The 55,644-nt window shown below is 69.2% G+C and carries 53 protein-coding genes (2 of these 53 running past the window's edge); 30 read left to right on the top strand and 23 right to left on the bottom strand.

Annotation, left to right across the window (positions count from 1 at the left end; translation table 11 throughout):
• The 4 genes from IJ15_RS0118265 to pspM all read left to right on the top strand — a co-directional run.
• A protein-coding gene (locus tag IJ15_RS0118265) for a CinA family protein (protein WP_031939791.1) crosses the window boundary here: on the top strand, positions 1 to 319 show its 3' portion. Its footprint begins 170 nt before the window's first position; 319 of the gene's 489 nt are visible here — the last part of the coding sequence; its start codon lies beyond the left edge, outside the window; its stop codon occupies positions 317 to 319.
• A 73-nt stretch (positions 320 to 392) separates the two neighbouring features.
• Positions 393 to 749, top strand: coding sequence for a helix-turn-helix domain-containing protein (locus IJ15_RS0118260; protein WP_031939790.1), 357 nt, complete (start codon positions 393 to 395; stop codon positions 747 to 749).
• 184 nt (positions 750 to 933) lie between these two features.
• Positions 934 to 1,755, top strand: coding sequence for a phage shock protein PspA (gene pspA / locus IJ15_RS0118255; protein ID WP_031939789.1), 822 nt, complete (start codon positions 934 to 936; stop codon positions 1,753 to 1,755).
• A 30-nt stretch (positions 1,756 to 1,785) separates the two neighbouring features.
• On the top strand, positions 1,786 to 2,655 hold the full coding sequence (gene pspM, locus IJ15_RS0118250) for a phage shock envelope stress response protein PspM (protein WP_407984094.1): 870 nt from the start codon (positions 1,786 to 1,788) through the stop codon (positions 2,653 to 2,655).
• A gap of 27 nt (positions 2,656 to 2,682) precedes the next feature.
• Here pspM and IJ15_RS0118245 read toward each other — a convergent pair whose 3' ends face one another.
• Genes IJ15_RS0118245 through IJ15_RS0118235 form a run of 3 tightly spaced genes read right to left on the bottom strand, consistent with a single transcriptional unit; the run spans position 2,683 to position 4,592 of the window.
• Positions 2,683 to 3,288 (bottom strand): energy-coupling factor transporter transmembrane component T family protein, encoded by a 606-nt coding sequence (locus IJ15_RS0118245; RefSeq protein ID WP_031939787.1) that lies wholly within the window; start codon positions 3,286 to 3,288, stop codon positions 2,683 to 2,685.
• Positions 3,285 to 3,965, bottom strand: coding sequence for an energy-coupling factor ABC transporter ATP-binding protein (locus tag IJ15_RS0118240; protein WP_031939786.1), 681 nt, complete (start codon positions 3,963 to 3,965; stop codon positions 3,285 to 3,287). The genes IJ15_RS0118245 and IJ15_RS0118240 overlap by 4 nt, the downstream gene beginning before the upstream one ends.
• A 15-nt stretch (positions 3,966 to 3,980) precedes the next feature.
• Entirely contained in the window at positions 3,981 to 4,592 is a 612-nt protein-coding gene (locus IJ15_RS0118235; protein ID WP_031939785.1) for a biotin transporter BioY, read from the bottom strand.
• Between the two features lie 233 nt (positions 4,593 to 4,825).
• Between IJ15_RS0118235 and IJ15_RS0118230 the strand changes: the two genes are divergently transcribed.
• Together IJ15_RS0118230 and IJ15_RS0118225 are read left to right on the top strand one after the other, a co-directional pair.
• Complete coding sequence (locus tag IJ15_RS0118230) at positions 4,826 to 5,011, top strand: hypothetical protein (RefSeq protein ID WP_031939784.1); 186 nt, start codon at positions 4,826 to 4,828, stop codon at positions 5,009 to 5,011.
• A 54-nt stretch (positions 5,012 to 5,065) separates the two neighbouring features.
• Positions 5,066 to 5,779 (top strand): PIG-L deacetylase family protein, encoded by a 714-nt coding sequence (locus IJ15_RS0118225; RefSeq protein WP_031939783.1) that lies wholly within the window; start codon positions 5,066 to 5,068, stop codon positions 5,777 to 5,779.
• Between the two features lie 3 nt (positions 5,780 to 5,782).
• On the opposite strand, the gene IJ15_RS0118220 is transcribed toward IJ15_RS0118225, so the two are convergent.
• A complete protein-coding gene (locus IJ15_RS0118220; RefSeq protein ID WP_031939782.1) occupies positions 5,783 to 6,706 on the bottom strand; it encodes a diacylglycerol kinase in 924 nt (307 codons plus the stop codon).
• Complete coding sequence (locus IJ15_RS0118215) at positions 6,703 to 8,331, bottom strand: FAD-binding oxidoreductase (RefSeq protein ID WP_031939781.1); 1,629 nt, start codon at positions 8,329 to 8,331, stop codon at positions 6,703 to 6,705. The genes IJ15_RS0118220 and IJ15_RS0118215 overlap by 4 nt, the downstream gene beginning before the upstream one ends.
• Positions 8,332 to 8,351: 20 nt before the next feature.
• On the opposite strand from IJ15_RS0118215, the gene IJ15_RS0118210 reads away from it, so the two are divergent.
• The gene (locus tag IJ15_RS0118210) at positions 8,352 to 8,960 is read left to right on the top strand and encodes a TetR/AcrR family transcriptional regulator (RefSeq protein ID WP_031939780.1); all 609 of its coding nucleotides are present in this window, start codon (positions 8,352 to 8,354) and stop codon (positions 8,958 to 8,960) included.
• A gap of 27 nt (positions 8,961 to 8,987) precedes the next feature.
• On the top strand, positions 8,988 to 10,499 hold the full coding sequence (locus tag IJ15_RS0118205; RefSeq protein WP_031939779.1) for a glycerol-3-phosphate dehydrogenase/oxidase: 1,512 nt from the start codon (positions 8,988 to 8,990) through the stop codon (positions 10,497 to 10,499).
• Between the two features lie 16 nt (positions 10,500 to 10,515).
• Here IJ15_RS0118205 and IJ15_RS26460 read toward each other — a convergent pair whose 3' ends face one another.
• Together IJ15_RS26460 and IJ15_RS0118195 are read right to left on the bottom strand one after the other, a co-directional pair.
• Positions 10,516 to 13,308, bottom strand: coding sequence for a DUF2804 family protein (locus IJ15_RS26460; RefSeq protein ID WP_197059855.1), 2,793 nt, complete (start codon positions 13,306 to 13,308; stop codon positions 10,516 to 10,518).
• Positions 13,305 to 14,636 (bottom strand): MFS transporter, encoded by a 1,332-nt coding sequence (locus IJ15_RS0118195; protein ID WP_051919151.1) that lies wholly within the window; start codon positions 14,634 to 14,636, stop codon positions 13,305 to 13,307. The genes IJ15_RS26460 and IJ15_RS0118195 overlap by 4 nt, the downstream gene beginning before the upstream one ends.
• A gap of 101 nt (positions 14,637 to 14,737) precedes the next feature.
• On the opposite strand from IJ15_RS0118195, the gene IJ15_RS0118190 reads away from it, so the two are divergent.
• The 6 genes from IJ15_RS0118190 to IJ15_RS0118165 all read left to right on the top strand — a co-directional run bounded on the left by IJ15_RS0118190 (position 14,738) and on the right by IJ15_RS0118165 (position 20,202).
• A complete protein-coding gene (locus IJ15_RS0118190) occupies positions 14,738 to 15,721 on the top strand; it encodes an LLM class F420-dependent oxidoreductase (RefSeq protein WP_031939776.1) in 984 nt (327 codons plus the stop codon).
• Positions 15,722 to 15,826: 105 nt separating this feature from the next.
• Positions 15,827 to 16,975, top strand: coding sequence for a glycosyltransferase (locus tag IJ15_RS0118185; protein ID WP_031939775.1), 1,149 nt, complete (start codon positions 15,827 to 15,829; stop codon positions 16,973 to 16,975).
• A 40-nt stretch (positions 16,976 to 17,015) separates the two neighbouring features.
• Positions 17,016 to 17,210 carry a DUF3046 domain-containing protein gene (locus tag IJ15_RS0118180; RefSeq protein ID WP_031939774.1) on the top strand — a complete coding sequence of 65 codons (195 nt, stop codon included), beginning with the start codon at positions 17,016 to 17,018 and terminating at the stop codon, positions 17,208 to 17,210.
• Positions 17,211 to 17,408: 198 nt separating this feature from the next.
• On the top strand, positions 17,409 to 18,446 hold the full coding sequence (gene recA / locus IJ15_RS0118175; RefSeq protein ID WP_031939773.1) for a recombinase RecA: 1,038 nt from the start codon (positions 17,409 to 17,411) through the stop codon (positions 18,444 to 18,446).
• A gap of 63 nt (positions 18,447 to 18,509) precedes the next feature.
• Positions 18,510 to 19,160: a recombination regulator RecX gene (gene recX, locus IJ15_RS0118170; protein ID WP_081880800.1), complete on the top strand. Its 651-nt coding sequence runs from the start codon at positions 18,510 to 18,512 to the stop codon at positions 19,158 to 19,160.
• A gap of 73 nt (positions 19,161 to 19,233) precedes the next feature.
• Positions 19,234 to 20,202, top strand: coding sequence for an SMI1/KNR4 family protein (locus IJ15_RS0118165; RefSeq protein ID WP_051919148.1), 969 nt, complete (start codon positions 19,234 to 19,236; stop codon positions 20,200 to 20,202).
• Between the two features lie 13 nt (positions 20,203 to 20,215).
• Here IJ15_RS0118165 and IJ15_RS0118160 read toward each other — a convergent pair whose 3' ends face one another.
• The 5 genes from IJ15_RS0118160 to IJ15_RS0118140 all read right to left on the bottom strand — a co-directional run bounded on the left by IJ15_RS0118160 (position 20,216) and on the right by IJ15_RS0118140 (position 24,117).
• Positions 20,216 to 20,797 carry a hypothetical protein gene (locus IJ15_RS0118160; protein ID WP_031939770.1) on the bottom strand — a complete coding sequence of 194 codons (582 nt, stop codon included), beginning with the start codon at positions 20,795 to 20,797 and terminating at the stop codon, positions 20,216 to 20,218.
• Positions 20,798 to 20,909: 112 nt separating this feature from the next.
• Positions 20,910 to 21,833, bottom strand: a complete 924-nt coding sequence (locus tag IJ15_RS0118155) for an amino acid ABC transporter permease (RefSeq protein ID WP_031939769.1) — start codon at positions 21,831 to 21,833, stop codon at positions 20,910 to 20,912.
• Positions 21,830 to 22,513: an amino acid ABC transporter permease gene (locus IJ15_RS0118150; protein ID WP_031939768.1), complete on the bottom strand. Its 684-nt coding sequence runs from the start codon at positions 22,511 to 22,513 to the stop codon at positions 21,830 to 21,832. Before IJ15_RS0118150 ends, IJ15_RS0118155 begins: the two co-directional genes overlap by 4 nt.
• Before the next feature lie 15 nt (positions 22,514 to 22,528).
• Positions 22,529 to 23,368, bottom strand: coding sequence for a glutamate ABC transporter substrate-binding protein (locus IJ15_RS0118145; RefSeq protein ID WP_031939767.1), 840 nt, complete (start codon positions 23,366 to 23,368; stop codon positions 22,529 to 22,531).
• Between the two features lie 20 nt (positions 23,369 to 23,388).
• A complete protein-coding gene (locus tag IJ15_RS0118140) occupies positions 23,389 to 24,117 on the bottom strand; it encodes an amino acid ABC transporter ATP-binding protein (protein ID WP_197059857.1) in 729 nt (242 codons plus the stop codon).
• A 187-nt stretch (positions 24,118 to 24,304) separates the two neighbouring features.
• Here IJ15_RS0118140 and miaB point away from each other — a divergent pair, with 187 nt between their 5' ends.
• The gene (gene miaB / locus IJ15_RS0118135; protein WP_031939765.1) at positions 24,305 to 25,822 is read left to right on the top strand and encodes a tRNA (N6-isopentenyl adenosine(37)-C2)-methylthiotransferase MiaB; all 1,518 of its coding nucleotides are present in this window, start codon (positions 24,305 to 24,307) and stop codon (positions 25,820 to 25,822) included.
• On the top strand, positions 25,810 to 26,439 hold the full coding sequence (locus IJ15_RS0118130) for an Rv2732c family membrane protein (protein WP_031939764.1): 630 nt from the start codon (positions 25,810 to 25,812) through the stop codon (positions 26,437 to 26,439). Before miaB ends, IJ15_RS0118130 begins: the two co-directional genes overlap by 13 nt.
• Before the next feature lie 79 nt (positions 26,440 to 26,518).
• Here the strand turns inward: IJ15_RS0118130 and IJ15_RS0118125 are convergent, their stop codons facing one another.
• On the bottom strand, positions 26,519 to 27,874 hold the full coding sequence (locus IJ15_RS0118125) for a DUF349 domain-containing protein (protein ID WP_031939763.1): 1,356 nt from the start codon (positions 27,872 to 27,874) through the stop codon (positions 26,519 to 26,521).
• Between the two features lie 168 nt (positions 27,875 to 28,042).
• Between IJ15_RS0118125 and IJ15_RS0118120 the strand changes: the two genes are divergently transcribed.
• The 5 genes from IJ15_RS0118120 to IJ15_RS0118100 all read left to right on the top strand — a co-directional run bounded on the left by IJ15_RS0118120 (position 28,043) and on the right by IJ15_RS0118100 (position 33,280).
• Positions 28,043 to 28,783 (top strand): class III extradiol ring-cleavage dioxygenase family protein, encoded by a 741-nt coding sequence (locus IJ15_RS0118120; RefSeq protein WP_031939762.1) that lies wholly within the window; start codon positions 28,043 to 28,045, stop codon positions 28,781 to 28,783.
• On the top strand, positions 28,780 to 29,697 hold the full coding sequence (gene miaA / locus IJ15_RS0118115; protein WP_407984093.1) for a tRNA (adenosine(37)-N6)-dimethylallyltransferase MiaA: 918 nt from the start codon (positions 28,780 to 28,782) through the stop codon (positions 29,695 to 29,697). Before IJ15_RS0118120 ends, miaA begins: the two co-directional genes overlap by 4 nt.
• 21 nt (positions 29,698 to 29,718) lie before the next feature.
• Entirely contained in the window at positions 29,719 to 30,588 is an 870-nt protein-coding gene (gene dapF, locus IJ15_RS0118110) for a diaminopimelate epimerase (RefSeq protein ID WP_031939760.1), read from the top strand.
• A gap of 102 nt (positions 30,589 to 30,690) precedes the next feature.
• Positions 30,691 to 32,163 carry a GTPase HflX gene (gene hflX, locus IJ15_RS0118105; RefSeq protein WP_031939759.1) on the top strand — a complete coding sequence of 491 codons (1,473 nt, stop codon included), beginning with the start codon at positions 30,691 to 30,693 and terminating at the stop codon, positions 32,161 to 32,163.
• On the top strand, positions 32,156 to 33,280 hold the full coding sequence (locus tag IJ15_RS0118100; RefSeq protein ID WP_231569580.1) for an NHL repeat-containing protein: 1,125 nt from the start codon (positions 32,156 to 32,158) through the stop codon (positions 33,278 to 33,280). The genes hflX and IJ15_RS0118100 overlap by 8 nt, the downstream gene beginning before the upstream one ends.
• A gap of 12 nt (positions 33,281 to 33,292) precedes the next feature.
• Here IJ15_RS0118100 and IJ15_RS0118095 read toward each other — a convergent pair whose 3' ends face one another.
• From IJ15_RS0118095 to betT, 3 genes are read right to left on the bottom strand one after another with little or no spacing between them, the layout of a single operon-like run.
• Positions 33,293 to 34,843 (bottom strand): GMC family oxidoreductase, encoded by a 1,551-nt coding sequence (locus IJ15_RS0118095; RefSeq protein ID WP_031939757.1) that lies wholly within the window; start codon positions 34,841 to 34,843, stop codon positions 33,293 to 33,295.
• Positions 34,844 to 34,845: 2 nt separating this feature from the next.
• A complete protein-coding gene (locus IJ15_RS0118090) occupies positions 34,846 to 36,348 on the bottom strand; it encodes an aldehyde dehydrogenase family protein (protein ID WP_031939756.1) in 1,503 nt (500 codons plus the stop codon).
• Between the two features lie 7 nt (positions 36,349 to 36,355).
• Positions 36,356 to 38,434 (bottom strand): choline BCCT transporter BetT, encoded by a 2,079-nt coding sequence (gene betT, locus IJ15_RS0118085; RefSeq protein ID WP_081880799.1) that lies wholly within the window; start codon positions 38,432 to 38,434, stop codon positions 36,356 to 36,358.
• Between the two features lie 454 nt (positions 38,435 to 38,888).
• Here betT and IJ15_RS0118075 point away from each other — a divergent pair, with 454 nt between their 5' ends.
• On the top strand, positions 38,889 to 40,145 hold the full coding sequence (locus IJ15_RS0118075; RefSeq protein WP_031939754.1) for a uracil-xanthine permease family protein: 1,257 nt from the start codon (positions 38,889 to 38,891) through the stop codon (positions 40,143 to 40,145).
• A 167-nt stretch (positions 40,146 to 40,312) separates the two neighbouring features.
• On the top strand, positions 40,313 to 41,458 hold the full coding sequence (locus IJ15_RS0118070) for an acyl-CoA dehydrogenase family protein (protein ID WP_031939753.1): 1,146 nt from the start codon (positions 40,313 to 40,315) through the stop codon (positions 41,456 to 41,458).
• 66 nt (positions 41,459 to 41,524) lie between these two features.
• Here the strand turns inward: IJ15_RS0118070 and lexA are convergent, their stop codons facing one another.
• A complete protein-coding gene (gene lexA, locus IJ15_RS0118065) occupies positions 41,525 to 42,277 on the bottom strand; it encodes a transcriptional repressor LexA (protein ID WP_031939752.1) in 753 nt (250 codons plus the stop codon).
• Positions 42,278 to 42,547: 270 nt separating this feature from the next.
• Between lexA and IJ15_RS0118060 the strand changes: the two genes are divergently transcribed.
• Positions 42,548 to 42,991: a hypothetical protein gene (locus tag IJ15_RS0118060; RefSeq protein ID WP_051919146.1), complete on the top strand. Its 444-nt coding sequence runs from the start codon at positions 42,548 to 42,550 to the stop codon at positions 42,989 to 42,991.
• Between the two features lie 252 nt (positions 42,992 to 43,243).
• Entirely contained in the window at positions 43,244 to 43,735 is a 492-nt protein-coding gene (nrdR, locus tag IJ15_RS0118055; RefSeq protein ID WP_031939750.1) for a transcriptional regulator NrdR, read from the top strand.
• Positions 43,736 to 43,764: 29 nt separating this feature from the next.
• Here the strand turns inward: nrdR and hrpA are convergent, their stop codons facing one another.
• The gene (hrpA, locus tag IJ15_RS0118050) at positions 43,765 to 47,733 is read right to left on the bottom strand and encodes an ATP-dependent RNA helicase HrpA (RefSeq protein WP_031939749.1); all 3,969 of its coding nucleotides are present in this window, start codon (positions 47,731 to 47,733) and stop codon (positions 43,765 to 43,767) included.
• 211 nt (positions 47,734 to 47,944) lie between these two features.
• On the opposite strand from hrpA, the gene IJ15_RS0118045 reads away from it, so the two are divergent.
• Positions 47,945 to 49,171, top strand: a complete 1,227-nt coding sequence (locus tag IJ15_RS0118045) for an aminotransferase family protein (RefSeq protein WP_031939748.1) — start codon at positions 47,945 to 47,947, stop codon at positions 49,169 to 49,171.
• Between the two features lie 17 nt (positions 49,172 to 49,188).
• Here the strand turns inward: IJ15_RS0118045 and IJ15_RS0118040 are convergent, their stop codons facing one another.
• On the bottom strand, positions 49,189 to 49,437 hold the full coding sequence (locus tag IJ15_RS0118040; RefSeq protein WP_031939747.1) for a hypothetical protein: 249 nt from the start codon (positions 49,435 to 49,437) through the stop codon (positions 49,189 to 49,191).
• A gap of 17 nt (positions 49,438 to 49,454) precedes the next feature.
• On the opposite strand from IJ15_RS0118040, the gene IJ15_RS0118035 reads away from it, so the two are divergent.
• Together IJ15_RS0118035 and IJ15_RS0118030 are read left to right on the top strand one after the other, a co-directional pair.
• Positions 49,455 to 50,144, top strand: coding sequence for a hypothetical protein (locus IJ15_RS0118035; RefSeq protein WP_031939746.1), 690 nt, complete (start codon positions 49,455 to 49,457; stop codon positions 50,142 to 50,144).
• A gap of 354 nt (positions 50,145 to 50,498) precedes the next feature.
• Positions 50,499 to 51,086 (top strand): LysM peptidoglycan-binding domain-containing protein, encoded by a 588-nt coding sequence (locus IJ15_RS0118030; protein ID WP_031939745.1) that lies wholly within the window; start codon positions 50,499 to 50,501, stop codon positions 51,084 to 51,086.
• 250 nt (positions 51,087 to 51,336) lie between these two features.
• Here the strand turns inward: IJ15_RS0118030 and IJ15_RS0118025 are convergent, their stop codons facing one another.
• Positions 51,337 to 51,918: a dihydrofolate reductase family protein gene (locus IJ15_RS0118025; protein WP_031939744.1), complete on the bottom strand. Its 582-nt coding sequence runs from the start codon at positions 51,916 to 51,918 to the stop codon at positions 51,337 to 51,339.
• Positions 51,919 to 51,989: 71 nt separating this feature from the next.
• On the opposite strand from IJ15_RS0118025, the gene IJ15_RS0118020 reads away from it, so the two are divergent.
• On the top strand, positions 51,990 to 52,562 hold the full coding sequence (locus IJ15_RS0118020) for a TetR/AcrR family transcriptional regulator (RefSeq protein WP_031939743.1): 573 nt from the start codon (positions 51,990 to 51,992) through the stop codon (positions 52,560 to 52,562).
• Positions 52,563 to 52,795: 233 nt separating this feature from the next.
• On the opposite strand, the gene IJ15_RS0118015 is transcribed toward IJ15_RS0118020, so the two are convergent.
• Together IJ15_RS0118015 and IJ15_RS0118010 are read right to left on the bottom strand one after the other, a co-directional pair.
• Positions 52,796 to 53,323, bottom strand: a complete 528-nt coding sequence (locus IJ15_RS0118015; RefSeq protein WP_031939742.1) for a carboxymuconolactone decarboxylase family protein — start codon at positions 53,321 to 53,323, stop codon at positions 52,796 to 52,798.
• A 3-nt stretch (positions 53,324 to 53,326) separates the two neighbouring features.
• Positions 53,327 to 53,914, bottom strand: a complete 588-nt coding sequence (locus IJ15_RS0118010; RefSeq protein ID WP_031939741.1) for a peroxiredoxin — start codon at positions 53,912 to 53,914, stop codon at positions 53,327 to 53,329.
• A gap of 195 nt (positions 53,915 to 54,109) precedes the next feature.
• On the opposite strand from IJ15_RS0118010, the gene IJ15_RS0118005 reads away from it, so the two are divergent.
• On the top strand, positions 54,110 to 55,045 hold the full coding sequence (locus IJ15_RS0118005; protein WP_031939740.1) for a hydrogen peroxide-inducible genes activator: 936 nt from the start codon (positions 54,110 to 54,112) through the stop codon (positions 55,043 to 55,045).
• An 11-nt stretch (positions 55,046 to 55,056) separates the two neighbouring features.
• Here the strand turns inward: IJ15_RS0118005 and IJ15_RS0118000 are convergent, their stop codons facing one another.
• Positions 55,057 to 55,644 carry the 3' portion of a LysR substrate-binding domain-containing protein gene (locus IJ15_RS0118000; protein ID WP_031939739.1) on the bottom strand. It continues 183 nt past the right edge of the window, so 588 of the gene's 771 nt are visible here — the last part of the coding sequence; its start codon lies off the right edge, out of view; the stop codon is at positions 55,057 to 55,059.

Here is a 55,644-nt window from a genome sequence, read left to right as displayed (position 1 = left end):
CGCGACCGACCTCAAGGCTGTGCTCGGCGGCGTGGACGCCGATGTGCTGGAGTCCGACGGCCCGGTGGCGCCGAGCACCGCCGCGCAGCTCGCCGACGGCGCACGGGCGCGATGCGGTGCGGACTGGGGTGTCGGCCTGACCGGGGTTGCCGGTCCGGACTGGCAGGACGGACACGCCCCGGGAACCGTCTTCCTCGGTGTGGCAGGACCCGACGGGACCGAGGTCACGGCCCTGGATCTGAGCGGTGATCGTTGGGAAATCCGTCTGGGCAGTGTCAGCTCGGCGGTGTCGAGTTTGCTCGAACGATTGGCGCGATAGGGTTTTGGGAACCAATCGCTTGCACTCGTGCGTTTGTATTCACGAGTGAGGTGTCGGATGAAGGAGGAGCGAGATGGCGCTGCTATTGCGTGAGGCAATCGGTGACAGTCTTCGGCGCACACGCGTTTCGCAGAGCCGGACCCTGCGCGAGGTGTCGAACAGCGCTCGGGTCAGTCTCGGCTACCTGTCCGAGATCGAGCGGGGCCGCAAGGAGGCGTCGAGCGAGTTGCTCGCCGCCATCTGCGATGCGCTCGAGGTTCCACTCGCCGAAGTGTTGGTCGACGTGAGTGAGACGCTCGCCGTCGCGCCGCGTCAGAACGTGGACCGCCGCGCCGTGTCGAACGACGCGCAGGCGGTCAGCGGTCGCATCGCCCAGGACACGCGTGTCGTGATTCCGGCGCCCACGGCGCGGGCACTGGCGGCGGCGTAAGCGGGTGCCGCCGAGCCGCGGAAACCGCTAGATTCACAACAGAAGATCGAGGAATCGCCGATCGACTCCGGTCGGCGGTTCCGGATCGGATGAGCAGGTAGGGGCAGACCCGAGTTCGGTGCGTGACGGTCGCGCATCGGGTCGCGCATCGCGCGGCGCAGCAGATGGAGGCAGGATCACACCCATGGCTAATCCTTTCGTCAAGGGATGGAAGTACCTGATGGCTCTCTTCAATTCCAAGATTGATGAGAAGGCCGACCCCAAGGTTCAGATTCAGCAGGCGATCGAGGACGCGCAGCGTCAGCACCAGGCACTGTCCCAGCAGGCTGCATCGGTGATCGGCAATCAGCGCCAGCTCGAGATGAAGCTCAGCCGCCAGCTCGACGAGGTGGAGAAGCTCAACGCCAACGCGCGTCAGGCCGTCACCTTGGCGGATCAGGCCGCGGCCGCCGGTGACATCGAGAAGGCGACGCAGTACACCAACGCCGCCGAGGCGTTCGCCGCGCAGCTGGTCACCGCCGAACAGGGCGTCGAGGACCTCAAGGCACTGCACGACCAGTCGCTGCAGGCCGCCACCCAGGCCAAGAAGGCCGTCGAGCAGAACGCGATGACGCTGCAGGCGAAGGTCGCCGAGCGGACCAAGCTGCTCAGCCAGCTCGAGCAGGCGAAGATGCAGGAGCGGGTCAGCGAGTCGCTGCGTTCGATGGACAGCACGCTGTCGGCCCCCGGCAACACCCCCAGCCTCGACGCTGTCCGCGACAAGATCGAGCGTCGCTACGCCGATGCCCTCGGTTCCGCCGAGCTGGCCCAGAACTCGGTGCAGGGTCGCATGATGGAGGTGCAGCAGGCCAGCATCCAGATGGCCGGTCACAGCCGCCTCGAGCAGATCCGTGCCTCGATGAAGGGCGACGCCCTGCCGTCCGGTGGTGCGGCCGCGCCGGCGAAGCCCGCCATCGCGCCGGAGCCGCCCGCGGCCTCCGCCAACGGCGAGACCTCCGCGCAGTAGAAGCCGCGCGACGAGTACGACATCGGTTCGATGAGCAACACACGAGGTGGCCGGTCCGGGCGCAAGTCCCGGCCGGCCAGTTCTGTATTCGGACAGGACACCGGGCTGGCGGCGAGCGCCGCGTCCGCCGTCACCAGTGCGCAGAGCGTGCTGCGAGATGTCGGCGGGAGCGTCGCCGACACGATGCGGCGCTGGTCGGATCCCCGCGAACGCATGCTGCGCAAACGCCGACGTGCCCGCAAGCGGGCAACCCGGTTCGGCATCGCCTCGGGCGCGAGCGTGGTGGGGTCGGCATCGCTCGCGGTCGCGTCGGCCCCCGACTGGTCGATCGTCGCGACCGGTGGCGCCGCGGCGCTGTTCGTGATTCCCACCGTGCTGTCCATCAGCACGTATCGGCAACTCACGTCGGTCCCGCTGCCACCCGCCACCGTCACCCGGCAACCGCTCCCACCCGTCGGATCGGTGGCGCGTGCCCCGATGGACCGGCTCGCGAGTGCGGAGAGCAGCCTGCAACAGCTCCTGGGCGTGCTGAGCCGATCCGCGATCGTGGACGCCGAGGAGATCGATCACACCGGGGAGACCGCACGCGCAGCGTCGTCGGCGCTGCGGGCTGTCGCCGCGGACGTCGTCGCGATGGAGAGTGCGGGGCGTGGCACCGCCGCGGCCGCCGCGCATCTCGAGCGGTCCGTGCACGCCGCTGGACAGCAACTCGACATCGGCGTCGCACAGTACGAGGGGCTGGTCACCGCCGCCGCGAAGATGACCACTCCCGCGCAGTCGTCGTCGTACACGATGCTTGGTCGGCAACGCGAAGAGTTGCTGTCGGCGTCCGATCGGCTCGAGGGCTGGGCCGAGGCGCTCGGCGAGGTCGACGAGATCGACCGCCGCTTCCGCAGCTGAGACCGTCGCCGACGGCGGTCCCGCCGGTCAGTCGTCGACGCCGCGTGCCGCGAGTGCGTCGCCCATGGCCTCGGCGGTCAAGAGCGCGGAGACGACCGCCGGCACCGCCAGCGCACGCAGCGAGAAGCCGAGCCCGCGGGCCTTCCGGGCGTCCGAGACCTGCTGGACTATGCCGGTGAGCAGCGGGATGCACCGCAGTGTCATCGCCAGCACCAGTCCCGCCCGTTCGGGATTGACGCCCACCCGGCGCAGTGGTTGCAGGGTGCGGCTGATCGTCTCCAGCATGTCGGACACCCGCGTGGTCAGCGTGACCAGCGCGGCCAGCGCCACGGCCAGCACGATCGTTCCGCACACGACGACCGCGCGTTCCCAGCCGGTGAAGATCACCTGGAAGGCGCCGATGAACAGCAGCGCCCACATCAGGGGACGCAGTTGCGCGAGCGCGACCCGCAGCGGGACCCGTGCCACCGCGTACAGGGCCGCGACGACGGCGACCGCGGGCAGCAGGTGCCACGGCTGGCGCATCAGGATCGTCACGGCGACGATCAGGACCACCATCGCGACCAGTTTCGGTCCGGGCGAGAGTCGGTGCAGCAGCGAGGAGCCGGGGGTGTAGAGGCCGAGCGTCGTCATCCGATCAGCTCGCGGTAGTGGGCGATTGCCTCTCCGGGTTCGCCGTCGGCTGCGACGCCGCCGCGGTCGATGACGATGACACGGTCGAAGTCGTCGAGCAGGTCCAGGTGGTGGGTGACGACGATCAACTGCTGGCGCAGGCCCGCCAGCGTCGACCGCATCAGCCGGGCGTTGCGCAGGTCGAGCAGTGTCGTGGGCTCGTCGGCGACCAGCACGTCGGGGTCGGTCACCATGATCGCCGCGAGTGCCAGCAGTTGCTTCTGCCCGCCCGACAGCAGGTGCGTGGGATGGTCCGCGTGCCCGGACAGCCCGAAGTCGGCGAGGACCTGGGTGACCCGGTCGGCGCGTTCGGGTTTGCTCAGTGTGCTGCGGCGCAGCGAGAAGGCGATGTCCTCGGACACGGTCGGCATGATGATCTGATGGTCGGGGTCGGTGAAGACGAAGCCCACCTTGCGGCGGACCTGACGGCCCTTGCGGGCGGTGTCGAGTCCGTCGACGGACACCGCCCCGGACGACGGGGTCACGAGACCGTTGATCATCCGCGCGAGCGTGGACTTGCCGCTGCCGTTGGCGCCGATGATGCCGATCCGCCGCTCGGTGAGCGTCAGGTCGATTCCACCCAGCACGGTGCGCTCACCGTAGGAATGGTGGACACCGTCGAATCGGATCTCGCTCATCGTGCAGGAGTCGATCTATGCGACGTCGGCCCGCACCGGCGTCGCGGGGAAGGCGCGTGCGGCCAGCGCGGGGTATGCGCGGTGGACCTGTGCGGCGACGACCGCGGCGACGACCGCCTTGATCACGTCGCCCGGCAGGTAGGTGAGGTTGGCGGCGAACGCACCGGACACCGTGAGATCCGTCTTGAGCAGCATGCCGGGGATGCCGAACGCGTACAGCACCACGATGCCGCCGATCGCGTTGATGGCGATGCCGCCGAACACGTTGTACTTGGGCAGCATCTTGTAGCTGAGCCATCCGATGACGGCCGCGGCGGGCAGCCAGCCGATCAGGAAGCCCGCCGTGGGGCTCGCGAGGGACACCAGGGTCGTCCGGCCGCCGGCGAGGACCGGCAGTGCCAGGCCCAGGACGATCACCGTCAGCACCGCCAGCGTGCCCTTGCGGGCACCGAGGAGTGCGCCGGCGAGCATGACGCCGAGGGTCTGCAGGGTGATCGGAACGGCGGAGCCGCCGACGTTGATCGTGCCGGGCAGGCCCAGCGCCACGATGAGGGCCGCGAAGACCGCGATCTGCGCGAGATCGCGAGCGGTGTTGCGGGGAGTGCTCGTGGTGGATGTCTGCGACACGGCTATCGACTACTCCTCGTGGTCTTCGCGAACGGGGCGGATCGGGTCCAACCCGCCGAGCTTATGTCAACCGGACGCCGACGCCGTATCCCAGCCTGGTCGGCGGACTCAGGGTGATCACCCATCTTTCCCTGAACTTGCCGCTGAGCTGGTGATTTCCGTTTCGGCACGTGCGACGATCGTGGTGCCGCGCTCGTAGGATCGTCGGCACGGGACCAATCAGGAGGCACATCGTGTTCTGGAAGATCGTCGGCATCGTGGCGCTGGTGTGGATCGCGTTCATGGTGGTCGGGGCGCTGGTGAAGGGGCTGTTCTGGGTCCTGGTGGTGAGCGCGGTCGTGTTCGGGCTCTACATGTTGTTCAAGGCGATGTCGGGAACGTCCGGCAGCGACCGCAGCACGGACACGACGCGGTTCTGACGTCCGAGCGACGAACGGCACGCACGAGGGCGCCCGGCGGGGCATGCTGACGTCATGGAGCCGATTCCGGAGGACTGGCAGCGGGGGTTGGTGATCGTCGCCCACCCCGACGACATCGAGTACGGCGCCGCGGCGGCGGTCGCCAGATGGACCGACCAGGGCAAGGACATTCGGTACGCCCTGGTCACCAGTGGTGAGGCGGGGATCGCGGGCCTGCATCCCGAACAGTGTGGGTCCCTGCGTGAGGCCGAGGAGATACGGTCGGCCGCCGTCGTGGGGGTGTCGCAGGTGGAATCCCTCGGCTACCCCGACGGCCGGCTCGAGCACGGGCTGGACCTGCGCAGGGATCTGGCCCGGGTGATCCGGACGCACCGCCCGGAAATGGTCGTGACGATGAACCACCGAGAGACGTGGGGGCCGGGCTTCCTCAACAGTGCCGACCACCGGGCCGTCGGGCTCAGTGTCCTCGACGCGGTCTCCGACGCCGCGAACGAGTGGATCTTTCCCGAACTCACCGAGCCGCCGTGGACCGGTGTGCGGTGGGCGGCAGTGAACGCGATGGTCGGCACCACGCACGCGGTGGATGTCACCGCCACCGTCGAGCGTGCCGTCGAGTCGCTGTGTGAGCATCATGCCTATCTCGAGGCGCTCAGCGACGAACCTGTGTCGGACCAGGCGGCCCGGCAGATCGAGATGTCCACCGGGCCCAAGCCTGGATTCGATGCCGACCGTGCCGTCGGCTTCGAGTTGTACGTCTTCGGGGGCTGACCCCTAGCCGAGCGGGGCGCCGACGATGACCCGTCCGGCACCGGGGACGGCTTCGATGTCGAGCGGCAACTGCCCGACGAACTCACCGTCCGCGTACGACGTGACCGGTGTGGCGCGAGCGGAACCTGTGGAGGAACCCGGCACCGGTGCTTCGAGTCGGAGCGTGCGGGTGCGGTAGGTCTCCACCTCGTCGAGGTCGACGTGGGTGCCCTTGTAGACGGTGGGGAACAGGCGCACCAGTTTGAACCGTCCGCCCGACTTCACGACCGTGACGTCGAGCAGGCCGTCGTCGAGCTTCGCGTTCGGCGTGATGAGCATGCCGCCGCCGTAGGAGGTGCCGTTGCCGACCGAGACCATCGTCGCGTCGAGTTCGATCGTGCGGTCGTCGAGCACGATCCGGTAGGGGATCGGCTCGAGCTTCGCCAGTTCGACGACCATCGCGAAGTTGTAGCGCATCGGGCCCTTGGGCCACCGCATCCGGTTGGCGCGATCGGTGACGAGAGCGTCGAAGCCGCTCGACAGCACGGTGCCGAACCAGCGGTCGCCGGCCCGCGCCAGGTCGACGGTCGCGACGTCGCCCGTGGCGATGATGTCGGCGGCCTTCACCGGGTCGTCGACCGGGATGTGGAACAGCCGCGCATGGTCGTTGCCGGTACCGCCGGGGACGATGCCCAGCGGAGTCCCGCTCTGCGCCAACGCCTGCCACGCGATGTTGACCAGTCCGTCGCCGCCCGCGGCGACGAGCGCGTCGGTGCCCTCGGCGACGGCCTTGCGGGCCATCTCCAGTGCCTCGTCCGCGGAGCTGCCCTCGATCTCGGTGACCGTGACGTCGCGTTCCCGCAACCGGGCGACGGCGGCGGCCGACGCCCAGGGGGCGTGGCCGCTGCCGGCGGCGGGATTGGTCAGAACCGTGACCGATTTCGTCATGGGATGAGCTTGCCAGGGTTGAGGATTCCGGCGGGGTCGATTGCGTCCTTGACCGCCCGCAGGACGCGCGCACCCAGCGGGCCGACCTCGGTCTCCATCCACGGCCGGTGGTCGCGGCCCACCGCGTGGTGGTGGGTGATGGTGCCGCCCGCGGCCATGATCGCGTCACCTGCGGCGCGCTTGGCGACGGCCCACTGTGCCAGCGGGTCGTCGGCCTGCGCGCACACCACGGTGAAGTACAACGACGCGCCGGTGGGGTAGGTGTGCGAGATGTGGCACATCACCAGGGCGTTGGTGCCTTGTGCGGCAAGCGATTCGGTGAGTGCGGCGGTGACCGCGGTGCGCAGGTTCGCGAGATTGGACCAGCGCGTGGCGGTTTCGAGGGTCTCGGCGATCGCGCCGGCGTTGAGCAGAGCGTCGCGCAGGTAGGGCGCGTCGAAGCGGCCGTGCTCCCAGGACCGTGCCGGCCCTTCGCCCAGTGCCGTGCCGCCCGAGGCGGCGAGCAGTGCCGTCGCCTCGGCGTAGCGGGCCTCGACGTGGGCGTCGGTGCCCTCGAAGGTGGTGATCGCGAGGCAGCCCGCGGCGGGGCTGTCGCCGCCGATGTCCCCGGCCAGCGCGAGGTTGATGCCGGTCTCGGCCTCGTCGGACAGGCGCATGACGGTGGGTGCGGACCCGGACTGCACGACCGCGCGCAGCGCGGCCGCGCCGGTCTCGAAGTCGGGGAACGACCAGGCCTGGTAGGCGGTGCGTTCGGGGACTGGGTGCACGCGCAGGCCCACCTCGGTGATGATGCCGAGGGTGCCCTCGGAGCCGACGAACAGCTCGCGCAGGTCGGGCCCGGCGGCCGATGCGGGTCCGCGGCCCAGGTCGAGGGTGCCGGACGGGGTCGCGACACGCAGCCACTCGACCATGTCGTCGAAGCGGCCGTAGCCGGCGGATGCCTGCCCCGACGACCGCGTCGCGGCGAATCCGCCGATCGTGGCGAACTGGAAGCTCTGCGGGAAGTGGCCGAGCGAGAAGCCGTGCTCGCCGAGGACCTGCTCCGCCTGAGGGCCGGTGAGTCCGGCCTGCAGCGTCGCGACGCCGGACACCGGATCCAGGTCGGTGAGCGCGTTCAGGCGCTGCAGGTCGAGCGCGACGACGGAGTGGAACCGTCCGCGGGCGGGGTCGACGCCGCCGACGACGCTGGTGCCACCGCCGAACGGGACCACCGCGACGCCCTCTGCCGCGCAGAACCGCAGCAGGGCCAGCACCTCTTCGTGCGAGCCGGGCAGCAGTACCGCGTCGGGGGCATCCTGCGGGTCGGTGGCCTTGCGGCGCAGCAGGTCCGGGGTGCTCTTGCCGCCCGCGTGCCGCAGGCGGGATGCGGTGTCGGTGCGGACGTGGCCGGCGCCGAGGAGTTCGCGGAGCGCGGCGACGAGGGCGTGGCCGAGGGTGCTCTCACGCAGCGTCACGTCGGATTCGGTGGGCGGCGCCGCCTGTTCGACGGCGACCCCGAGTGCCTGCTGCAGCAGGGTCGTGATCTGCGGTGACAGGTGTCGGCGGGACTCGGCGACACCCCAGGCGTCCCACTCCATGGTGGGTGCGGTGGTGGCGGGGACTTCGGGCACGAAGGCATCGGACATGCGTTACAGTGTTACATACGATGTCTATCTGTAACGAAGTTTCCGGATCTGCCGGGGAATCTCCGAGCGTCGACGACCAGATCCTCGACGCGGCCCGCTCGTGTGTGCTCGAGTTCGGGATCCGGCGGACGACGCTCGCCGAGGTCGCCCGCCGCGCCGGCGTGAGCCGGCCCACCGTGTACCGGCGCTGGCCGGACACCCGGGCCGTCGTCGCCGACCTCCTGACCCGCGAGATCCGCACCGCGATCCCCGCGATGACCGGGGACGCCCCCGCCCGCGTCCAACTCGTGCGGGCCGTCGTCGACGTCGCGACGGAGATGCGCGAGCACCCCCTGTTCGTGAAGATCCTGCGTTCGGACCCGGACATGCTCATGACCTACGTCGTCGACCGGCTCGGGGCGAGTCAGCGGGCCATCGTCGAGGTGGTCGCCGCCGCCGTCGCCGCCGGACAGCACGACGGTTCGATTCGCGTCGCGGATCCGGTGCACATGGCGACGATGGTCCTGCTCATCGTCCAGTCGGCGGTCCAGTCGGCGCGGATGGCCGCCGAACTGCTGCCCCCGCCCGCGCTCGTCGACGAACTACGGGTCGCCGTCGACTCCTATCTCGCGCCCCGACCGGTGCTCTGACCACCGATCCCACTTCCAGGAGGAACAGTGCAGGACAATTCGCGGTCCGCGCTCAACGCACAGCGCCGCAGTCGGGAACTCTCCGATCTCGGGGACGGCGAGGTCGTCGACGTCCTGGTGATCGGTGGCGGCATCACCGGTGTCGGCACGGCGCTCGATGCCGCCTCGCGCGGCCTGCGCACGGTGCTGGTGGACAAGCACGACCTGGCGTTCGGTACCAGCCGGTGGAGTTCGAAGCTCGCGCACGGTGGTCTGCGGTACCTGGCGTCCGGCAACGTCGGGATCGCGCGGGAGAGCGCCGTCGAGCGCGGGATCCTCATGACGCGCACCGCACCGCACCTGGTGTGGGCCCTGCCGCAGCTGGTGCCGCTGCTGCCGTCGGTGAGCTTCTTCGAGAAGTCCCTGGTCCGGACGGGCTTCCTGGCCGGTGACGCACTGCGGATCACCGCCCGCACGCCGGCGGCGGTGCTGCCGCGGTCGCGCCGGGTCGGGGCGGATCGCGTGGCCCAGCTCGCCCCCGCCGTCCGCCGCGAGGGACTGCGGGGCGGTCTGCTGGCGTTCGACGGGCAGCTGGTCGACGACGCTCGACTCGTGGTGGCGCTCGCGCGGACCGCGGCCGCCCACGGTGCGTCGGTGCTGACCCGGGTCGGGGCGTACGACGTGACCGGCGAGTCGGCGCGCCTGCGGGACGAGATCACCGGCGAGGAGGTGACGATCCGCGCCCGGTCGGTCGTCAATGCGGCCGGCGTCTGGGCCGGGCAGGTCGACCCGGACATCCGGCTCAAGCCCAGCCGCGGCACGCATCTGGTGCTGCCCGCCGAACTGCTCGGCAATCCCACTGCGGCGCTCACGGTCCCCATTCCGGGTGAGACCAACCGATTCGTGTTCGCGCTGCCGGCGCAGTTGGGCCGGGTGTACCTGGGCCTCACCGACGAGGCCGTCGACGGTCCGCTGCCGGACGTGCCGACCGCGTCCGACGGCGAGATCGACTTCCTGCTCGACACCGTGAACACGGCCCTGGCGACCCCATTGACGCGTGCCGACGTCCTCGGCACGTTCGCGGGTCTGCGCCCACTGCTCGACAGCGGCGAGGGGAAGACCGCGGACCTGTCCCGCAACCACGCGGTGCTGCGCTCGTCGAACGGCGTCGTCAGCGTGGTCGGCGGCAAGCTCACCACCTACCGGAAGATGGCGGAGGACGCCGTGGATGCCGCGATCGCGGCGGGTGGCCTGACCGCGCGCGGGTGTGTGACGACCGATCTGCCGGCGGTTGGTGCCTCCCGCACCGCCCCCCGCAGCCTGCCGGCGTCGCTGGTCGCCCGGTACGGCAGCGAGGCGGGCCTGGTGGCGGAGGCCGGCGCACTCACACCGATCGCCGAGGGGATCGACGTCACGCACGCGGAACTGGCGTTCGCGGTGAGCCACGAGGGTGCCCTCGACGTCGACGACCTGCTCGACCGGCGGACCCGGATCGGGCTCGTCGCGGGCGACCGGGAGCGGGCACTGCCGGCGGCGGAGCGGGCGTTGAACGGATCCTGATCGGCGGCCTGGCCGCTCACCAGCGGTTGTGGACGTCCTCGGCCCAGCCGACGAGGTCGTCGGCGCGTACCCAGGCACCCGTGTCGTCCTGAACCTTGCCCGACCAGTGGCCGAAGCACTGGTGGGTCCGTGCGGAGAAGACCTTCAGGTCGGTGACGGACTCCTTCAGGTGGAACGGGGTGAAGGTCAGGTCGACGGTGTCGCCGGTGACGCGCCACGGCGCCATCCAGTCGTCGCGGTCGTAGGTCCAGACCAGTTCCTCGCTGATCTTCGACAGGTGACCGTCGACGACCAGCGCGTTCTCCACCGATCCGGTGCCGTCGGTCCACTTGCCACCGACCTGGATGCCGATCACCTTGCCGTCGGTGCGGCCGGAGCCGGCACCCCAGTTCCAGCGCACCGCGTACGGCCATCGGCCGCGACCGTGGTCGAGGGTCGCCCAGGACTCGCCGTCCGGGACGACCGCGGCGACGCCGTCGACGCGGATCGTGCCGGTTGCGGGCCGTGCGACGTCCTTGACCGTGTACTGGAAGAGCGTGTCCGACCAGGGGACGACGACGCCGAGGCACTCGTGCCCGTCGGGCCGGTGCGCGATCACGTCGATCTCCACCCGCTTCCCGCGGGCCCGGAGCCGGGTTCCGCCGGCGACCTCGTCGATGTCGATCCGCAGCGCGCGGGTGCGGGCGCGCACCGGAGCGGCTCCGAGGGTGCCGGGCAGGGTCGCGCTGCCGCCGCCGATGCCGATGGCGTCGTACGAGACGGTCCGACCGGTGGCCCGGTCGAGCAGCCAGATGCCGTGCACGGCGGCGTAGTCGATGTCGGAGACCACGAGCGCGACCACGTGGGTCGGCGTGGTCACCGCCCAGTACTCCCAGCGCTTGTTGCGGCTCTTGCCGATTCGGCCGCGACCGACCCGGTCGGTGGTGATCACGGGCGTGCGCGTCCAGCCGACGGCCGCGGGGTTGAGGTGTCCGTCGGGCAGGGTCAGGGAGACCGGCGCGGTGACCTCGCGTTCCCGCACGGCGAGGGGCAGCGCGGGTCCGCCGGTGGCGTGGTCGTGCCGCTGACGCAGACGCCGATTCGAGGCGCGGACCGCCTCGGTGTCCACCTTCAGCACCCGGCGGTCGTAGGTCATCAGGCCGTTGGTCTCGTCCTCGACGTCGGCGAGCTGGGTGTAGACGAACGCCGTCAGGCCCCGTTCGACGGCGGGCCCGACCTGCGCGTGCTGCAGGCGGAGGAACGCTCGTTCGAACGATCCGCGGTCGGTGTACTTGCGGTAGCCGAACTCCTCGTCGTTCCAGACGTGCCCCGGCACCCGATGGGAGTAGCCCCCGTACTCGGAGAGCACGGCGGCCCGAGGGTCGGCGGCGTCGGCGCGGGAGAGCCGGTACGGCCGGAAGTAGACGTGCCGACTCGCCATGTCACCGCCGCCCTGGTCGTGCCAGCCGCTCGCGTGGTCCACCAGCCTGCTCGGGTCGAGTTCCTTCACTCGTGCGGCGGCCGCGGTGGCGTCGAACTGCCCCCACCCCTCGTTGAACGGCACCCACGCCGCGACGCTCGGAACCGAACGCAGCAGCGCGACCGTCGCGTCGAGTTCGGCGAGGAACTCGGCGCGGCCTTCGGCGTCCTGGCGTCCGAACGCGGAGTACCGGTCGTCGTCGAGCTTCACGGGCAGCAGCACCGGAGCCGTGACGACGGCGGACCGATAGCTGCGGCCACCGTTGACCATGTCCTGCCAGACGAGCATCCCCAGCCGGTCGCAGTGGTGGTACCAGCGCAGCGGCTCGATCTTGATGTGCTTGCGCAGCATCGTGAAACCGAGCTCCTTGGCCGTGCGGATGTCGTGGACGAAGGCCTCGTCCGACGGCGCGGTGTAGAGACCGTCGGGCCAGTAGCCCTGGTCGAGGAGTCCCGCGTGCAGGTAGGGCTCGCCGTTGAGCAGCAGTCGGGTGCGGCCGGACGCGTCGGGCCCGATCCCGAACGAGCGCATCCCGACGTAGCTGGTGACGCGATCGTCGTCGAGCCTCACCTCCACGTCGTAGAGGAACGGGTCCTCCGGCGACCACCGGCGGACGTCGTCGCCGAGCCGCAGCCGGGTCGGGACACCGACGGGGAGGCTCCCGGAGACGAGGTCGCGACCGTCGGCGCGGACTGCGACGACAGCGGTGTCCTCGCCTGCGTGACCGGGCACCACACAGATCTCGACCTCGCCGGTGTCCAGGTGCGGGACGAGCTCGAGTCGGTCGATCCACCGGCGCGGGACCGACTCGAGCCAGACGGTCTGCCAGATCCCCGACTGGGGGGTGTACCAGATCCCGCCACGATCGAGTTTCTGCTTACCGCGGCTGCGCCAGGACGTGTCGGTGACGTCGCGGACCCGGACGACGAGTTCGTGGGTGCCCCCGCTGTCGAGCGCGTCGGTGATGTCGAGCGTGAACGGCAGGTAGCCGCCGCGATGCCCGCCGACGGGGGAGTCGTCGACCCAGACCTCGCAGTCCTGGTCGACCGCACCGAAGTGCAGCAGCACCCGGTCGCGGACGAAGCCCTCGGGCAGTGCGAAGGCGCGGCGGTACCAGAGCGCCTCGTCGGGTCGCAGGGTGCGGTTCACCCCCGACAACGGCGCCTCCGGGGAGAAGGGCACCACGATCTCCCCGTCCCACCGGCGGGGCCGATCGGCGACCTCGGACCCGGTGAAGGCGTGGTCCCACCGGCCGTTGAGGTTGAGGTACGAATCGCGCACGAGTTGCGGGCGCGGATACTCGGGCAGCACGTTGTCGGGGTCGAGGGCATCGCCCCACGGGGTGATCACGAGGTGGGCTCCAAAGGCTGCGAGGTGGACGTCGTTGCGGACCCCGCCGACCCTGCCGACCCTGTGGTCCGCAGCAACACGACGGGAATGACGATCAGCGCCACGACGATCGCGGCGGCCGGGAAGATCCACGGTGTCGGCACCTGCTTCACCACACCCAGGTCGACGAACGTCTCGTCGGCACCGGCGATCACGGCTGCACCGAGGAACGGACCGATCACCATCGGGACGAGGACGGCGGAGATCATCCGCAGCCCCTGCACCTGTCCGGCTCGGTCGGGTGGCGTGAGATTGCGGACGGTCGCGGAGAGGGCGGCGACGCCGAGCATGAATCCCGACATCATCACGACTCCGGCGCCGATGACCGCGAGCATGCCGCGCGCCGGGAACATCAGGAGCAACCCGAGTGCGTAGATCGCGGAGATCGGCAGGATCGCCCGGGACGGGCCCACCCGGTCGAGTACCCGCCCGCCGAGAACACTGATCACCGCCGCACCCACCAGGACCGAGGCGAGCACGACGGCGTAGCCGTCGATGTCGAGGTACCGCTGGACGTAGATGATCAGGTACGGCAGGAACACCTGTGTGCTCGTGCCGAGGATCGCCCACGCCAGCAGTGCCAGGTACAACCGGGGGTGCGCGCGGGCGGTGCTCGGCCGCAGGCCGTGCAGGACCGACGACAGGTAGGTGCCGCCCGGCCGGGGCCGCCGCGGCTCGCGCAGTCCGACCCACGCGACGACGCCGACCAGCGCGGTCACTCCGCCGATGATCGAGAAGAACAGGGTCCAGTGGCCGCCCTTGGTCATCGGGTCGAGGGCGCCGAAGACCAGCAGCATCGCGAGCAGGGGCATCGTGGCGAGCACGCCGTCGACCCGGCCGCGGTTCCCGGGGTGGGTGGAGTCGGTGACCCACGCGTTGAAGGCCGCGTCGTTGGCGGTCGAACCGAGGATGCTCATGACGCAGTCGAGCAGGACGATGGCGACGATCGCGACCGCCACCGCGTCGAACATCGGCAGCAGCGACGCGGCGGCGTCGACGCTGACCAGACCGAACCCTGCGGTGCACGCACCCCACAGCACGTAGCCCGCTGCGATGAATTCGCGACGCCGGCCGGTGCGGTCCGACGCCGCTCCGGCGAGCAGCGTCGCGATCGTCGCGGCGACGGCACTCGTCGCGACGAGGGTCGCCAGCGCCGTCGGCGAATCGGTGATCGTGTCGTAGACGAACACGTTGAGGTACATGTTCTCGACCGTCCAGGCCAACTGGCCCGTGAAGCCGAGGAGGACCACCCAGGTCCACAGGCGTCGATCCGCCGGTCGCTCGTGCATGACGAGACGATAACGGCATTCGGGACACGGCAGGCCGGAATCGGCTGGGTGGTAAGGGATTCGAAGTGCCGATCCGGAGAATCGGCGTAGCGTCGGTGCACATGAGTATTCGCCTGGGCTACCAGATTCCGAATTTCAGTTACTCGACTCCCGTCCGCGACCTGTTTCCGACTGTCATCGCCCAAGCTCGGGAGGCGGAGGCGGCCGGATTCGACGCGGTGTTCGTGATGGACCACTTCTATCAGCTGCCGGGGATCGGTGAGCCGGACGAGCCGATGCTCGAGGCGTACACGGCGCTCGCCGGCATCGCGACGGCCACCGACTCGATCCAGTTGTCCGCGCTCGTCACCGGCAACACGTACCGGAATCCGGCGATGCTCGCCAAGACGGTCTCGACGCTCGACGTCGTCAGTGGGGGACGGGCGGTCCTCGGAATCGGCGCCGGCTGGTTCGAACTCGAACATCAGCAGTTGGGATTCGAGTTCGGTACGTTCACCGACCGGTTCGAGCGGCTCTCGGAGGCGCTCGCGATCATCGCGCCCATGCTCCACGGCGACCGGCCCACCTTCGAGGGCAAGTGGTACCGCGTCGAGAACGCGATCAACGAGCCGCGCCTACGCGACGACCTGCCGATCCTGCTCGGCGGCGGCGGGGAGAAGAAGACGTTCGGGCTCGCGGCCCGCTACGCCGACCACCTCAACATCATCGCGAACGCGACCGAACTGCCGCGCAAGCTCGAGGCCCTCGCTCAGCGCTGCGAGGAGGTCGGCCGCGACCCGAAGACGCTCGAGACGAGTTTCCTCGCGTTCGTGATGATCGACGAGGACGGTGACAAGGCCCGTGAGATGCAGCGCGAGTTCCTGCTGTCGCGCGGCGTGGACCTGTCCGCGTTGTCGGTCGCCGAGCGCGCCGTCGCGACCGATCGGCAGTTCGTCGGCAGTCCGGACGAGGTCGCCGAGCAGATCAGGACCCGGGTCCTCGACGTGGGCGTCGACGGCGTGATCGTCAACGTGGTCGCCAACGGGCATCAGCCGGGCATCGTCGAACTCGTCGGACGAACCCTCGGACCGCTCGTACGCGACTGATCGTGTGCGGCTGATCGCGCGCTGCCGCTCGGGTTCTCGTCGCGCCGCGCCCCCGATCGGCGGTGCGGCGCGACCGAAACCGGCGCGGCGTGGCACCCTGAGCGGATGCGAGTAGCTGTCGTCGCCGGACCCGAGGCCGGTCATGCCGTCCCGGCGTTGGCACTGTGCCGGAAATTCCTTGCTGCGGGCGATGATCCGGTGTTCTTCTCCGCGGGACGCTGGCTCGACGTCGCACGCGACAACGGGATCGACGCCCGCAAGCTCGGGGGGCTCGCGCCACGCGCGTCCGACGACGACTCCGACTCCGGATCGAAGATCCACGGCCGGGCCGCGCACGTCTCGACGGCCCTGCTGCCCGACATGCGCGACGTCGCCCCCGATCTGGTGGTGTCCGACATCATCACCGTCGGCGGCGGGATGGCGGCGGAACGGCTCGGGGTGCCGTGGGTGGAGTTGTCGCCGCACCCGCTGTACCTGCCGTCCAAGGGGCTGCCGCCGATCGGGTCGGGAATGGCGCCCGGCACGGGGATCGGGGGACGCCTGCGGGACGTGCTGCTGCGGGCCGCGACCGCGCCGTCGATCAGGAAGGGCCGGGTCCAGCGCAGCGAGGCGCGGGTGAGTGTCGGGCTGCCGGCCCGGGATCCCGGCCCCGCAGCGCGGCTGATCGCGACCCTCCCGGCGCTCGAGGTGCCGCGCCCGGACTGGCCGTCGAACGCTCACGTCGTCGGCCCGCTGGTGTGGGAGCCCGCCGACAACGTGCTCGACCCGCCGCCGGGCGACGGTCCGCTGGTGGTCCTGGCGCCGTCCACGGCGTCGATGGGTGCCGGCGGCATGCTGGACACGGCGATCCGCGCGCTCGACGGGCTCGGCGTGCGGATGCTCGTGACGCTGTTCGAGAAGCCGGACGTCGACCTGCCCGACTGGGTGCGGGCCGGGTACGGGCGGCAGGACCGGATGCTGCAGGATGCGTCCGCGCTGATCTGCGGCGCCGGGCACGGCGTGCTCGCGAAGGGCCTCCTCGCCGGGGTGCCCGCCGTGACCGTCCCCGGTGGCGGCGACCAGTGGGAGGTCGCGAACCGGGTCGCGCGCGCCGGCCTCGGGGTGCTGATCCGCCCGCTCGAGGTTGCCTCGCTGCGGGACGGGGTCCGGACGGTCCTGGACGACCCGGCCTACGGCGCCGCCGCGCGACGGGCGGCCGATGGGATCGCGGACGTCGCCGACCCGGTCGCGGTGTGTCGCGCGGCGGCGGTGTGAGCGTCGGGGCGGCCTGCCCGATTCCGCTACGGTGGCACATGTGCGACTGACCGAATTCCATGATCTCGTCCGGGAAGAGTTCGGACAGGTGCGCGGCGACTCCCTGCTCGTCGACCACGTCGTTCTCAGCCTGGGCGGGAAGACCGCCGTCGATGCGATCGAGGACGGCGAGGACCCGCGCGTCGTGTGGCGCGCGCTGTGCGACGAGTTCGACGTTCCCCCACAGCGCAGGTAGGACGGTGCGGCACCGCCGCGGTCGACGATTGACTCGAACAGATGTTCGCTTATGCTGGAATCATCCGTTGTCGTCCACGTGTTGCGGCTGAGTGAGTCCGAGTGCGGCGGTTCGGACCGTGCGAGCCGGCGAAGTTGTCGGTACCGGGCTCTAACCTGATCCCAGATCGCTGGACGAGACTTCGAAAAGGGGACCACGATGGCACCACAGGCACACGATCGCGACAAGGCGCTCGAGCTGGCTCTGGCACAGATCGACAAGAGCTTCGGCAAGGGTTCGGTGATGCGCCTGGGTGAAGAGGCTCATCAGCCCATCGCCGTGATCCCCACCGGATCGATCGCGCTGGACGTGGCACTGGGTATCGGCGGTCTGCCCCGCGGACGAGTCGTCGAGATCTACGGTCCGGAGTCCTCGGGTAAGACGACGGTCGCGCTGCACGCGGTGGCGAACGCGCAGGCCAACGGCGGTATCGCGGCGTTCATCGACGCCGAGCACGCGCTCGACCCGGAATACGCCCGCAAGCTCGGTGTCGACACCGACGCGCTCCTGGTCTCGCAGCCGGACACCGGTGAGCAGGCCCTCGAGATCGCGGACATGCTGATCCGTTCCGGCGCCCTCGACATCATCGTCATCGACTCGGTGGCCGCGCTGGTGCCGCGCGCCGAGATCGAGGGCGAGATGGGCGACAGCCACGTCGGTCTGCAGGCCCGCCTGATGAGCCAGGCGCTGCGCAAGATGACCGGTGCGCTCAACAACTCGGGCACCACCGCGATCTTCATCAACCAGCTGCGCGAGAAGATCGGTGTGATGTTCGGCTCGCCCGAGACCACCACCGGTGGTAAGGCGCTCAAGTTCTACTCCTCGGTCCGCCTCGACGTCCGCCGCATCGAGACCCTCAAGGACGGCACCGACGCGGTCGGCAACCGCACGCGCGTCAAGGTCGTCAAGAACAAGGTGTCGCCGCCGTTCAAGCAGGCCGAGTTCGACATCCTCTACGGCCAGGGCATCAGCAAGGAGGGCTCGCTGATCGACATGGGTGTCGAGCACGGGTTCATCCGCAAGTCCGGGTCCTGGTACACGTACGAGGGCGATCAGCTGGGTCAGGGCAAGGAGAACGCCCGCAAGTTCCTGCTCGAGAACATCGACATCCGGGACGAGATCGAGAAGAAGATCAAGGAGAAGCTCGGTATCGGTGCGGTCGTGACCGGCGACGATGCCGAGTCGGCCGACTTCTAGTCCGGTGAGTCTCGTGCCCCTCCCGGTCGGCGCTGCCGATCGGGCGGGGGAGGCAATCCCGTCATGACAGACGACGACACCGGCCACTACGACCGGTACGGCAGTGACGACGTCACCACCGGTCGGCGCCGCACCGCGAATCGGGCCAGGAACAGGGACAGTCAGGGCCGCCCTGTCGGCGAGGACGGCACACCGTTCGAACTGAAGGGCACCCCGGAGACTCTCGGGGTACGGGCGAAGGACGTGTGCCTGCGGCTGCTCACCGATCGGGCTCGCAGCCGCACCGAACTCGAGCAGAAGCTCGTGCAGAAAGGGTACCCGCAGGCGGTGATCGACACTGTCCTGGGCCGGCTCGCCGAGGTCGGCCTCGTCGACGACGCCGCGTTCGCGGAGCAGTGGGTCCATTCCCGGCACACCTATTCCGGTCGCGGCCGCCGCGCCCTCGCCACGGAACTGCGCCGCAAGGGCATCGACGACGCCACCTCGCAGGAGGCGCTGTCGGCGATCAGCGCCGACGACGAACGTGAGCGGGCGGCCGAATTGGTGCGCCGGAAGCTGGTCCGCACCACCGCGGGCGACATTGCCGACCGCGACGACCGGGAGCGGCTGATGCGCCGGCTCGTCGGGATGCTCGCGCGCCGCGGCTATCCGGCGGGCCTGTCGTTCGCCGTCGTCAAGGACGAGCTCGGCAGTCTCGGAGCGACGGACGCTTGACGTCCCGGGGGCTGTGCCGGGGGAAGCGCTGGGGGACAATCGAAGTCGTCAGCGGCCGAAGGATGGGGGAGTGATGGTGTACTGGGCGGTCGCCTGGACCGAGACCGGTTCGGACGCGATTCGTATCGAGGACGGCTACCTCGACGGAGGCGATGCCGCCGTGTCGCAGATCGTCGAGGTCGGACGTCGAGTCGGTGCCGAACCGGGCACCTCGTCGGTATGGGCGCACCTGGACACGGTGACGGCGCAGGTCCCTGCGTTCGGTGCAGCGGATACCGATGCCTGGGCACTGGCCGCGGACGTGCGCCGGTGCATCGCGGACGCCGAACGCCAGCAGAGAGCGGCCGAGAGTGCCGCAGCCGCGGCCAGAGCGAACGACCCGCGTCCGATCCATCCCACGCCGTCAGGATCGGTGCGCGAGCAGTGGGCCCGCATCGCCGACTGGCTGTGCACCCAGTTGTCGGACGTCGAGTTCCGCGGCGCCGATCAACAGCAGATCGCCGCGGCTGTCGCCGCCACGGGGCAGGCCTGGCCCGACGAGTTGGTGGATCTGTTCTCGTTGGCGAACGGTGGGCCCGAAGGGCGTTGGATCAGGGTGATCCCGGGATACGAGCTGTTCACCCTCGACCGGGTGGTCGCCGACCGTGAACGATCCATTCGGATCTGGGACGAGGGTGCCCGCATGTACGGCATCGACCTGGCAGATCCGCCGGCCGGGGCGGGGTTCGAGGCGGGCACCTTCATTCCCGCCTTCGTGCCCTTCGCTGGGCGGGACTCGAACTATCTGTGCGTCGACACTCGGCCCGGCCCCCTGTACGGGTCCGTACTCGAATTCGACGAGACCGGTGCCGATGCCGATGGCCCGGCCTGGCAGTCGGTCAGTGCGCTGCTCACCGACATCGCCGACGCGCTCACTCAGGGCACCGCGTTCGTCGACGGGCAACTACCGTTCGTTCGAGACGGTTCCGCCTTCGAATGGGACTCGGGTGACCGTGCCGGGGACGTCGAGTTCGCGGTCCGGAACGCAGCTCCCAGCACCTGACGGACCCTAGCCGCTACGGCCGGAGGCGCCCGGCCGCCCGGTTGCGTCGGGTGGTCAGCCACGCCCCCCGGATGAGCATCAGTAGGCCCAGGCCCATGCCCCATCCCAGTATGGAGAACGCCACCCCGATTCCCTCCTGGCTGGTCACCCCGACACTGGCTGCGACGGCGAATGCGGTCGTGAACCCCGCTGCAGTGCCGGCCGCGGCGGCCAAGCCGCCCGCGACCGCCCACCGCGACAGGTGAGCGGCGGCGAGGCAGGCCAGGACCACGGTTGCGCCGCATGCGACCACCTGCCAGGTCGGGAACTGGGTAGGGGCGGGCAGTGCGGGTCCACGGACCCGTCCGGCGGAGTCGGCCGACCAGCTGAGCCAGCCCGCACACGACAGGAATCCCAGCACGAAGGCGATCAGGCCGGTGGTCCACAGCCCCAGTCGGCCGGTGCCCGTCGGCCGGGCGGTCGCCGGCTCGACCCCGGCCTGCTCCGACCGCCACGCCGACCGGACGATGAACGCGCCGAACGCGGTGGGCACACCGACGAAGATGGCCACGACCCAGAGGAACTGGGACCAGGAGAAGCCGACATCGACCGTCATGGCACGAGTATGCACCGGCGCGCGGCCTGCCGACGGTGGGGACACGAAGGGCGCGTGGAGGATCGGAATCCTCCACGCGCCCTGCTCATGTCCCTCGGGTGTCCGGGGCCGCTCAGTCGCGCGGCGCCGACTTCTCCGTTGCGTCGAAGTCGTCGATGCCCGGTGCGCCGTCGAGTTCGACGGTATCGATCGGCACGACAGCCGGGCGGGTGCCCTTCTTGCCGCCGCTGCGGAGTCGCTTCTCGAGCCACGTCGCGAAGGACGTGAGCGCGAAGTTGATGATCACCATGATCACGCCGACCACGACCAGCGCGGCGAAGAAGTTGCGGTAGTACGACGCCGCCTGCTGGCCGCTGCGGATCAGCTCGATGTAGCCGATCTGGTAGCCGAGCGCCGAGTCCTTCAGTGCAACCACCATCTGCGACACCAGAGCCGGCAGCATCGTGGTGATCGCCTGCGGCATCAGGACCAGCCGCATCATCTGGCCCTTACGCATGCCGAGCGATGCCGCGGCCTCGGTCTGGCCCTTCGGCAGTGACAGGATGCCGGCCCGCAGGATCTCGGCGATCACCGAACCGTTGTAGAGGGTCAGGCCCACGACGACGGCGGCCAACGCCAACTGGTTCGACGGGAACACGCCGTACTGGGCGAACGCCTGGTAGGCGAAGATCATCAGGATCAGCACCGGGATGGCGCGGAAGAACTCGACGAAGGCGCCGCAGATCCAGCGGACCCAGCGGTGATCGGACAGGCGGCCGATACCGAGGACCGCGCCGAGGATCAGCGCGAACACGATCGACAGGGACGCCGCGAGCAGCGTGCCCTTCAATCCCGGCAGCAGATAGGTGGTCCACGTGAAGTGGTCCAGGAACGGTGACCACTTGTCGGCCTCGAGCTGACCGTTGTCGGCCAGCACGTTCAGCACGTACAGCACGATCGCGACCAGCACGATGCCGAAGACGATCGCGATCAGCCGGTTTCGCACCCGGGCCCGGGGGCCGGGTATGTCGAAGAGAACGCTCGATTGCTGGGTCATCGCTTCACCGCCAGACGCTTGCCGAGGTAACCGAACAGGAACCCGACCGGCAGCGTCAGGATCATGAAGCCGATGGCGAAGATGCCGAAGACGAGGAACAGCTTGTCCGCCTCGTTCTCGATCATCGTCTTCATCAGCAGCGACGCCTCGGCCACGCCGATCGCCGACGCGATCGTCGTGTTCTTGGTCAGTGCGATCAGCACGCTGCCGAGGGGCGCGATGACCGCGCGGAACGCCTGCGGCAACACGATCATCCGGACGCTCTGCGTGAACGTCAGGCCCAGGGATCTGGCGGCCTCGGCCTGGCCGAGGGGGACGGTGTTGATGCCCGACCGCAGCGACTCACAGACGAAAGCGGCCGTGTAGACGACGAATCCGAGCACTGCGAGCCGGAAGTTGTTCTGATCGATGAAGGTCGACGAGTTCTCCGGGGCGAAGTGCACACCCAGGTTCTGGTAGAGGCCCACCGAGCAGAACACGATGATGAGCGTGAGCGGTGTGTTGCGGAAGATGTTGACGTACCAGGTCGCGAAGATCCGGAGGATCGGTACGGGGGAGACCCGCATCGCGGCGAGGAGGGTGCCCCAGATCACGGCGCCGAGCGCCGACCAGAAGGTGAGTTGCACGGTGGTCCAGAACGCGCTGACGAGCTGAGCACCGTAAGTATCGAGTAGTCCCATGTCACCTCCTCCGTATCAGTACCGGTCGACGGCCGGCGGCGCGGGCAGCGCATAGCCGGACTCGCCCATGGTGTCCTCGAGCGCCCGCTGCCAGGCCCCGGTCGCGATCATGTCCTCGATCGCATCGTTGATCTTCATCCGTGCTTCCGTGTCGCCCTTCGGTAGACCGACTCCGTAGGGTTCGGTGGTGAACGGCTCACCGGCGAGTTTGAACTCGCCGGGATACTGGGCGGAGTACCCGGCCAGGATGATGTCGTCCGTGGTGAGGGCGTCGACCTTGCCGCGGTGCAGCGCCTCGACACACGATGAGTAGCTGTCGAACTGCTGCAACTGCACGCCCGGGTACGACTTCTTGATCTTCTGCGCCGGGGTGGAACCGGACACCGAGCACAGCCTCTTCCCGCCTTCGAGGGATTCGGGGCCGGTGATGGTGTCGTCGTCGGCGCGGACCAGGAGTGATTGGCCCGCGATGTAGTACGGGCCGGCGAAGTCGACGACCTTCTTGCGGTTGTCGGTGATCGAGTACGTTCCGACGACGAAGTCGACTTCACCGTTCTTGATCAGGTTCTCGCGCTGCGCCGACGGCGCCTCGCGCCACGTGATGCCGCTCTCGGGGACGCCCAGGTAGTTCGCGATGTACTTGGCGACCTCGACGTCGAAGCCGGTCATGGTCTTGTCCGGTTCGCGCAGTGCCAGTCCGGGCTGGTCGTACTTGGTGCCGATGGTGAGGTGGCCGTCGGCGGCGTCCGCGAGCACGTCCCGCGGCTCGCTGCTGCCGCACGCCGACGCTGTCAGCACGACCGCGGTGAGGGCCGCGACGGCGGTCAGGATGCGCCGGGATCTGATTCTTCTCATCGTGTTCCTCCCGCCCCGGCTCAGTGACCGAGGATCTTGCCGAGGAAGTCCTTGGCGCGGTCGGACTCAGGTGCGGTGAAGAACGTCTCCGGGGAGGTGTCCTCGAGGATCCGGCCGTCGGCCATGAAGATGATCCGGTCGGCGGCCTTGCGGGCGAACCCCATCTCGTGGGTCACGACGATCATTGTCATGCCCTCCTTGGCGAGGTTCACCATGACGTCGAGGACCTCGTTGACCATCTCGGGGTCGAGGGCGGAGGTCGGCTCGTCGAACAGCATGACCTTCGGGTCCATCGCCAGGGAGCGGGCGATGGCCACACGCTGCTGCTGGCCGCCGGACAGCTGCGCCGGGTACTTCTCGGCCTGCGCCTGGATACCGACCCGCTCCAGGAGTGCGAGTGCGCGCTCCTTGGCCGCAGCCTTGTCGATCTTGCGGACCTTCATCGGCCCGAGCATCACGTTCTCGAGCACCGTCTTGTGCGCGAAGAGGTTGAAGCTCTGGAACACCATGCCGACATCCGAGCGGAGGCGGGCGAGGGCGCGGCCCTCGGCCGGCACCGGTACGCCGTCGATCGTGATGGCTCCCCGATCGATGGGTTCGAGACGGTTGATCGTGCGGCAGAGCGTCGACTTGCCGGACCCGGACGGGCCGAGCATCACGACAACCTGGCCGGAGGGTATCTCCAGGTCGATGTTCTTCAGAACATGCAGGTCGCCGTAGTGCTTGTCGACCCCCTTCATGGAGATCATCGACTGGGTTCCGGTAGCCGCTCCGGTGGTCTCAGGCTGCGTCATAACGCGTAACCCTATATGGACCTATTACGTACCCGCTGGTCTAGCGGCTATCGATCTTGAACGATCAAGCGGTGGCCGTTCGGCTCCGGTGAACAATGTGGCCGCGACAGGCGGTTTTGCCGGGACCCGTACCCTTGGACCCGTGGAGACGATCGACCAGAACGCCGGGCGCAGCTATGAGGTCCGCACCTACGGCTGTCAGATGAACGTGCACGATTCGGAACGGCTCTCGGGTCTGCTCGAGGACGCCGGCTACACCAAGGCGGTGCCGGGGGAGCAGGCCGATCTGGTCGTCTTCAACACCTGCGCGGTCCGCGAGAACGCCGACAACAAGTTGTACGGCAATCTCAGCCACCTCGCCCCGGTGAAGGAGGAGCGCCCCGGCATGCAGATCGCCGTCGGCGGCTGCCTTGCCCAGAAGGACCGCGACACCGTCGTGAAGAAGGCGCCGTGGGTCGACGTCGTGTTCGGTACCCACAACATCGGCTCGCTGCCGGCGCTGCTCGAGCGCGCCCGGCACAACGAGGAGGCGCAGGTCGAGATCCTCGAATCGCTCGAGGCGTTCCCGTCGACCCTGCCGGCCAAGCGTGAGTCCGCGTACGCGGGCTGGGTGTCGATCTCCGTCGGCTGCAACAACACCTGCACGTTCTGTATCGTGCCCGCCCTGCGCGGCAAGGAGGTCGATCGTCGTCCCGGCGACATCCTCGCCGAGGTCCAGGCGCTCGTGAACGAGGGCGTGCTCGAGGTGACGCTGCTCGGGCAGAACGTCAACTCGTACGGAGTCTCGTTCGCCGACCCCGAGATCCCGCGGGACCGCGGCGCCTTCGCGAAGCTGCTCAGTGCCTGCGGACAGATCGAGGGGCTCGAGCGCGTCCGATTCACCTCCCCGCATCCGGCGGAGTTCACCGACGACGTCATCGAGGCGATGGCGTCGACGCCGAACGTGTGCCCGCAGTTGCACATGCCGTTGCAGTCCGGTTCCGACCGGGTCCTCAAGGCGATGCGCCGGTCGTACCGCAGCGCCAAGTTCCTCGGGATCATCGAGAAGGTCCGCGCCGCGATGCCGCACGCCGCGATCACCACCGACATCATCGTCGGCTTCCCCGGGGAGACCGAGGAGGACTTCCAGGCCACCCTCGACGTGGTCCGGCAGGCTCGCTTCACCAGTGCCTTCACGTTCCAGTACTCCAAGCGTCCGGGCACCCCGGCCGCCGAGATGGAGGGGCAGCTCCCGAAAGCTGTTGTGCAGGAACGCTACGAGCGCCTCATCGCGCTCCAGGAGGAGATCACCCTCGACGAGAACCGCAAGCTCGTCGGCACCGAGGTCGAGTTGCTGATCACCGCCGGCGACGGTCGCAAGAACGCCGAGACCGCGCGCATGAGCGGCCGTGCACGAGACGGTCGCCTCGTCCACTTCAAGCCCGAGGGCAACCTCGACGGCGACCTGCGTCCCGGCGACGTCATCACCGTCGTCGTGACCGGTGCCGCCCCGCACCACCTGGTCGCGGACGATCTCGTCCTCACCCACCGGCGCACCCGCGCCGGAGACTCGTTCGAACGAGGGGTCACCCCGAAGACCCCGCCGATCGGCGTGGGGCTGGGGTTGCCGCAGGTCGGCGCCCCCGCGCCGCTGCCAACACAGATGGGATGCAACGCATGAGCACCTCGGACAGCGGCGACGCTTCCGGTAGTGAGAACCGACCGGGCCGGGACGTGCCGGGAGTTCCGGATCCGATAGAGGAGTACCAGAAGGACTTCGAGGCCGCCGAGAAGAAGGTTGCCGGGGAGATCGACCCCGGCATCCGGGCGGTCGTGGTGGCGGTGTGCGTGCTGGTGCTGCTGCTGTCGTTCACGTTGCCGCACACCGGATCCGCGAACGGGTGGGACGTTCTCGTCGGCGACCAGGACGCGATCGACGAGTACGTCAATCTGCCGTCACGGATCTTCATGTGGCTGGCAGTCGTGTTCGGCGGTGTCTTCTCGATTCTCGCGCTGGTGACCCGACGGTGGGTGCTGGCGTGGATCGCGTTGGCGGGCACCGCGGTCTCGGTGGTGTTCGGCATGCTCGCGATCTGGTCGCGGCAGACCCTCCCCGTGGCCGAGGCCTCGGGTTCGGGCCCGGGATTCGGTCTCGTGCTGGGGTGGATCGCGGTCATCGTGCTGACGTTCCACTGGATCAAGGTGGTGTGGACCCGGACCGCGGTGCAACTGGCCGCCGAGGAGGCGCGCCGCAACGCTGCGAGCGAGGATCAGACGCGCGAGGACTGGCAGAACTGAGTTCCGGCGACCGAGTTCGCCCGGAACACGAGTGAGGGGTGCGACGCCGACCGGCGTCGCACCCCTCACTCGTCGAAGATCAACGCTCGTTGACGGCGCCCTCGGCGGCCTCGGCCCACTCACGCCACTGCTGGGCCTGAGCGCGCGCCTTCTCGGCGTCCTTGGTCTTGCCGGCTGCGGTGGCCTTGGCGGCCTGATCCTCGAACTGGGCGACGCGCTCCCGGAACTGGGCGGCCCGCGCCAGCGCCTCGGGATCGGTGCGACGCCACTCCGAGTCGGCCGCCTCGCGCACGCGCTTCTCGATCGCGCGGAGCTTGCCCTCGAGATCGTGCATCCGCTCGCGCGGAACCTTGCCGATCGCGTCCCACTTCTCCTGCAGGTCACGCAGGGCCGCGCGGGCCGCCTCGAGGTCCTTGTCGGGGTCGATGGCCCCGGCGGACTTCAGCAACTCCTCCTTGGCGGCCGCGTTCTCCGAGAACTCCGCGTCGCGTTCGGATGCGGCGGCGTTGCGGGCGGCGAAGAAGACGTCCTGCGCCTCCTTGAACCGCCGCCACAGTGCGTCGTCCGCCTCGCGGGGCGCCCGCCCCGCGGCCTTCCACTCGGCGAGCAGGTCGCGGAACTCGCCGGCCGTGGGCCCCCAGTCGGTGGACGTCGCCAACGACTCGGCCTGGGTGACGAGTTCCTCCTTGCGGGACTTCGCGCCGGCCCGTTCGCGATCGAGGTCGGCGAAGTGGGTGCCCCGACGGCGGTTGAACGCCTCGCGTGCCTTCGAGTACCGCTTCCACAGTGCGTCGTCGGTCTTGCGGTCGAGGCCCCGGATGGTCTTCCACTCGTCGAGGATCTCGCGCAGCCGGTCGCCCGCGGCCTTCCACTGCGTCGACTCGTTGCCGATCTGCTCGGCCTCGGCCGCGAGCGCCTCCTTGCGGGAGGTCTGCTCCTGCCGGGACTGCTCCTTGTCGTGCTTCTCCTGCTCCTCGGCCTGCTCGGAGCCCGCGATGATCGCCGCCAAACGAACGCTCAGTGCGTCGAGGTCGCCGATGACGGTCGCGGTGGGAAGCGACTCGGCGAGCGCAGCGGCCGCCGCCCGGGTCTTCTTGGCATCGCCGGCACCGGAGGCCAGGCGGGTCTCGAGGAGCGTCACCTCGGTCGCCAGGTCGTCGTACCGTCGCCCGAAGTGCGCGAGGCCCTCGGCGGCGTCCCCGGCCTGCCACGAGCCGATCTGTCGTTCGCCGTCGGCCGTCTTCACCCACGCGGTGCCGTCGTCGTCGACCCGGCCGAACAGGCTGGGATCGCTGGCGGCCACGCCGGGTGCGGCGTGGGTCGGAGCCGGACCGGGCTTGGGCGAGCTCGATTTCACGGCACCCGGCTTGGCGGCGCCGGGCTTGGGGACGCCCGGCTTGGGGGTACCCGGCTTGGGTGCGTTGCTCTCGGTCATAGCTCCTCGTCTCTGCCGCGCGTCACGGCTGCCTGATCGCACTGTCGCCTCCCGCAGGCCCGGTCGGGTCGACCGGAAACAGGGGGAGCCTGCAGCGACTGTTCACGACTATTGAAACAGGTATGACCGTCGGAGGGCGCCACCTCGGGTCGACTACCGTGGCGCAGTGTGTTGACCGCCGCTGCTTTCGTGCCCTCCCCTCCGCTGCTGGTGCCCCAATTGGCCGGGGCCGCTGCAGCGGAAACCGACCGGTTGCGCCAAGCCGCGCTGGACGTGTCCGCCCGGCTCGGCGAAGCGTGCGGGCAGTGGACCGTCATCGGTGTCGCCGACCCGGGTGCGCCCGCCACCGAGATCGCCCCCGAATCGCGCGGCACCTTCGCAGGATTCGGGGTCGACGTGCGAGTGTGCCTGGCGCCAGGCGAATCCGACCGCGGCGCGCCCGATCCCGAGATGCCGCTCGCGGCGCTCGTGGCCGGCTGGCTGCGTGGGCGCGTCGCACCGTCGGTGACGGTCCGGGCGCGAATCCTGGCACCGAACACCTCGCCCGCGGAGTGCATCCGCGTGGGGGAACAGCTGCGCCGCGAACTCGATGCGTCGCCGTTGCCGCAGGGGCTGCTGATCGTCGCCGACGGCGCGAACACGTTGACGGAGAAGGCTCCCGGGGCGTTCGACGAGCGGTCGGGAGCCGTGGAGGCGGTGCTGGGTCGGGCGCTCGCCGGCGGTGACTGCGGTGCCCTCGACGGGCTCGACGCGGGACTGTGCGGCGAGATCGGGCTGTCCGGCCGTGCTGCGTGGCAGACGCTTTCGGCGGTGTTCGGGGGCGCGGACGGTGGTCCGCGCAAGGCCGAGTCGCTGTACTCGGAGTCGCCCTTCGGCGTCGGCTACCACGTCGGGATGTGGCTGCCGTGACCGAGCAGGGACGTACCCCGATCGCCGTCGTGGGCCCCACCGCCACCGGCAAATCGGACCTGGGTCTGGACCTCGCGGAACGGCTGGGCGGCGAGATCGTCAACATCGATGCGATGCAGCTGTACCGCGGAATGGACGTCGGCACCGCGAAGCTGACCGTGCCGGAACGGCGGGGAATCGTCCACCACCAGCTCGACGTGCTGGACGTCACCGAGACCGCGACGGTCGCGCGTTATCAGGAAGCGGCGTGCCGCGACATCGGCGACATCCGCGCGCGGGGTGCCGTGCCGATCGTCGTCGGCGGCTCGATGATGTACGTGCAGTCGTTGCTCGACGAGTGGTCGTTCCCCGCGACCGATCCCCAGGTCCGGGCGCACTGGGAGGCCGAGCTCGCCGAGCGTGGCGTGGCGGCGGTCCATGCGGAGCTCGCGCGGGTCGATCCGGAGGCGGCGGCGTCGATCCTGCCGACCGACGGCCGGCGGATCGTGCGTGCGCTCGAGGTCGTGCACCTCACCGGCAAGCCGTTCGCCGCGTCTGCGCCGAAGATCGGCGAACCACGTTGGGGCACAGTCATCGTGGGCGTCGACCGCGAGACGGAGGCACTCGACGCGCGGATTCGGCTGCGCACCGAGTTGATGTTCGAGCGGGGGCTCGTCGACGAGGTCCGTGCGCTGATCGAGGTGGGGCTGCGGGAGGGCGTGACCGCGCAGCGGGCCATCGGATACGCGCAGGTGCTCGCGATGCTGGACGGCGAGTACGACCTCGCCGAGGCGGTCGAGCGCACGTTCATCGGCACCCGCCGGTACGTCCGCCGGCAGCGGTCGTGGTTCCGGCGGGATCCACGGGTGCACTGGGTGGACGGCGCCGATCCCGCTCTCCTGGACGGCGTCCTGCGCGTCGTCGAGGGCCGGTGACATCCCGCTAGAGTTGACGGCATGGAATTCAGCAAGGGCCACGGCACCGAGAACGACTTCGTGATCCTGCCGGATCCGGATGCCGATCTCGCGTTGCCCGCTCACCGGATCGCCGCGCTGTGCGACCGCCGCCGCGGACTGGGCGCCGACGGACTGCTGCGGGTGGCCCGCGCGGGCGCACTCACCGCGGTGGGTGTGCTGGCCGAGCTGCCTCAGGGCGTCGGCCCCGACGACTGGTTCATGGACTACCGCAACGCCGACGGCTCGATCGCCGAGATGTGCGGCAACGGTGTCCGCGTGTTCGCGCACTACCTGCGTTCCACCGGGCTCGAGGGTCGCGACGAGTTCGTCGTCGGCAGCCGCGCCGGCGGTCGGCCCGTCCGGGTGCACTCCGCCGATCACGTCTACGGCGACGTGACCGTCGACATGGGGCAGGTGCGCGAACTCGGGTCGTCGACGGCCACGATCGGCGGACGCGTGCTCGACGGCATCGGCATCGACGTCGGCAACCCCCACCTCGCGTGCGTCGACCCCGCTCTCACACCGGCGGCGCTCGCGGCGCTGGACCTCACGGCGGCACCCGGATTCGATCCCGGCTTCTTCCCACAGGGCGTCAACGTCGAGATCCTCACCCCGCTCACCGACGGCGCCGTGGAGATGCGCGTCCACGAGCGTGGTGTCGGCGAGACCCGCTCGTGCGGTACCGGCACCGTCGCCGCGGCCGCCGCGGCGCTGCGGGCGGCCGGCCACACCGACGGCGCCGTCGAGGTGCGGGTGCCCGGCGGCCGGGTCGAGGTGTCGATCGACAGTGGGCGGGCGGCGCTGCGCGGTCCGTCGGTGCTGGTCGCGTCCGGCATGATCGACGGTCGCTGGTGGACCGAGCTGGGATGAATCCCGGTTCGTTCGGCTGACGGTGCCGACGCCACCCGCGTGGCGGGTGGCGACCGAAATGCGCGTGCACGCCGGTCGCGCTTCGTGGGACGATGAACGTGTATGACGAAAACACATCACACCCACGTCCCGTCCACCACGGACGATCAGGCAACCCCCGACGAGGCCGAGTACGTCGACGACTCCGCGGCCCCGTCCGTCGGCGACATGCAACTCGACGAGCGTGCCGCGCTGCGGCGCGTGCAGGGCCTGTCGACCGAGCTCACCGACGTCACCGAGGTCGAGTACCGGCAGCTGCGTCTCGAGCGCGTGGTCCTGGTCGGTGTCTGGACGTCGGGCACCGCCGCGCAGGCCGACGCGAGCATGGCCGAGCTCGCCGCCCTCGCCGAGACCGCCGGCTCCGAGGTACTCGAGGGTCTGGTTCAGCGTCGGGACAAGCCCGATGCCGCGACGTACATCGGTTCGGGCAAGGCCGACGAGCTCCGGCAGGTGGTCCTGGCGACCGGTGCTGACACCGTCATCTGCGACGGTGAGCTCACGCCCGCGCAGCTCACCGCGCTGGAGAAGGTCGTCAAGGTCAAGGTGGTCGATCGGACCGCGCTGATCCTCGACATCTTCGCGCAGCACGCCACCTCCCGCGAGGGCAAGGCGCAGGTCGCCCTGGCTCAGATGGAGTACATGCTGCCCCGGCTGCGTGGCTGGGGCGAGTCGATGTCCCGGCAGGCCGGTGGTCGCGCGGGCAGCAACGGCGGCGTCGGCCTGCGCGGTCCCGGCGAGACGAAGATCGAGACGGACCGTCGCCGGATCCGCGAGCGGATGGCGAAGCTGCGTCGCGAGATCAGGGGCATGAAGGCCGCGCGCGACACCAAGCGCAGTCAGCGGCTGCGCAGCGAGATCCCGTCGGTCGCGATTGTCGGCTACACCAACGCCGGTAAGTCGAGCCTGCTCAACGCGCTGACAGGTTCCGGCGTGCTGGTGCAGAACGCCCTGTTCGCGACGTTGGATCCGACGACGCGTCAGTCCGCGTTCGAGGACGGACGCGAGTACGTGCTCACCGACACCGTCGGGTTCGTGCGGCACCTGCCGACGCAGCTCGTCGAGGCGTTCCGCTCGACGCTCGAGGAGGTCACCGACGCCGACCTGCTGCTGCACGTCGTCGACGGCTCCGATCCGTTGCCGACCGACCAGATCAAGGCTGTCCGCGAGGTCATCACCGAGGTCGTCCGTGAGAACGATACGACCGCTCCGCCCGAGTTGATCGTGGTAAACAAGATCGACGCTGCGGACCCGGTGGTTCTGACCCAGCTGCGCGGGCTCCTGCCCGGCGCGGTGTTCGTGTCCGCCCGAACAGGGGAGGGCATCGATGAGCTACGCACGCGACTGGGGGAGATCGTTCGACGACCGGAGGTCGAGGTCGACGTCCTCGTGCCCTACTCGCGAGGCGATCTCGTCGCCCGCATCCACTCGGACGGACAGATCCTCGATTCGTCCCACGAGGAGGACGGCACCCGGATGCGTGTTCGAGTCCCCGAGTCCCTCGCGTCTGCTCTCCTCGAATACGCGGGGCGTGGATAGCGGTCGCGGCTTGATCCGGCTGTCGCTCGCCGGTGCCGCGCTCGCGCTCGTTCCGTCGATGCTGCTGGCCGCGCCGGCGGCCGCCCAGAGTTCCGGCTCCGGTGTGCTGGTGACCGGTGCGCAGTTCGAGCAGGTCTGCACGCCGGTGGATCCGGCGCTCGCGGAGCTGTCCGGGCTGGCCGTGTCGGGCGACGCGACCTACGGGATCGGCGACAGCGGCACCGACGACGCCGTCATCGTGATGGACGGTGACTGCGCGGTGACCGCGACGGTCCCGGTCCCGGTCGACCCGAACGACATCGAGGACATGGGCATCGGCCCGGACGGCCGGCTGTGGCTGGCAGACACCGGCGACAACCATCGCGTCCGTTCCACCATCGCTCTGATCGACCTCGACCCGGCGACCGGTGCGGGGCAGGTGCACCGGCTGACGTACCCGGACAGCGCACACGACGCCGAGGCGCTGCTGATCCAGCGGGACGGCGTCCCCTTGATCGTCACCAAGGAAGTCGTCGCCACGAACGGGATCTACCGTCCGGCCGGCGCTGCCACTCTCGGCGGGCTGGCGTCGCCCGGACCCACGTCGCTCGAGCGGGTCGGCGACATCCGTCTGGGCCCCACCACCACACCCGGCGGACCGGTCCCGATCGGTGGATCCACCCTCGTCACGGGTGGAGCGGTGAGCGCGGACGGCACGGTCGCCGCACTGCGCACGTACACCGACGTCTACCTGTTCTCGGCACCCGACGGTGACCTGGTGCGGGCGCTCACGACCACCACGCCGTTGCGGGTGGCGTTGCCGAACCAGCCGCAGGGCGAGACGATCGCGTTCACGCCGGACGGGGACCTGCTGGCCGGGTCCGAGTCGGCCGGTGGTGCACTGCCGCCCATTCAGATCCTGAGGGGCGCGACGGAACTGGCACAGAGCACCGGCTGGTCCGGTGGCTCGGTGTCGCTGTCGGCTTCGGAGAACCAGAGTCAGGAGCCTGCCCAGGCGTCCGGCGACACCACCGAGGCATCCGCGGCCCCCCGGTGGTCCACGGTCGTCCTCGCCGGTGGTGCCCTGGTGGCAGGGCTGGCGACGTTCGTCCTGGTGCGGCGCCGGCCCCGTTCGTAGCGGTCGGGTCGGTCAGGACTTCCTGATCAGGTCGGCGCAGCGCTCGCCGATGAGCATGACGGTGATGTTCGGGTTCACCGCCACGATCTTGGGCATCACCGAAGCGTCCGCGACACGCAGGCCCTCCACTCCCTTGACCCGCAACTGCGGGTCGAGCGGGGAGTCCGCGTCGGGCCCCATCCGCACGGTGCCCACCGGGTGGTAGACGGTGTTGTGGGTGCGTCGGATGTAGTCGGCGATCTGCTCGTCGGTCTGGACGTCGATGCCGGGGAACAACTCCCGGCCCGCCCACTCGGCCATCGCGGGTTGGGCGACGATCTCGCGGGCGCGGCGGATGCCCTCGATCATGATGTCCATGTCGTAGGGGTCGGTGAAGTACCGCGGATCCACCCGCGGCTTGTCGCGGAAGTCGATGCTGCGCAACCTGACCGTGCCCCGGGAGCGGGCATGGGTGACGTTCGGCGTCAGGCAGAAGGCGTTCTCCGACGTCGGATAGCCCTGCCGCACGGTGTGCATGTCGAACGGCACCGAGCCGTAGTGGAACATCAGGTCGGGCCGGTCCAGGTCGTCCCGGGTGGGGGAGAAGATGCCGATCTCCCACCACTGAGTCGACCGGGTCACCATGGGCTGCTGCGCCTCCCACTGGATCACGCCCTCGGGATGGTCCTGCAGGTTGCTGCCCACCCCGGGTGAATCGACGAGCACGTCGATGCCCATCTCGCGGAGGTGGTCGGCGGGTCCGATGCCCGAGAGCATCAGCAGCTTCGGGGAGTCGATGGCCCCCGCAGACAGGATCACCTCACGACGTGCCGTGATCCGCCGCGAGTGGATGCCGTCGGGCAGCAGCACGTCCACACCGACGCACCGCCCGTTCTCGATCGGCAGTTTCCTGGCCCGGTGGTCGGTGAGGATCGTCAGATTCTCGCGACCCAGGATCGGGTGCAGGTACGACACCGACGACGACGACCGCACACCGTCCTCGCGGCCGTTGATCTGGAAGAAGTTGGCACCGTTGACGATCGTCTCGCCCTCGTTGAACGTCGCGCGCGGGATGCCGGCCTGCTCGCACGCGTCGAGGATCGCGACCCCGCACGGATCGTTCGGCGGCACGTCCCGCAGGACCACCGGACCGTCGTGGCCGTGGTGCCCGCCGGGTCGGGTGTTGTTCTCGAGGCGTTTGATCAGCGGGAAGATCGCCTCCGCCTCCCAGTCGGTGCATCCGAGCGGGCCGGCCCACTCGTCGAGGTCCTCGCGCGGCGGCCAGAACGCGATGCACGAGTTGTGCGACGAACAGCCGCCGAGCACCCGCGCCCGCGCGTGTCGCATGAACGAGTTCCCGTGCTCCTGCGGCTCGATCAGATAGTCCCAGTCGTAGCCGGATTCGAGCAGCGCCATCCAGTCCTCGAGAATCAGGATCTCGTCCAGCCCGACATCGCTCGGGCCCGCCTCGATCAGCGCGACCGTCACCGACGGGTCCTCGCTCAGCCGGGCCGCGACAGCCGCGCCCGCCGATCCGCCGCCGACGACGACGTAGTCGTACCGGTGCTCCTGCTGAGACGTCATGGTCACTCCTTCTCCGATCCGGAGGTCCGATCGGCGAACCATCCGCTCACCCCGGGATCGATGTTCTGGTAGACGTGCTTGGCCTCGCGGTACTCGTCGAGGCCGGTCGGGCCGAGTTCCCGGCCGAACCCGGACTCGCCGAAGCCGCCCCACTCCGCCTGCGGGAGATAGGGATGGAAGTCGTTGATCCACACCGTGCCCGCACGGAGCCGGTTCGCGACCCGCTGCGCCCGGCCCGCGTCCTGCGTCCAGACCGCGCCGGCAAGGCCGTAGCGGGTGTCGTTGGCGATGCGCATCGCATCGTCCTCGTCGGTGAACGTCTCGACGGTCACGACCGGGCCGAAGCCCTCGTCGACGACGACGGACATCCCCTGCCGGACGCCGTCGAGCACGGTCGGCAGGTAGTAGTAGCCGTTCTCCAGGTCGCCGGATCCCCACTCGCCGCCGCAGCGCAGCACCGCGCCCTCCTCGACGCCCTTGCGGACGTACGCGGAGACCTTGTCGCGGTGGGCCGCCGAGATCAGCGGGCCGGTCTCGGCGTCGTCGTCGAACGGACCGCCCAGGCGGATCTGCCGGGCGCGCGCGACCAGCGCGTCGACGAATTCGTCGTGGATCGACTCCTCGACGATCAGTCGTGCGCCCGCCGAGCAGACCTGGCCGGAGTGCACGAACGCGGCGTTGAGCGCGTTGTCGACGGCGGCGTCGAACAGCGCGTCGGCGAACACCACGTTCGCGTTCTTGCCGCCCAGTTCGAGGGCCACCTTCTTCACCGTCGCCGCCGCGGTCGCCGCGATCCGGCGTCCCGTGACCAGCCCGCCGGTGAACGAGACCATGTCCACGTCCGGATGCTCCGACAGTGGGGCCCCGGCCACCGCGCCCGCGCCGAGCACCAGGTTCGCCGCCCCGGCGGGCACCCCGCACTCGGTCAGCAGATCCATCAGCAGGATCGCGGTCGACGGGGTCAGCTCACTGGGCTTGAGCACGAACGTGTTTCCGGCCGCCAGGCACGGCGCGACCTTCCATGCGGCCTGCAGCAGCGGGTAGTTCCACGGCGAGATCAGCCCGCACACCCCGACGGGCTCGTACTGGATCCGGCTGAGCACGTTGGCGTCCCCGGCGTCGACGAGGCGTCCGGCATCGGTGGCGGCGATGGAGCCGAAGTACTCGAAGCATGCCGCGATGTCGTCCATGTCGATGCGGCCCTCGACTATGCGCTTGCCGGTGTCGAACGACTCGGCGCGAGCGAACTCCTCCTTGCGCTCGCGCAGACGGTCGGCGACCCTGCGGAGAATTCGGCCTCGCTCGCCGGCGACCGTTCTCGGCCACGGACCGTTGTCGAACGCGTCGCGTGCCGCGGCGATCGCCCGCTCGACGTCGACGGTCCCGGCCTCGGACACGGTCGCGACGTGGCTACCGTCGGCGGGACAGCGGATCTCTCGGGTGTCGCCGGACTCGGCGGCGACCCAGGCGCCGCCGATGAACAGGCTGGCTGCGGTGTCGGTCATGGCTGCATCACTCCATCGTCGGGGTGTGTCGGAGTCGGAGGAATTCGATGTGGCGTTCGTACTGATCGAGGACGTCGCTGATGAGCTGGTCGCGGGTGTATCCCATGACGTCGTACTGCTGGCTGCCCTCGGTGAGGTACACCTCGAGCCGGTAGTAGACGGCGTCGCCGCTGGCAGAGTTCATCGCGAACGACGGCATGTCGGTCTTCTCGGGCCACAGCTGGTAGCGGAACGGCGGATCCGCACCCATCGCGACCGTGAGGTCCAGGTGTGGCACACCGGTCTTGTCTTCCCGGTTCTCGACCAGTTCGGCGTCGATGTCCCGGGAGGCGAGCTCGTCGACGACGGCCTGCAGCGCGGGTCGTGCGGTGCGCTCGACGTACTGGCGCAGGTCCCGTCCGTCCGGGTACGAGAGGGTGCGCGACAGCCGCTGTCGCCATGTGCGCTGCACTCCGCGCTCGGCGCCCACCCGCTCCGAGAGCGACGAGTGCAGGACGGCGCGCACGCTGTCCTCGCGGTAGCCCTCGGTGCGTAGGGCGCGATGCAGGCCCGCCATGATCAGCAGCATCACGAAGGAGAACGGCAATCCCATGATGATCGTCGCGTTCTGCAGCGTCGTGACGCCGCCGACGATCAGCATCGCCAGGGTGAGCAGTCCGGTTGCGACGGCCCAGAAGATTCGTCCCCACTTGGGGCCGTCCTCCTCAGGGTCGTTCAGGTGCGACGTGAGGTTCGTGAGCACCAGCGCGCCCGAGTCGGCCGAGGTGACGTAGAAGAGCAGCCCGGTGAACGTCGCGATACCCGCGCTGAACAGCGCACCGGGATACTGGTCGAGCAGCGAGTAGAACGCGCTCTCGGGCGCGGACATCGCCGTCTCCCCGAACTCGCTGTTCCCGTCGATCACCACGGACAGCGCCGCATTGCCGAAGATCGCGATCCACAGGGCGATGAACGCGAACGGGATGGTCAGTACTGCGCCGATGAACTGACGGATCGTGCGGCCCCGGGAGATGCGGGCCAGGAACAGTCCGACGAACGGCGCCCACGCGATCCACCACGCCCAGAAGAACAGGGTCCACGAATTGAGCCATTCCTGCGGCGCGTCGAATGCGAAGGTGTCGAGCGTCATTCCCGGGAAACGGTTGACGTAGTCGCCGACGTTCATCACGATCGCATCCAGCAGGAAGCGGGTCTTGCCGGCGAACAGCACGAACAGCATCAGGGCGAGCGCGAGCAGCGCGTTCAACTCCGACAGTCGACGGATGCCGCGGTCGACGCCCGAGACGACGGACACCGTCGCCATCAGGACGGCAACCGCGATCAGAGCCACCTGCATCGCGGTGTTCTGGGGCAGGTCGAACATGAAGTTCAGGCCGTAGTTGAGCTGGACCACGCCGATGCCGAGGGACGTCGCGATGCCGAAGATGGTGCCCAGCACGGCGGCGATCTCGACGCCGTCGCCGACGGCACCCTTCACGCGCTTGCCGATCACGGGGTACAGCGCCGAGCGGATCGACAACGGTAGCCCGCGCCGGTACGCGAAGTAGGCGAGCGCTGCGCCCATCAGCGCGTACATGGCCCAGCCGGTGATGCCGTAGTGGAACAGCGTCCACACCACGGCCTGACGCGCAGCCTCGGTGTTCTGGCCCTCGCCGACCGGAGGCGCCAGATACTGCGTAACGGGTTCCGAGACCGAGAAGAACATCAGGTCGATGCCGATGCCCGCCGCGAACAGCATCGCGCCCCACGTGAAGACGTTGTAGCGCGGCAGCGAATGGTTGGGGCCCAGCTTGATCTTCCCGTAGCGCGAGAGTGCCAGGAACAGCACGAACACGATGATCAGGGTGGCGACGAGGAAGTACCACCACCCGAAGGCGCCCGAGATCCAGTCGACGACACTGCCGATCACGGCGTCGGCGTTGTCCGGTGCGATCATCGCCCACGCCGTGATGGCGACGATGATGGCCGACGAGATGTAGAAGACCGGCTTGTTGATCCCCGACTTCGGCACCTCGACGTCGGCGCCGTCCACCGGGGGGCCGTCGGTGAGCGAGGCCTCCGGTGGTTCTCGATCCGTAGTGCTCATCTGTCTCCTCGGTCCGGTTCTGCGTTCGGATCGCGACGGCCCGGCAGCGCGGGTGGAATCCTCGGGCGTTCCGTGGACACCCGTCCGGCTGCTGGTCTGAAGCTACCGCCGACCTGCGCGTCTCGCTGGGGAGTGGAAATCCCGGTCGTGCGGTCCGGACGGCGTGGTAGCGGCCAGGTCCGACTCGCCGCTGTCCCGAGAAACGTTGCATCCGAGCCGGTCCGGTCGAATCGACGGCGTCGGGGATGTCACTCAGGTGCGCTCTCCGGCTCTGCGGCGAGGGACGAGTTCCGGGCAGCCCCCGGCCTGCGGGGCGTCCGGTATCGATGTGATGTGGGTCGAGAAGCCGGGTGCGGTGCGGAAAAGCCCCAGGCCCTCGCCCTACTATTGGCCAACTGTGACCAGTAAAGAGGACAGTGCTCGACGCGTGCCCGAGCAGTCGGCAGGATCCGGAATGTTCGGATGGGCGGTGCACGGCGACGGCCGACGGATCAGCGACGGCGCGGTGGTGGCACCGCACGAGCGGCTGTCGTGGCCGCGCACCATCGGCATCGGGATGCAGCATGTGATCGCGATGTTCGGCGCCACGCTGCTGGTGCCGACGATCACCGGGTTCCCGGTCACGACCACGCTGCTGTTCTCCGGCATCGGCACTGCCCTGTTCCTCATCCTCACCCGCGGCCGGATCCCGAGCTATCTCGGCTCGTCGTTCGCATTCATCGCGCCCCTGACCGCGGCCGCCGGTGACGGGCCCGCCGCGCAGCTCGGCGGTGTCGTCGCGGCCGGTGTGGTGCTCATGCTCGTCGGTGTCGCGGTCAAGCTGATCGGCGCCCGCGTCATCGACGCAGTCATGCCGCCGGTGGTGACCGGTGCCGTGGTCGCGTTGATCGGCCTCAACCTCGCGCCGACCGCGGCCGGGTCGTTCCAGGCGCAGCCGTTGATCGCCGCCGTGACGCTCCTCGGCATCCTCCTCGCCACGGTGATCGGGCCCGGCATCATCGGGCGCCTCGGCATCCTCATCGGCGTCGTGATCGGCTGGGTGTTCGCCGCCGTCACGGGCGGACTCGCCGACGACCGCGTCGACGCGCTGCGTGAGGCCGCATGGTTCGGGGTGCCGCACCTGCGCGGACCGTCGTTCGATCTGTCCGTGATCCTGCTCGCGCTGCCGGTCGTGATCGTTCTGATCGCCGAGAACGTCGGGCACGTCAAGGCGGTTGCCGCGATGACCGGCAAGTCGCTCGACGACCTCGCGGGCAACGCCCTGTTCGCCGACGGCCTCGCCACCACCCTCGCCGGCTCCGGCGGCGGATCCGGAACGACGACCTACGCCGAGAACATCGGCGTCATGGCGGCGACCCGCGTGTACTCGACGGCCGCCTACTGGGTGGCCGCCCTCACCGCCATCGTCCTCTCCTTCTCGCCCAAGTTCGGCGCGCTCGTGTTCACGGTGCCCGACGGCGTCATCGGTGGCGCCACGATGGTGCTCTACGGCCTGATCGGTGTGCTCGGCGTCCGGATCTGGATGGACGCCAAGGTCGACTTCACCGACCCCGTCAACCTCACCGTCGTCGCGACCGCGCTCGTCGCGGGCATCGGCAACCTGACGCTGTCGATCGGGTCGGTCGAACTGGGCGGCATCGCGTGGGGGTCGGTCGGCATCCTCGTCGCCTACCCGCTGATGCGCCGCCTGAACACGCTGCGTCGCGCGTAGACGATCGCACGATTCGTGACCTGCGCCACGCGGTCACGAATCGTGCTCGTCTCGGTCATGGATCGATGCTGATCTTCGCTTTACGGTCATGTCGAGGAAGTAGGTCTGCTGCCGCGTGCCCGCTGGCGGCCGGCGGACCGCCGTAGATCTCGACACGAGGAGACGCAGTGGAACGCACCCTGTTCGAACCGGAGCACGAACTGTTCCGGGAGTCCTACCGCAAGTTCCTCGATCAGCACGTCGCGCCCTTCCACGACCAGTGGGAAGAGCAGAACATCGTCGACCGGTCGGTGTGGGTCGAGGCGGGCAAGCAGGGATTCCTCGGAATGGCGGCGCCGGAGGAGTACGGCGGCGGGGGAGTCGAGGACTTCCGGTACAACGCGATCATCACCGAGGAGACCACCCGCGGCGGCTACAGCGGCGTGGGCTTCATGCTGCACAACGACGTCGTCGCGCCGTACCTGATCAAGCTCGCGAACGAGGAGCAGAAGCAGCGCTGGCTGCCCGGATTCTGCTCCGGTGAACTCATCACCGCGATCGCGATGACCGAACCCGGCACCGGATCCGATCTGCAGAACATCAAGACCCGGGCCGTGCGGGACGGAGACCATTGGATCCTCAACGGCGCCAAGACGTTCATCACGAACGGCATCAACGCCGACGTGGTGATCGTCGTGGCGTGCACCGACCCCGACAAGGGTGCGCAGGGCTTCTCGCTGCTCGTCGTCGAGCGCGGCATGGAGGGCTTCGAGCGGGGACGCAATCTCGACAAGATCGGACTCAAGGCTCAGGACACCGCGGAACTGAGCTTCACCGATGTTCGGGTGCCGGCGGAGAACCTTCTCGGTGAGGAGGGCATGGGTTTCATCTACCTCATGCAGAACCTGCCGCAGGAGCGCCTGTCGATCGCCGTCGTCGCGGCCGCCGCGATGGAGTCGTGCCTCGACATGACGATCCAGTACTGCCGCGACCGCAAGGCGTTCGGCAAGTCGATCGGCAGCTTCCAGAACACCCGTTTCGTCCTTGCCGAACTCGCCACCGAGACGACCGCCGTGCGGATCCTGGTGGACAAGTTCATCGAGCAGCTCAACGCGGGGACACTGACGGTCCAGGAAGCCGCGATGGCGAAATGGTGGACCACCGAGGCGCAGGTCAAGTTGATCGACCGGTGCCTGCAGTTGCACGGCGGCTACGGCTACATGCGGGAATATCCGATCGCCAAGGCGTACATGGACTCCCGGGTCCAGACGATCTACGGCGGCACCACGGAGATCATGAAGGAGATCATCGGCCGCGGCCTGAACCTCGGCTGACAGACCTGCTCGAAGAGGGGGAGGGGACCGCGGCGCACCGCGGTCCCCTCCCCGTTCTCGTTGTCGTCAGAGCTTGCGCATCACGGTGACGACCTTGCCGAGGATTGCGGCGTCGTTACCGGGGATGGGATCGAACAGGGGATTGTGCGGCATGAGCCACACGTCCTTGCCGGTGCGCTTGAAGGTCTTGACGGTCGCCTCGCCGTCGATCATCGCGGCGACGATGTCGCCGTTCTCGGCGACATTCTGCTGCCGCACGACCACCCAGTCGCCGTCACAGATCGCGGCATCGATCATCGACTCGCCCACCACCCTGAGCAGGAAGAGCGACCCCTGCCCGACCAGTTCGCGAGGCAGCGGGAAGACGTCCTCGACGGCCTCCTCGGCCAGGATCGGGCCACCGGCCGCGATTCGTCCGAGCACCGGGACGAACGTCGGCGCCGGCAGCTCGTCGGTCGACTTCATCGCCGCGGCAGCGCCCGCCGCCGACTGCGCGTCGTCCAGTCCGTCGAGCGTGTCGAGCCCCCGGACGTCGACCGCGCGCGGCCGGTTCGCGTCGCGCCGCAGGAATCCCTTGCGCTCGAGGGTGCGCAACTGGTGCGCGACGGACGACGTCGAGGTGAGGCCGACAGCATCGCCGATCTCACGGATGCTCGGCGGGTAGCCCCGGTCGGCGACCGACGTCCGGATGACCTCGAGAACCCGGCGCTGACGGTCGGTGAGCGTGGTGGCATCGAGTGGCGCGCTGCCCGGTTGAATGTCGGCGCCGCCGGTCCGGATGCCGCCGCCTCCGGAGGAACTGGTGCTGTCGTCCTTCATGGCGCGTGGCCTCCTTCACGGCTCCAGCGGCTCGCGGGCCGAGTGTGGTGAGTCGGTGCGTGTCTGTGTGTTCTGCCACGAATCTATCCCGATCTTCCCGCCACTTCAAACATCTGTTCGAGCTGTGTCGTCGAAACTACTGACTTTGCCGCAGCCGCGTGGTAGAAATCGAATATGTGTTCTATCGAACGCATGATCGAACAATGGTTGTCTGGTTGTTCGGATGTACGACAAGTGGAAACCGCTCGACGACTCGCTGGGAGGGTTCGGATGGGAATCGCACTTTCGGGGAATGGGTCGGTCGGCCGCGCGCCGACGTGCCGCCGGGGCGTCTACCTGCGGGCGGACGCGTCCGGCGTGATCATCGACCGCGGCGAGGTGCGGGAGTATCGCCCGGCGCGGTCCCGGCCCGTGGATTCGCAGCGGCCGGCGGCCGGTGTCGTGCACTACGACGCCGTTCCCCGGCATGGCGCGCGGGGTTCCCGGGTGTCGGCCGCATCGCACCCGTCGCACGATCGGATCCGTTCCCGGTCCCGATTAGAGGGCCTGTCGGCGGTCGTCTCGACCGTGGTCGTCACCGCCGGCGTCGTGGTGGGTCTGTATGCGCTCGCGAACCTGACGGCGGGAGAACCCGGGGCGGCCAGGGATTCCGGGGCGGCGACCTCGGTCAGCGACACGGCACGTGGCCAGGGAGTCGAGTCGCCCGCGAGATGACCGGACTCCGGTCGCGAATGGAGGAGGCGTCCGAGCATGGGACTGTCAGCACGGTCGGAATCGACGCTGATTCGATTGGGTACCCGGGAGTCACTACCGGTCTGGGTGGGGCGGGTATCCTCGAATCCTGTCAGTCACACCACATCGCGTGGTCGCGTCGATATCGTGTCTCCCCTGCGTGAGCCGGTTCTGTTGGAACCGGCATCGGTCGAGAAGCGGCGCAGCGGCCACGATGGCTACGAAGGAAACACCATGCACTGCCCGTTCTGCCGGCATCCCGATTCGCGCGTGGTCGATTCCCGAGAGGCGGACGAGGGCGCCGCGATTCGTCGCCGTCGCTCGTGCCCGGAGTGTGGCCGCCGATTCACGACAGTCGAGACCGCCGTGCTGGCGGTGGTCAAGCGCAGCGGTGTCACGGAGCCATTCAGTCGGGAGAAGGTGGTCCAGGGCGTGCGCCGGGCCTGCCAGGGACGCCAGGTCGACAACGACGCACTGAACAAGCTGGCCCAGCAGGTCGAGGACACCGTCCGGGCGTCGGGTTCCCCCGAGATCCCCAGCCACGAGGTCGGATTGGCGATCCTCGGTCCGCTGCGTGATCTCGACGAGGTGGCCTACCTCCGCTTCGCCTCGGTCTACCGCTCGTTCAGTTCCGCGGAGGACTTCGAGCGCGAGATCACGGATCTCCGTGCGCACCGCGAAAGCCGCACCGCCGACCTGGCCGATGCGGAGTCCGCCGCCGAGTGACCCGGCCGGTCGGCTCCCGGTCCGCGGTACTACCGCCGGATCGCGTCGATCGCCTTGAGCACGCGCTTCTCCGACACGGGGATCGCGGTGCCCAGTGACTGGGCGAACAGGCTCACCCGCAACTCCTCTATCTTCCAGAGGATCTCATTGACGTCGTCGTCTCCTCGGCGCTCCTCGGGCAGCGCCGACAGCATCCGGTCGTAGGCGGCGTACACACGATCGAGGGCGTCCATGCCCGCCTGGTCGCGTTGGGCGCTGCCGGGCAGCGACTCGAGTCGCAGCGTTGCGGCCGCCAGATACCGAGGCAGGTCCTTCAGCCGTTTGGAGCCGAGTTCGGTGACGAAGCCGGGGAACAGCAACGACTCCCGCTGCTCGCGGACGTCGTCCGCGGCTTCGCCGACGGACCGTTCGAGGACGACCGACAGCCGGTGCGCCTCTGCGAGAGTGGGAAGCAGCAGGCGGAGCAGGCGTGCGACACGGGTGGCGAGCTGTGCACGGACCTTGCCGGTCAACGCCTCGAACGCGGCCGGATCGAGCACCGGGCCACCGTTCTCGGCGATCAACTCGTCGACCGCGCAGGCCCGGCAGTCGTCGAGGAGGGCGTCGAAGCTGCCGTCCGGGTTCTGCCCGAGCGCGAGACGGTCGGCGTTGCTCATGCCGTTCGTCACCGACTTGGCCTGCGTCGGAATCGCCTTCAGTAGCAGTTCGCGGGTGCCGGCCCGCATCGCGGCACGCTGCGCCGCCGGGGTGGTCAGGACGCGGACGGCGACGCCGTCGTCCTCGGGCACCAGCGCCGGATACCCGGTCACCTTCTGTCCGCCCAGAGTTCGGGTCACCGACGACGGCAAGGTGCCCAGGGTCTGGGCCGTCCAGACCGGTGCGGCGGGCCGCTCGGTGGTCGAGGTCGCCTTGGCGACCTCCACCTCGACCCGCGGTGCCAGCGACCGGCGCAGTGCGGCCAGGCTCTTGTCCCGGCCGAGGACCGTGCCCTTCTCGTCCACCGCGGCGAACGTCATCCGCAGATGCGGCGGTAGCGACGCGACGTCGAAGTCCGTCGGTTCGATCCGGCACGAACCCAGGCGCGACAACTCCCGTGCCATCGCGTGTACCAGCGACTCCGATCGCGGCTTGACGGCGGCCAGTGCGGCGGCGGCGAAGTCCGGGGCCGGCACCACCTGGCGGCGCAACTGCTTCGGCAGCGTCTTGATCAGTGCGGTGACCAGTTCGGTGCGCATGCCGGGCACCAGCCAGTCGAACCCGACCGGCCGCAGGCCCGCGAGCAGCGCCACCGGGATCCGCGCGGTGACGCCGTCGTCCTCGGTGCCGGGTTCGAACTGGTACGTCAAGGGGAACTGGATGTCGCCCTGGCGCCACGCATCGGGGTAGTCGCCCCCGAGGACGGCCGCGGAGTCCGCGTTGACCACCGTGGCGGTGGTGAAGTTCAGCAGATTCGGATCCGAGCGCCGTGCCTGCTTCCACCACGTGTCGAAGTGTTTGGCGGACACCGCTTCCGGACCGACCCGCTCGTCGTAGAACTCGAACAGCGTCTCGTCGTCGACGAGGATGTCGCGACGTCGGGCCCGGTGCTCGAGTTCCTCGACGTCGTCGAGGAGTGCACGGTTGGCGTGGAAGAACTTGTGCTGCGTCTGCCACTCGCCCTGCACCAGCGCATGGCGGATGAACAACTCGCGGGAGGTCTCGGGGTCGATCGAGGCGTAGGTGACGGGGCGTCCGGTGACGAGCGGGACGCCGTAGAGCGTGACCCGCTCGTAGGCCATCGCGCACGCCCGCTTGGTGGACCAGTGCGGCTCCGAATAGGTGCGCTTGACGAGGTGCGGGGCCAGCTTCTCGGCCCATTCGGGCTCGATGCGGGCCGCCATCCGCGCCCACAGCCGCGATGTCTCGACCAGTTCCGACGCCATCACCCAGCGGGGCGGCTTCTTGAACAGGCTGGAGCCGGGGAAGATCGCGAACCTGCTGCCACGGGCACCGAGGAAGTCGCGCTTGTCGCCCTCGCGCAGTCCGATGTGCGAGAGCAGGCCCGCCAGCAGTGACTGGTGGATCAGGGCCTCGCCGGCCTCGCTCGCCTCAGCTGTCTCGCTGCCAGAATCGGAGTTCTCCCAGCCGAGTCCACGGGTGATCTGGCGCAGCTGCCCGTGCAGGTCCTGCCACTCCCGGATGCGCAGCCAGTGCAGGAACTCGTTGCGGCACATCTTCCGGAACTGGCTCGAACTCAGTTCCTTCCGCTGTTCGCGCAGGTACTCCCACAGCCTCAGGTAGGCCAGGAAGTCCGAGTTCTCCACGTTGAAGCGCGCATGCTTCTCGTCGGCCGCCTGCTGGAATTCGGCGGGGCGCTCGCGCACGTCCTGGATGGACAGCGCGGACACGATCACCAGTACTTCGCGCAGGCAGCCGTTGCGGTGCGCCTCGACGAGCATCCGCGCCATCCGCGGATCGACCGGCAACTGCGCCAGTTCGCGTCCGGTCGCGGTCAGTTGCGGGCCTCCGGCTGCCTGAGCGTCGGGTGCCGCACCGTCGCCGGTGGCCGGCTTGCCCGACGCGATCGCCCCGAGCTCCTCGAGCAGTGCGATGCCGTCCCGGATCGCCCGCGGGTCGGGCTTCTCCACGAACGGGAACGCCTCGATGTCGCCGAGCCCCAGCGCAGTCATCTGCAGGACCACCGACGCGAGGTTGGTGCGCAGGATCTCGGGTTCGGTGAACGCGGGCCGGGACTCGAAGTCGTCCTCCGCGTAGAGGCGGATGCAGATTCCGTCCGCGACGCGGCCGCACCGCCCGGCGCGCTGGCGGGCCGAGGCCTGCGAGATCGGTTCGATCGGCAGACGCTGCACCTTGGTGCGGACCGAGTACCGCGAGATGCGCGCGGTGCCCGGGTCGATCACGTATCGGATGCCGGGCACCGTCAGCGACGTCTCGGCGACGTTCGTGGACAGCACGACGCGCCGACCGGTGTGCGGGGAGAACACACGGTGCTGTTCCGCCGCCGACAGTCGGGCGTACAGCGGCAGGATCTCGGTGTTGCGGTACTTGCGGTCCCGCAGTGCATCGGCGGTGTCCCGGATCTCGCGTTCGCCGGACAGGAACACCAGGATGTCGCCGTCACCTTCGGCGGCGAGTTCCTCGACGGCCTCACACACCGCGTCGACGGGGTCGCGGTCGAAGGTCTGGTCGCCCACCTCGACGGTGAGCGGGCGGTAGCGCATCTCGACCGGGAACGTCCGGCCCGACACCTCGACGATGGGGGCGGGCACGCCGTCGACCGCGAAGTGTTCGGCGAACCGCTCCGGGTCGATGGTCGCCGAGGTGATGATCACCTTGAGGTCGGGGCGCCGCGGCAGCAACTGCTTGAGGTAGCCGAGGATGAAGTCGATGTTGAGACTGCGCTCGTGCGCCTCGTCGATGATGAGCGTGTCGTAGCGGCGCAGCATCCGGTCCCGCTGGATCTCGGCGAGCAGGATGCCGTCGGTCATCAGTTTGACCAGCGTCGAGTCGGACACCTGGTCGGTGAAGCGGACGGTGTAGCCGATGGTGTCGCCGAGTTCCCGGCCCACCTCCTCGGCGATCCGCTCGGCGACCGTGCGGGCCGCCAGACGGCGGGGCTGGGTGTGCCCGATCATGCCGCGGATGCCGCGCCCCAGTTCCATGCAGATCTTGGGGATCTGGGTGGTCTTGCCGGAGCCGGTCTCGCCGGCGACGATCACCACCTGGTGCGAGGCGATCGCCGCGGCGATGTCCTCGCGGCGCTGCGTGACCGGCAACGATTCCGGGTAGGTGAGCGGCGGGACCTGCGCGCGGCGGCCCTCGATGCGCAACTCGGCCGCGGAGATCTCGTCGGAGAGTGCGGCGAGTGCGGACGGGGACTTGGCGCGGTCGAGGCGTCGGCGGAGCCGGTGCTCGTCGCGGATGGTGAGGGCACCGAGTCGCTTCCTCGCCTCGCGGCGATCGAACCCGGTCTCGGCTGCTGATGGTGATGTCGACATGCTCCGCACAGCCTATCGAAGCGCGCAACGGCAATTCCGGCTGGAACCGCCCCGGCCGTGCGAACATCCGCGCAGGACCGCCGTCACACCGATTGCTGCGCGATTCCGCTCCGGTGGCGACGAACCCGATCCGGTTTCCGTGGCATAGTCGCCGGAAAGTCGCGGGAGACGGCATGCGACCGGGAAACATGAGCTGAGGGGCAGAGCGCGGATGAGTGGAGCACTGTGGCACGGATTCGCCGACATGGGAGCGGTGCAGCGCGACGGCGCGTTCGTCGTCGCCCGCGGTGAGGGTGCGTACATCTGGGACGACGCCGGAACCCGGTATCTAGACGCGACCGCGGGCCTGTGGTTCACCAACGTCGGGCACGGACGGACCGAGATCGCCGACGCCGTCGCCGCGCAGTTGTCGAAGGTCGCGCACTTCTCGAACTTCGGTGACTTCACCTCCGACATCACCGTCGCGCTCGCGGAGCGCCTGGCGGCCATCGCCCCCGTGCCCGGGTCCAAGGTGTTCTTCACCTCGGGTGGATCCGATTCGGTCGACACCGCCGCCAAGCTCGCGCGCCGGTACTGGACCGAGGTGGGCCGGCCGTCGAAGACGTTGATCGTGGGCCGGCAGAAGGCGTATCACGGCATGCACGTCGCGGGAACTGCGCTCGCCGGGATCCCGGTCAACCGGGAGGGCTACGGCGAACTCATGGCCGATGCCCGCACCGTGGAGTGGGACGAGGCGAAGAGTCTGCTCGAGCTGATCGAACGGGAGGGCGCCGAGACGATCGCGGCGTTCTTCTGCGAACCGATCATCGGTGCGGGCGGCATCTACCTGCCGCCCGAGGGGTATCTCCGTGAGGTCCGCGAGATCTGCCGGGAACACGACATCCTGTTCGTCGTCGACGAGGTCGTCACCGGTTTCGGCCGGATCGGCGGATCGTGGTTCGCCTCGACGCGCTTCGATCTGCAGCCGGACATGATCACCACCGCCAAGGGACTCACCTCGGGGTATGTGCCGATGGGTGCGGTGTTCGTCGCGCCGACGGTCGCGGAACCGTTCTTCGGCGGGGGAGTGTGGTGGCGGCACGGGTACACCTACGGCGGTCACGCCGGGGCCGCCGCCGCGGCCATGGCCAATCTCGACATCGTCGAGCGGGAGAACCTGCTCGCGGAGTCGAAGCGGCTCGAGGCGTCGCTGCACGAGCATCTCGCCCCGCTCTCGCAGCATCCGCGGGTCGCGGAGGTGCGCAGCGGTATCGGTGCCGTCGCCGCGGTGCAGTTGGCCGATCCCGCGGAGGCGCTGCCGTTCGTGAAGACCCTGCGCGAGTTCGGGATCTCCGGTCGCGCTGCCGGTCAGGGCGCGATGCAGTTCTCGCCGTCGTTCGTCATGACCGACGAGCAGGTCGCCGAGATGGCGGCCGGAGTGGCCAAGGCGCTCGGCTGATTTCGCTCACCGTCCGTTCACCGTCGGCGCAGTAGCCGCGACAGGCGTTGCCGCAGTGACGGCTTCGCGTCGACGAGTTCCACCACGGTGCGGTCCGCGGCCGCCGACGCCTGCGCGAAACGGGTGTGCAGGCGGTCGCGGACCTCGTCGGGTGTGTATGCGCGACGCTGTCGTTCGGCCCGCACGGCGAGCGCGCCGGTGGCCGCGACGCCGAGGGCGCCGGCCAGCCCGAGGGCCTTCCACAGATGTCTGCTGTCGATGCGCATCGCTCTAGGCTAGGTGGATGACTCGGCGGATGCATCCATCACAGGTCAGCCTCGACGACGCGGTGGACGCGACCCGCACGGGCGACATCTGGATCTTCCGGGGCCAGTCCGGAGCCGACCGGGCGATCCAGACATTGACGAACAGCCCCGTCAACCACGTCGGCATGTCCGTCGTGCTCGACGATCTTCCGCCGCTGATGTGGCACGCCGAACTCGGGCACTCGCTGCAGGACATGTGGACGGGGAAGTTCCAGCGCGGTGTCCAGTTGCACGACCTGCGGGCGGCGGTACAGGTGTGGGGCGCCCGCTACGGGCAGCGCGGCTGGCTGCGTCAGCTGGCCGACCCCGTGACCCGCGAGCAGGAGGATGCCCTGCTGCGAACGATCGCGCGGCTGGACGGCACTCCGTTCCCGTCGACGGCCAAGCTGGCCTCGCGGTGGTTCGGCGGTCGACTGCCGTCGTTGCGGTCCCGTGGCGGCCGCGCTTCGAACGCGGGTCTCGAGAGTGCCTACTGCGCCGAGGTGGTGGCGTCGACGTTGGAGGCGATGGGCCTGCTGACCGGCGATCGCAAGACCAACTGGTACGACCCGGGCCGATTCTGGAGTGGTGACCGACTGCCGCTCGCACCCGGCATCGAATTGGGGGCCGAGATCGAGGTACTTCTCAGCGACTCGGATCTCGCTGCGGGGAGCGTCGGGCGCGGCTGATCGTGTGACCCACGCCATCGAATAGGCGTGATGGTTGTCACGTAACAGATGGATAACAAACGGTCTGTCGAGTTGCGGACACGCCGACAGGTTCTGGGGAAACGTTGCCGGCGGGCTCCGGCACCTGGACGTTCGTACCGAAATCGCGGTCCGTGACCTTTCCGTGACCGTCCCCTAACGTCGTCCCCGGCTCGAACCAGACGAGCCACGCCGGCCCGCCGCTGCACGATCCTGCCCCGCGGTCCGGACGCCCGAAACCTTCGAGGGGGCAGGGGTGAGGCGGATGGAACTCCGCCCGGCACGATCGGTGCGCGAGCGCCGTCTCACCCGCAGGAGCGGAGAGGATCCACCCGTATGACCAGCTTCACGATCAAGCGCGCCCTGGGCGCCGTCGTTGCCACCGGCGCCGTCGTCGCCATCCCGCTGGCGATCGGCACCGGCACCGCGTCGGCCGCCGGCAGCCACGACTGGTCCGGCGTCGCCGAGTGCGAGTCGTCCGGCAACTGGGCCGCCAACACCGGAAACGGCTACTACGGCGGCCTGCAGTTCTCGCAGAGCACCTGGGAGGCCTACGGCGGCAGCGGAAGCGCGCACAACGCCAGCCAGGCCGAGCAGGTCCGCGTCGCCGAGAACGTCCTCGACGGACAGGGCGTCGGCGCATGGCCGGTGTGCGGCCAGTACCTCACCGGCGGCAGCACCCCGGGCGGCTCGGTCGAGGCCATCGCCCAGCAGGCCCCGGCACCGGTCGCCCCGCAGGCCCCCGTCCAGCAGCAGGTGAACGAGTGGGCGCAGACCCTGCCCGCCGGTGTCGGCGCGTACGTCGTCCAGCTCGGCGACACGCTCTCGCAGATCGCCGCGAACCACGGTGTCTCGCTGGCGAACCTCGCCGCCCAGGTCGCCAACCCCGATCTGATCTTCCCGGGGCAGACGCTCTCCCTCTGATCGGTCTCGCGCCGAACGAACTCGCAGCCCCGCCGGTGTCCCGTCCCGGCGGGGCTGTGCCATGCCGCAGTGTCGCCATCTGGTTGAGCTGAAGGGTCCGTTCATGCGCTGGCAGCGCATGAACGGACCCTTCAGCTGTCTGTCCGGCGCTCGTGCTGCGGTACATGCTGCCGAGGGCGTGTGGTGACGCGTGGTGTTCGCCCCCGACCTCATCGACCTCGGTGGCAGCAGTTGTCCGGTCGCGTCCCGGTCAGGCGTTCGGTGTGCGGCTGAACCACGACACGCTCGCGCCGTTGTCGAACGACGTGAGATCCGTGCGCGTGAACGCTGTCGGACGGAACGGGCCCGCGAAGGCTGGAAGTCCGGCGCCGGCCACCACCGGGTAGGTCTTCACGATCAGTTCGTCGATCTCGGGAAGGAGTGCTCCCGCCAGCTTGCCGCCTCCCGCCAGCCAGATGTCCAGGCCGTCCTCGGCCTTGAGCTTGCGGACGGCCTCGACTGGGTCGTCGGTGATGAGTTCGACGGCGGGATCGGGGCTCGTGCCGAGCGTTGTCGAGACCACGAGTTGGCGCAGGTGCGCGTACGGGCTCGTGATGTCCACCGCGAGCGCGGGTTCGTATGTGCCGCGACCCATGACGATGGTGTCGAACGATTGGTTGGGAGCGCCCTCCAGTCCGACCATCGGCCGGATGTGTGTCGGCACGGTCTCCGGATATCGCTCGTTGATCCAGGACGCCATCGCATCGGACAGGGCGTAGAAGTCGATCTCGCCGCCGGGCCCGGCGATGTATCCGTCCAGGGACACTGCGACGTAGTACACGAGCTTGCGCATAAACCACTCCGTTCGTAGTACTCTGAGTGAAGTGGTGTAAAAGTTAGTACTACAGATGGAGTGGTGTCAAGGTGCGGCGAAATCCGGAGCGGCGAGCGGCGCTGGTCGACGGTGCGATCGAGGTCCTGGCCAGGGAGGGGGCACGCGGTCTGACGTTTCGGGCCGTGGATGCGGAGGCGAAGGTTCCGGCCGGCACGGCGTCGAACTACTTCGCCAACCGCGACGAGCTGCTGATGCAGGCGGGCCGGCGGGTCTACGAGCGACTGAAGCCGGACGAGATGACGATGGACCTCAGCCTGCAGGGCCCGCGCGATCGGGAGCGACTCACCGAACTGATGCGCGAGACCGTCGGCCGGGTGGCCGCGTTTCGGACCGGTTTCCTGGCGCTGCTGGAACTGCGACTCGAGGCGACACGGCGGCCGGAACTGCGCGCGGTCCTCACCGAGCGCGTCCGCGAGGATCTCGACTTCAACATCACGAACCATGTGGCAGCGGAGATGCCCGGGGATCCGACGACCGTCACCCTGCTGTACATGGCATTGAACTGGCTGATCGTCGACCGGCTCACATTGCCGGAACTCTTCTCGGACAAGGAGATCGACGACCTGGTGGCGGCTGCGGTCGATCGCGTGTTGCCGCGCTGATCCGACCGGTGTGAGGCCGTCGGCGTGCGGTCGGGTCGTACGCGGCCACTCGCCTCGACCCAGCCGTCGTCACCGACCGTCGTGTGAATCCGGGAGCCGCGTCCCTGGTTGAAGATGTCGGCCCGGCAGTATCGGCGCCCGGGTCGGGGGGCGACGGTTCAACTCCGGAAACGACCGAAGGCCCGGCACGCGACGTGAGTCGTGTGCCGGGCCTTCGGTGGAACGGGGACCGATCAGGCGAGCGTCTCGTTCGCGACGACGGCCTGGGCGACACCCTGGAGAGTCGCGGCGACCTTGACGGCCTCCCAGACCTGCTCCTTGGTGAGGCCTTCCTTGCGGACGACGGCGTCGTGCGCGGCGGTGCAGTCGTGGCAGCCGTTGATCGTCGACACGGCCAGCGACCACAGCTCGAAGTCGGCCTTCTCGACACCGGGATTGCCGATGATGTTCATGCGAAGACCCATGCGCACCTGGGCGAACTCGTCACCGAGGAAGCTCTTGGCTCGGTAGGCGACGTTGTTCATGCCCATGATCGAGGCGGCGCCGAGGGCGGCGTTGTACGCCTCCGCCGACAGCACGTCGGCGGCCTCCTCCGCGATCTCCTTGAGCACGGTCGCCGACTTGGTGGCGGCCGCGCAGGCGAGGAAGGTGCCCCACAGCTGCTGCTCGTTGAGTTCCGTCGAGCGGGCGAGGGAGCTCAGGTTGAGCTTGAGATCCTTGGCGTACTCGGGAAGCGAGTTCTTGAGGTTCTCGACCGACATGGGTCAGACGCCCTCGGTCATGAGTGCGCCCGCGTCGATGGTCGGGTCGCCCTTCTTCCAGTTGCAGGCGCACAGCTCGTCGGACTGCAGGGCGTCGAGGACGCGCAGGACCTCGTCGACGTTGCGGCCCACGGAACCGGCCGTGACGGACACGAACTGGATCTCGTTGTTCGGGTCGATGATGAAGGTTGCGCGGTCCGCGACACCGTCGGCGTTCAGGACGCCGGTGGCCTCGGCCAGCTCACGCTTGAGGTCCGACAGCATCGGGAAGGGGAGGGTCTTGAGGTCCTCGTGCTGTGCACGCCACTGGAAGTGGACGAACTCGTTGTCGACCGAGGCGCCGAGCACCTGGGCGTCGCGGTCCGCGAACTCGTCGTTCAGCTTGCCGAACGCGGCGATCTCGGTGGGGCACACGAACGTGAAGTCCTTGGGCCAGAAGAAGACGACGCGCCACTTGCCGGCGTAGTCGTCGCTGGTGATGGTGGTGAAGTAGTCGTCGGGCTGCTTGGCGTCGACCTTGGACAGGTCGCCACCGATCACGGCGGTCAGGTTGTATGCCGGGAACTGGTCGCCGATGGTCAGCAGAGCCATGTGTCGTCCTCCTACTTGATTTGTGAACATCCGTCTGCGCAGGTCACGCACCGTGGATCGGTGGTGGGCGCTACCTCGAGCGGGTCTGCGGTGGCTCTCGTCGGAGGCCCCGTGTCCTGCGCTCTTCGGTATGACTCCATAGTGCCCGAAACCTTTCAAAAGGTAAAGGTGATAGGTGGCACTACACTGATAGGCATGGCTGATGGGACTTATCAACCGACACTGTCACAGCTGCGTGCCTTTGTCTCGGTGGCGGAGTATCGCCACTTCGGGACGGCCGCAGCACGTTTGGGTGTGAGCCAGCCCACGCTGTCGCAGGCGTTGGCGTCCCTCGAGAACGGGCTCGGCGTCCAGCTGATCGAACGCAGTACCCGTCGTGTCCTGGTGACGGCAGCGGGGGAGCAGTTGCTCACCCAGGCCAAGCTCATCCTCGACGCCGCAGACGGATTCGTCGCCGCGGCGGCCGGCGTCGGGGACCAGTTGGTCGGGCCACTGCGGCTCGGGCTGATCCCTACGGTCGCCCCGTACGTACTTCCGGCGTTGCTGCCCGCCCTGCGCGCGAAGTTCCCGGCCCTGGTGCCGCAGGTGATCGAGGACCAGACGGCGCGGCTGCTCGACGCGCTCCGGACCGGCGCGATCGACGTCGCGGTCATGGCGTTGCCGTCCGAGGCTCCGGGACTGATCGAGATTCCCGTCTACCGAGAGGATTTCGTCGTCGTCCTGCCGCGAGCGCACCCGTTCGCCGGCCGCGACGACCTACCGCCGGCCGCCCTCGACCAGTTGCCACTCCTGCTCCTCGACGAGGGGCACTGCCTGCGTGATCAAACGTTGGATCTGTGCCGATCCGTCGACGCGCACCCACTGTCCGGCGACACCCGGGCCACCTCGCTCGCGACCGTGGTGCAGTGCGTGGCAGGCGGATTGGGTGTCACGCTGGTGCCGGATTCGGCGGTCCCCGTCGAGACTCGACGCGGCGACCTCGCCACCGCGAGATTCTCGGCGCCGGCCCCCGGCCGGACCATCGGACTGGTCTTCCGCGCCTCGAGCGGGCGCGCCGACGGGTACCGGCAACTCGCGGAACTGCTGCGGGACGCGGCCCCGGCAGGGGTGACGGTCACCGAGAAGGAGTGACCTGGGCGCGCTCAGCGCCGCTTGCGTCCGCTCGGCTTCGCCTTGCTGCCCGGCTTGCCGCGCCGCGAATCCTTGGCGCGCGCCTTGCCGGACGAGGGTGCCGACTGCTTCGCGGTGCGCGGTTGGGCGACTCGGGGCGCCTTGTCCTTGGTCTTCGGTGTCTCGTGCGGGTTGGGTCCGCGTGAGGAGTTGGCGGTGCGCCCACGCACGATCCCGATGAACTCCTCGACCAGTTCGGTCGTCCGGTCCTGGACCCAGGCCAGAGCCACCTCCGACTCGGGTGCGCCGACGACGGGCCGGTACGTGAGGTCCTTGCGGTGATGCAGGCGGGCCAGCGACTGGGGCACGACCAGGACGCCGACGCCCGCGGCGACCAGCTCGATCGCGTCACCCGTCGACACCGGCCGGTCCAGGGCGGGTCGGCCGGGCAGCGCATCCCAGGTGATCGGGGTGTCCAGCGGATCCAGCACCAGTTCCTCGGCGAGATCGGACAGTGTGATCTCGTCGGCGGCCGTGAAGACGTGCTCCTTCGGCACCACCACGACCGGCGTCTCGGCGTACAGCGAGATGGCACTCAGACCGTCGCGATCGATCGGCAG

Origin of the sequence: Prescottella defluvii, from assembly GCF_000738775.1 — a bacterium.
Taxonomy (GTDB): domain Bacteria; phylum Actinomycetota; class Actinomycetes; order Mycobacteriales; family Mycobacteriaceae; genus Prescottella; species Prescottella defluvii.
Note: the sequence above shows the minus strand (reverse complement) of the source record. Positions and strands in the feature narration are given on the sequence as shown.

Bases quoted from the DNA above. Each gene is read 5' to 3' on its own strand.
- IJ15_RS0118165 (WP_051919148.1), top strand. From the start codon at position 19,234: ATGGTGTACTGGGCGGTCGCCTGGACCGAGACCGGTTCGGACGCGATT.
- IJ15_RS0118025 (WP_031939744.1), bottom strand. From the start codon at position 51,918: ATGCGCAAGCTCGTGTACTACGTCGCAGTGTCCCTGGACGGATACATC.
- recX (WP_081880800.1), top strand. From the start codon at position 18,510: ATGACAGACGACGACACCGGCCACTACGACCGGTACGGCAGTGACGAC.
- nrdR (WP_031939750.1), top strand. From the start codon at position 43,244: ATGCACTGCCCGTTCTGCCGGCATCCCGATTCGCGCGTGGTCGATTCC.
- pspM (WP_407984094.1), top strand. From the start codon at position 1,786: ATGAGCAACACACGAGGTGGCCGGTCCGGGCGCAAGTCCCGGCCGGCC.
- IJ15_RS0118145 (WP_031939767.1), bottom strand. From the start codon at position 23,368: ATGAGAAGAATCAGATCCCGGCGCATCCTGACCGCCGTCGCGGCCCTC.
- IJ15_RS0118150 (WP_031939768.1), bottom strand. From the start codon at position 22,513: ATGGGACTACTCGATACTTACGGTGCTCAGCTCGTCAGCGCGTTCTGG.
- dapF (WP_031939760.1), top strand. From the start codon at position 29,719: ATGGAATTCAGCAAGGGCCACGGCACCGAGAACGACTTCGTGATCCTG.
- IJ15_RS0118140 (WP_197059857.1), bottom strand. From the start codon at position 24,117: ATGATCTCCATGAAGGGGGTCGACAAGCACTACGGCGACCTGCATGTT.
- IJ15_RS0118260 (WP_031939790.1), top strand. From the start codon at position 393: ATGGCGCTGCTATTGCGTGAGGCAATCGGTGACAGTCTTCGGCGCACA.
- IJ15_RS0118130 (WP_031939764.1), top strand. From the start codon at position 25,810: ATGCAACGCATGAGCACCTCGGACAGCGGCGACGCTTCCGGTAGTGAG.
- IJ15_RS0118215 (WP_031939781.1), bottom strand. From the start codon at position 8,331: ATGTCCGATGCCTTCGTGCCCGAAGTCCCCGCCACCACCGCACCCACC.
- pspA (WP_031939789.1), top strand. From the start codon at position 934: ATGGCTAATCCTTTCGTCAAGGGATGGAAGTACCTGATGGCTCTCTTC.
- lexA (WP_031939752.1), bottom strand. From the start codon at position 42,277: ATGAAGGACGACAGCACCAGTTCCTCCGGAGGCGGCGGCATCCGGACC.
- IJ15_RS0118245 (WP_031939787.1), bottom strand. From the start codon at position 3,288: ATGACGACGCTCGGCCTCTACACCCCCGGCTCCTCGCTGCTGCACCGA.
- IJ15_RS0118160 (WP_031939770.1), bottom strand. From the start codon at position 20,797: ATGACGGTCGATGTCGGCTTCTCCTGGTCCCAGTTCCTCTGGGTCGTG.
- IJ15_RS0118010 (WP_031939741.1), bottom strand. From the start codon at position 53,914: ATGGCTCTGCTGACCATCGGCGACCAGTTCCCGGCATACAACCTGACC.
- IJ15_RS0118090 (WP_031939756.1), bottom strand. From the start codon at position 36,348: ATGACCGACACCGCAGCCAGCCTGTTCATCGGCGGCGCCTGGGTCGCC.
- IJ15_RS0118045 (WP_031939748.1), top strand. From the start codon at position 47,945: ATGAGTGGAGCACTGTGGCACGGATTCGCCGACATGGGAGCGGTGCAG.
- IJ15_RS0118190 (WP_031939776.1), top strand. From the start codon at position 14,738: ATGAGTATTCGCCTGGGCTACCAGATTCCGAATTTCAGTTACTCGACT.
- IJ15_RS0118060 (WP_051919146.1), top strand. From the start codon at position 42,548: ATGGGAATCGCACTTTCGGGGAATGGGTCGGTCGGCCGCGCGCCGACG.
- IJ15_RS0118195 (WP_051919151.1), bottom strand. From the start codon at position 14,636: ATGCACGAGCGACCGGCGGATCGACGCCTGTGGACCTGGGTGGTCCTC.
- IJ15_RS0118125 (WP_031939763.1), bottom strand. From the start codon at position 27,874: ATGACCGAGAGCAACGCACCCAAGCCGGGTACCCCCAAGCCGGGCGTC.
- IJ15_RS0118035 (WP_031939746.1), top strand. From the start codon at position 49,455: ATGACTCGGCGGATGCATCCATCACAGGTCAGCCTCGACGACGCGGTG.
- IJ15_RS0118240 (WP_031939786.1), bottom strand. From the start codon at position 3,965: ATGAGCGAGATCCGATTCGACGGTGTCCACCATTCCTACGGTGAGCGC.
- hflX (WP_031939759.1), top strand. From the start codon at position 30,691: ATGACGAAAACACATCACACCCACGTCCCGTCCACCACGGACGATCAG.
- recA (WP_031939773.1), top strand. From the start codon at position 17,409: ATGGCACCACAGGCACACGATCGCGACAAGGCGCTCGAGCTGGCTCTG.
- IJ15_RS0118095 (WP_031939757.1), bottom strand. From the start codon at position 34,843: ATGACGTCTCAGCAGGAGCACCGGTACGACTACGTCGTCGTCGGCGGC.
- IJ15_RS0118155 (WP_031939769.1), bottom strand. From the start codon at position 21,833: ATGACCCAGCAATCGAGCGTTCTCTTCGACATACCCGGCCCCCGGGCC.
- IJ15_RS0118075 (WP_031939754.1), top strand. From the start codon at position 38,889: ATGTTCGGATGGGCGGTGCACGGCGACGGCCGACGGATCAGCGACGGC.
- IJ15_RS0118225 (WP_031939783.1), top strand. From the start codon at position 5,066: ATGGAGCCGATTCCGGAGGACTGGCAGCGGGGGTTGGTGATCGTCGCC.
- IJ15_RS0118015 (WP_031939742.1), bottom strand. From the start codon at position 53,323: ATGTCGGTCGAGAACCTCAAGAACTCGCTTCCCGAGTACGCCAAGGAT.
- IJ15_RS0118210 (WP_031939780.1), top strand. From the start codon at position 8,352: ATGTCTATCTGTAACGAAGTTTCCGGATCTGCCGGGGAATCTCCGAGC.
- IJ15_RS0118220 (WP_031939782.1), bottom strand. From the start codon at position 6,706: ATGACGAAATCGGTCACGGTTCTGACCAATCCCGCCGCCGGCAGCGGC.
- hrpA (WP_031939749.1), bottom strand. From the start codon at position 47,733: ATGTCGACATCACCATCAGCAGCCGAGACCGGGTTCGATCGCCGCGAG.
- IJ15_RS0118185 (WP_031939775.1), top strand. From the start codon at position 15,827: ATGCGAGTAGCTGTCGTCGCCGGACCCGAGGCCGGTCATGCCGTCCCG.
- IJ15_RS0118005 (WP_031939740.1), top strand. From the start codon at position 54,110: ATGGCTGATGGGACTTATCAACCGACACTGTCACAGCTGCGTGCCTTT.
- IJ15_RS0118030 (WP_031939745.1), top strand. From the start codon at position 50,499: ATGACCAGCTTCACGATCAAGCGCGCCCTGGGCGCCGTCGTTGCCACC.
- IJ15_RS0118040 (WP_031939747.1), bottom strand. From the start codon at position 49,437: ATGCGCATCGACAGCAGACATCTGTGGAAGGCCCTCGGGCTGGCCGGC.
- betT (WP_081880799.1), bottom strand. From the start codon at position 38,434: ATGAGCACTACGGATCGAGAACCACCGGAGGCCTCGCTCACCGACGGC.